Source organism: Pseudomonas akapageensis, from assembly GCF_011355085.1.
Lineage (GTDB): Bacteria > Pseudomonadota > Gammaproteobacteria > Pseudomonadales > Pseudomonadaceae > Aquipseudomonas > Aquipseudomonas akapageensis.
On sequence record NZ_VXCP01000009.1, the window covers coordinates 81,519 to 137,875 of the forward strand.

Annotated in this window: 50 protein-coding genes and 4 pseudogenes (2 of these 54 cut by a window edge); 26 read left to right on the forward strand and 28 right to left on the reverse strand. The window is 61.1% G+C overall.

The features are described 5' to 3' along the window. Together F2S13_RS06720 and F2S13_RS06725 are read left to right on the forward strand one after the other, a co-directional pair. On the forward strand, positions 1–550 hold the 3' portion of the coding sequence (locus F2S13_RS06720; RefSeq protein WP_166359690.1) for a diiron oxygenase. Its footprint begins 404 nt before the window's first position; 550 of the gene's 954 nt are visible here — the last part of the coding sequence; its start codon lies off the left edge, out of view; its stop codon occupies positions 548–550. Between the two features lie 68 nt (positions 551–618). Beyond that, positions 619–1,041 carry an MAPEG family protein gene (locus F2S13_RS06725; RefSeq protein WP_166359691.1) on the forward strand — a complete coding sequence of 141 codons (423 nt, stop codon included), beginning with the start codon at positions 619–621 and terminating at the stop codon, positions 1,039–1,041. 18 nt (positions 1,042–1,059) lie between these two features. Here F2S13_RS06725 and F2S13_RS06730 read toward each other — a convergent pair whose 3' ends face one another. The 9 genes from F2S13_RS06730 to F2S13_RS06770 form a co-directional block, all read right to left on the reverse strand. Next, entirely contained in the window at positions 1,060–2,100 is a 1,041-nt protein-coding gene (locus F2S13_RS06730) for a sterol desaturase family protein (RefSeq protein WP_166359692.1), read from the reverse strand. Positions 2,101–2,317: 217 nt separating this feature from the next. Continuing rightward, entirely contained in the window at positions 2,318–3,763 is a 1,446-nt protein-coding gene (locus F2S13_RS06735; RefSeq protein WP_166359693.1) for an aldehyde dehydrogenase family protein, read from the reverse strand. A 62-nt stretch (positions 3,764–3,825) separates the two neighbouring features. Further along, positions 3,826–4,737 carry a 5-dehydro-4-deoxyglucarate dehydratase gene (gene kdgD / locus F2S13_RS06740; protein WP_166359694.1) on the reverse strand — a complete coding sequence of 304 codons (912 nt, stop codon included), beginning with the start codon at positions 4,735–4,737 and terminating at the stop codon, positions 3,826–3,828. A gap of 215 nt (positions 4,738–4,952) precedes the next feature. Continuing rightward, a complete protein-coding gene (locus tag F2S13_RS06745; RefSeq protein ID WP_166359695.1) occupies positions 4,953–5,702 on the reverse strand; it encodes a FadR/GntR family transcriptional regulator in 750 nt (249 codons plus the stop codon). A gap of 136 nt (positions 5,703–5,838) precedes the next feature. Continuing rightward, positions 5,839–7,392 (reverse strand): galactarate dehydratase, encoded by a 1,554-nt coding sequence (gene garD, locus F2S13_RS06750; RefSeq protein WP_166359696.1) that lies wholly within the window; start codon positions 7,390–7,392, stop codon positions 5,839–5,841. Between the two features lie 74 nt (positions 7,393–7,466). Then, positions 7,467–8,843, reverse strand: a complete 1,377-nt coding sequence (locus F2S13_RS06755) for an MFS transporter (protein ID WP_166359697.1) — start codon at positions 8,841–8,843, stop codon at positions 7,467–7,469. Positions 8,844–9,132: 289 nt separating this feature from the next. Continuing rightward, positions 9,133–10,026, reverse strand: a complete 894-nt coding sequence (gene puuE, locus F2S13_RS06760) for an allantoinase PuuE (protein WP_166359698.1) — start codon at positions 10,024–10,026, stop codon at positions 9,133–9,135. After that, complete coding sequence (locus F2S13_RS06765) at positions 10,026–10,871, reverse strand: GNAT family N-acetyltransferase (protein ID WP_166359746.1); 846 nt, start codon at positions 10,869–10,871, stop codon at positions 10,026–10,028. The genes puuE and F2S13_RS06765 overlap by 1 nt, the downstream gene beginning before the upstream one ends. A gap of 94 nt (positions 10,872–10,965) precedes the next feature. Further along, positions 10,966–12,405: an MFS transporter gene (locus F2S13_RS06770; RefSeq protein ID WP_166359699.1), complete on the reverse strand. Its 1,440-nt coding sequence runs from the start codon at positions 12,403–12,405 to the stop codon at positions 10,966–10,968. A 142-nt stretch (positions 12,406–12,547) separates the two neighbouring features. Here F2S13_RS06770 and F2S13_RS06775 point away from each other — a divergent pair, with 142 nt between their 5' ends. Further along, positions 12,548–13,468: a LysR family transcriptional regulator gene (locus F2S13_RS06775; RefSeq protein WP_166359700.1), complete on the forward strand. Its 921-nt coding sequence runs from the start codon at positions 12,548–12,550 to the stop codon at positions 13,466–13,468. Here F2S13_RS06775 and F2S13_RS06780 read toward each other — a convergent pair. The 3 genes from F2S13_RS06780 to F2S13_RS06790 all read right to left on the reverse strand — a co-directional run bounded on the left by F2S13_RS06780 (position 13,431) and on the right by F2S13_RS06790 (position 16,284). Then, complete coding sequence (locus F2S13_RS06780; RefSeq protein WP_166359701.1) at positions 13,431–14,075, reverse strand: Vgb family protein; 645 nt, start codon at positions 14,073–14,075, stop codon at positions 13,431–13,433. The two genes, F2S13_RS06775 and F2S13_RS06780, sit on opposite strands and share 38 nt — an antisense overlap. Positions 14,076–14,110: 35 nt before the next feature. After that, positions 14,111–15,331, reverse strand: coding sequence for a helix-turn-helix domain-containing protein (locus tag F2S13_RS06785; protein WP_166359702.1), 1,221 nt, complete (start codon positions 15,329–15,331; stop codon positions 14,111–14,113). Positions 15,332–15,423: 92 nt separating this feature from the next. Then, positions 15,424–16,284 (reverse strand): CAP domain-containing protein, encoded by an 861-nt coding sequence (locus F2S13_RS06790; protein WP_166359703.1) that lies wholly within the window; start codon positions 16,282–16,284, stop codon positions 15,424–15,426. A 198-nt stretch (positions 16,285–16,482) separates the two neighbouring features. On the opposite strand from F2S13_RS06790, the gene F2S13_RS06795 reads away from it, so the two are divergent. Beyond that, positions 16,483–17,205, forward strand: coding sequence for a GNAT family N-acetyltransferase (locus tag F2S13_RS06795; protein ID WP_166359704.1), 723 nt, complete (start codon positions 16,483–16,485; stop codon positions 17,203–17,205). 6 nt (positions 17,206–17,211) lie between these two features. Here F2S13_RS06795 and F2S13_RS06800 read toward each other — a convergent pair whose 3' ends face one another. After that, a complete protein-coding gene (locus F2S13_RS06800; RefSeq protein WP_166359705.1) occupies positions 17,212–18,063 on the reverse strand; it encodes a CAP domain-containing protein in 852 nt (283 codons plus the stop codon). Between F2S13_RS06800 and F2S13_RS06805 the strand changes: the two genes are divergently transcribed. The 3 genes from F2S13_RS06805 (at position 18,062) to F2S13_RS06820 (ending at position 19,673) form a co-directional block, all read left to right on the forward strand. Further along, positions 18,062–18,220 carry a hypothetical protein gene (locus F2S13_RS06805; RefSeq protein ID WP_166359706.1) on the forward strand — a complete coding sequence of 53 codons (159 nt, stop codon included), beginning with the start codon at positions 18,062–18,064 and terminating at the stop codon, positions 18,218–18,220. The two genes, F2S13_RS06800 and F2S13_RS06805, sit on opposite strands and share 2 nt — an antisense overlap. Positions 18,221–18,232: 12 nt before the next feature. Further along, positions 18,233–18,844 carry a cell wall hydrolase gene (locus tag F2S13_RS06810; protein ID WP_166359707.1) on the forward strand — a complete coding sequence of 204 codons (612 nt, stop codon included), beginning with the start codon at positions 18,233–18,235 and terminating at the stop codon, positions 18,842–18,844. Between the two features lie 295 nt (positions 18,845–19,139). Beyond that, on the forward strand, positions 19,140–19,673 hold the full coding sequence (locus F2S13_RS06820; protein ID WP_166359708.1) for a DUF3087 domain-containing protein: 534 nt from the start codon (positions 19,140–19,142) through the stop codon (positions 19,671–19,673). 67 nt (positions 19,674–19,740) lie between these two features. On the opposite strand, the gene F2S13_RS06825 is transcribed toward F2S13_RS06820, so the two are convergent. From F2S13_RS06825 to F2S13_RS29365, 3 genes and pseudogenes are all read right to left on the reverse strand, one after another. Beyond that, on the reverse strand, positions 19,741–20,193 hold the full coding sequence (locus F2S13_RS06825) for an Ohr family peroxiredoxin (protein WP_166359709.1): 453 nt from the start codon (positions 20,191–20,193) through the stop codon (positions 19,741–19,743). Between the two features lie 103 nt (positions 20,194–20,296). After that, positions 20,297–20,749: an Ohr family peroxiredoxin gene (locus tag F2S13_RS06830; protein WP_166359710.1), complete on the reverse strand. Its 453-nt coding sequence runs from the start codon at positions 20,747–20,749 to the stop codon at positions 20,297–20,299. A 242-nt stretch (positions 20,750–20,991) separates the two neighbouring features. Next, a pseudogene (locus tag F2S13_RS29365) lies at positions 20,992–21,096 on the reverse strand (isochorismatase family protein); the annotation flags it as partial. Here F2S13_RS29365 and F2S13_RS06840 point away from each other — a divergent pair. Both F2S13_RS06840 and F2S13_RS06845 read left to right on the forward strand, forming a co-directional pair. Next, positions 21,094–21,642: pseudogene (locus F2S13_RS06840) on the forward strand (substrate binding domain-containing protein); the annotation flags it as partial. The pseudogenes F2S13_RS29365 and F2S13_RS06840 overlap by 3 nt on opposite strands. Before the next feature lie 41 nt (positions 21,643–21,683). Continuing rightward, positions 21,684–21,980 (forward strand): putative quinol monooxygenase, encoded by a 297-nt coding sequence (locus F2S13_RS06845; RefSeq protein ID WP_166359711.1) that lies wholly within the window; start codon positions 21,684–21,686, stop codon positions 21,978–21,980. 28 nt (positions 21,981–22,008) lie between these two features. On the opposite strand, the gene F2S13_RS06850 is transcribed toward F2S13_RS06845, so the two are convergent. Then, complete coding sequence (locus tag F2S13_RS06850; protein ID WP_166359748.1) at positions 22,009–23,001, reverse strand: NAD(P)H-quinone oxidoreductase; 993 nt, start codon at positions 22,999–23,001, stop codon at positions 22,009–22,011. Positions 23,002–23,169: 168 nt separating this feature from the next. Here F2S13_RS06850 and F2S13_RS06855 point away from each other — a divergent pair, with 168 nt between their 5' ends. From F2S13_RS06855 to F2S13_RS06865, 3 genes are all read left to right on the forward strand, one after another. Continuing rightward, positions 23,170–24,048 carry a LysR family transcriptional regulator gene (locus F2S13_RS06855; RefSeq protein ID WP_166359712.1) on the forward strand — a complete coding sequence of 293 codons (879 nt, stop codon included), beginning with the start codon at positions 23,170–23,172 and terminating at the stop codon, positions 24,046–24,048. Between the two features lie 73 nt (positions 24,049–24,121). After that, positions 24,122–24,682, forward strand: coding sequence for a UPF0149 family protein (locus tag F2S13_RS06860; protein ID WP_166359713.1), 561 nt, complete (start codon positions 24,122–24,124; stop codon positions 24,680–24,682). A 276-nt stretch (positions 24,683–24,958) separates the two neighbouring features. After that, on the forward strand, positions 24,959–25,339 hold the full coding sequence (locus F2S13_RS06865) for a DUF1801 domain-containing protein (RefSeq protein ID WP_246237801.1): 381 nt from the start codon (positions 24,959–24,961) through the stop codon (positions 25,337–25,339). 38 nt (positions 25,340–25,377) lie between these two features. On the opposite strand, the gene F2S13_RS06870 is transcribed toward F2S13_RS06865, so the two are convergent. Then, positions 25,378–27,132, reverse strand: a complete 1,755-nt coding sequence (locus F2S13_RS06870) for an L-lactate permease (protein ID WP_166359715.1) — start codon at positions 27,130–27,132, stop codon at positions 25,378–25,380. A gap of 58 nt (positions 27,133–27,190) precedes the next feature. Further along, a pseudogene (locus F2S13_RS06875) lies at positions 27,191–27,292 on the reverse strand (YghX family hydrolase); the annotation flags it as partial. A 153-nt stretch (positions 27,293–27,445) separates the two neighbouring features. On the opposite strand from F2S13_RS06875, the gene F2S13_RS06880 reads away from it, so the two are divergent. Together F2S13_RS06880 and F2S13_RS06885 are read left to right on the forward strand one after the other, a co-directional pair. Next, positions 27,446–28,255, forward strand: coding sequence for an alpha/beta fold hydrolase (locus F2S13_RS06880; RefSeq protein ID WP_166359716.1), 810 nt, complete (start codon positions 27,446–27,448; stop codon positions 28,253–28,255). 68 nt (positions 28,256–28,323) lie between these two features. Continuing rightward, positions 28,324–30,540 carry an OsmC domain/YcaO domain-containing protein gene (locus F2S13_RS06885; RefSeq protein WP_166359717.1) on the forward strand — a complete coding sequence of 739 codons (2,217 nt, stop codon included), beginning with the start codon at positions 28,324–28,326 and terminating at the stop codon, positions 30,538–30,540. A gap of 89 nt (positions 30,541–30,629) precedes the next feature. Here the strand turns inward: F2S13_RS06885 and F2S13_RS06890 are convergent, their stop codons facing one another. The 3 genes from F2S13_RS06890 to capB form a co-directional block, all read right to left on the reverse strand. Further along, positions 30,630–31,601: an AraC-like ligand-binding domain-containing protein gene (locus F2S13_RS06890; protein WP_166359718.1), complete on the reverse strand. Its 972-nt coding sequence runs from the start codon at positions 31,599–31,601 to the stop codon at positions 30,630–30,632. A gap of 101 nt (positions 31,602–31,702) precedes the next feature. Beyond that, complete coding sequence (gene capA, locus F2S13_RS06895) at positions 31,703–33,793, reverse strand: caprolactamase subunit alpha (protein ID WP_166359719.1); 2,091 nt, start codon at positions 33,791–33,793, stop codon at positions 31,703–31,705. A 39-nt stretch (positions 33,794–33,832) separates the two neighbouring features. Then, positions 33,833–35,578 carry a caprolactamase subunit beta gene (gene capB / locus F2S13_RS06900; protein ID WP_166359720.1) on the reverse strand — a complete coding sequence of 582 codons (1,746 nt, stop codon included), beginning with the start codon at positions 35,576–35,578 and terminating at the stop codon, positions 33,833–33,835. 375 nt (positions 35,579–35,953) lie between these two features. Here capB and F2S13_RS06905 point away from each other — a divergent pair, with 375 nt between their 5' ends. Further along, on the forward strand, positions 35,954–36,988 hold the full coding sequence (locus F2S13_RS06905) for a GlxA family transcriptional regulator (protein WP_166359721.1): 1,035 nt from the start codon (positions 35,954–35,956) through the stop codon (positions 36,986–36,988). Between the two features lie 20 nt (positions 36,989–37,008). Here the strand turns inward: F2S13_RS06905 and F2S13_RS06910 are convergent, their stop codons facing one another. Then, positions 37,009–37,575 (reverse strand): GNAT family N-acetyltransferase, encoded by a 567-nt coding sequence (locus tag F2S13_RS06910; protein WP_166359722.1) that lies wholly within the window; start codon positions 37,573–37,575, stop codon positions 37,009–37,011. 184 nt (positions 37,576–37,759) lie between these two features. Then, positions 37,760–38,749, reverse strand: coding sequence for a LysR family transcriptional regulator (locus F2S13_RS06915; protein ID WP_166359723.1), 990 nt, complete (start codon positions 38,747–38,749; stop codon positions 37,760–37,762). 184 nt (positions 38,750–38,933) lie between these two features. On the opposite strand from F2S13_RS06915, the gene F2S13_RS06920 reads away from it, so the two are divergent. The 4 genes from F2S13_RS06920 (at position 38,934) to F2S13_RS06935 (ending at position 41,628) form a co-directional block, all read left to right on the forward strand. Next, complete coding sequence (locus F2S13_RS06920) at positions 38,934–39,464, forward strand: 4-hydroxylaminobenzoate lyase (protein ID WP_166359724.1); 531 nt, start codon at positions 38,934–38,936, stop codon at positions 39,462–39,464. Next, on the forward strand, positions 39,465–40,013 hold the full coding sequence (locus F2S13_RS06925; protein WP_166359725.1) for a chorismate--pyruvate lyase family protein: 549 nt from the start codon (positions 39,465–39,467) through the stop codon (positions 40,011–40,013). Between the two features lie 142 nt (positions 40,014–40,155). Then, entirely contained in the window at positions 40,156–41,085 is a 930-nt protein-coding gene (locus tag F2S13_RS06930) for a hypothetical protein (RefSeq protein ID WP_166359726.1), read from the forward strand. 102 nt (positions 41,086–41,187) lie between these two features. Beyond that, the gene (locus tag F2S13_RS06935) at positions 41,188–41,628 is read left to right on the forward strand and encodes a DoxX family protein (RefSeq protein WP_166359727.1); all 441 of its coding nucleotides are present in this window, start codon (positions 41,188–41,190) and stop codon (positions 41,626–41,628) included. 109 nt (positions 41,629–41,737) lie between these two features. On the opposite strand, the gene F2S13_RS06940 is transcribed toward F2S13_RS06935, so the two are convergent. Next, complete coding sequence (locus F2S13_RS06940) at positions 41,738–42,043, reverse strand: DUF3077 domain-containing protein (RefSeq protein ID WP_166359728.1); 306 nt, start codon at positions 42,041–42,043, stop codon at positions 41,738–41,740. A 726-nt stretch (positions 42,044–42,769) separates the two neighbouring features. Between F2S13_RS06940 and F2S13_RS06945 the strand changes: the two genes are divergently transcribed. The 3 genes and pseudogenes from F2S13_RS06945 (at position 42,770) to F2S13_RS29370 (ending at position 48,212) form a co-directional block, all read left to right on the forward strand. Then, entirely contained in the window at positions 42,770–43,891 is a 1,122-nt protein-coding gene (locus F2S13_RS06945; RefSeq protein ID WP_425500218.1) for an efflux RND transporter periplasmic adaptor subunit, read from the forward strand. Between the two features lies 1 nt (position 43,892). After that, a pseudogene (locus F2S13_RS06950) lies at positions 43,893–46,970 on the forward strand (efflux RND transporter permease subunit); the annotation flags it as partial. A 30-nt stretch (positions 46,971–47,000) separates the two neighbouring features. Next, entirely contained in the window at positions 47,001–48,212 is a 1,212-nt protein-coding gene (locus tag F2S13_RS29370; RefSeq protein ID WP_166359749.1) for a multidrug effflux MFS transporter, read from the forward strand. 14 nt (positions 48,213–48,226) lie between these two features. Here F2S13_RS29370 and F2S13_RS06960 read toward each other — a convergent pair whose 3' ends face one another. After that, on the reverse strand, positions 48,227–48,517 hold the full coding sequence (locus F2S13_RS06960) for a hypothetical protein (RefSeq protein WP_166359730.1): 291 nt from the start codon (positions 48,515–48,517) through the stop codon (positions 48,227–48,229). Between the two features lie 598 nt (positions 48,518–49,115). On the opposite strand from F2S13_RS06960, the gene F2S13_RS06965 reads away from it, so the two are divergent. Next, positions 49,116–50,690, forward strand: coding sequence for an arylsulfatase (locus F2S13_RS06965; RefSeq protein ID WP_166359731.1), 1,575 nt, complete (start codon positions 49,116–49,118; stop codon positions 50,688–50,690). 470 nt (positions 50,691–51,160) lie between these two features. Beyond that, positions 51,161–51,670 carry a GNAT family N-acetyltransferase gene (locus F2S13_RS06970; protein ID WP_166359732.1) on the forward strand — a complete coding sequence of 170 codons (510 nt, stop codon included), beginning with the start codon at positions 51,161–51,163 and terminating at the stop codon, positions 51,668–51,670. Positions 51,671–51,694: 24 nt separating this feature from the next. On the opposite strand, the gene F2S13_RS06975 is transcribed toward F2S13_RS06970, so the two are convergent. Beyond that, positions 51,695–52,654 carry a DMT family transporter gene (locus tag F2S13_RS06975; RefSeq protein ID WP_166359733.1) on the reverse strand — a complete coding sequence of 320 codons (960 nt, stop codon included), beginning with the start codon at positions 52,652–52,654 and terminating at the stop codon, positions 51,695–51,697. A gap of 103 nt (positions 52,655–52,757) precedes the next feature. Here F2S13_RS06975 and F2S13_RS06980 point away from each other — a divergent pair, with 103 nt between their 5' ends. Further along, the gene (locus F2S13_RS06980) at positions 52,758–53,648 is read left to right on the forward strand and encodes a LysR substrate-binding domain-containing protein (RefSeq protein WP_166359734.1); all 891 of its coding nucleotides are present in this window, start codon (positions 52,758–52,760) and stop codon (positions 53,646–53,648) included. A gap of 219 nt (positions 53,649–53,867) precedes the next feature. On the opposite strand, the gene F2S13_RS06985 is transcribed toward F2S13_RS06980, so the two are convergent. After that, positions 53,868–54,884, reverse strand: coding sequence for an alpha/beta fold hydrolase (locus tag F2S13_RS06985; protein WP_166359735.1), 1,017 nt, complete (start codon positions 54,882–54,884; stop codon positions 53,868–53,870). 216 nt (positions 54,885–55,100) lie between these two features. On the opposite strand from F2S13_RS06985, the gene F2S13_RS06990 reads away from it, so the two are divergent. Continuing rightward, positions 55,101–56,357 carry the 5' portion of a DUF1254 domain-containing protein gene (locus F2S13_RS06990; protein WP_166359736.1) on the forward strand. The gene runs 222 nt beyond the window's last position, so 1,257 of the gene's 1,479 nt are visible here — the first part of the coding sequence; it begins with the start codon at positions 55,101–55,103; its stop codon lies off the right edge, out of view.

The window sequence follows — 56,357 nt, forward strand, 5'->3', positions numbered from 1 at the left end:
ATTGCCAGCGGGATATCGTCAGGTTGCCGACCCAAACGATGTGGCGCGTGCGGTACTTGCGGCCAGCACCTGGTCGGTGCTGGCGCTGACCTGTCATATCGAGTTGTTCGTTCAGGCGCACTACGCGCAAAGCATCGCCCCGCGCGAGGAGTTGTGCCCACTGTTCAAGGATGTCTTCAAATTTCACTGGAAGGATGAAAGCCGCCACGTCGTCCTCGATGAACTGGAGTGGAAGGCGGAACACGCGAAACTCTTGCCTGCCGAGCGCGACCAGGCCGTGAGCGATCTGATTGCGCTGGTGGCGGCCGTCGACGGGATCCTGCAGGCGCAAGCGGCAGCCGATGCCGACTACTTCATGCGAAATGTACCTCGATCATTCAGTGTCGATGAGACTGCGCAGATCAAAGCCTCCGTGCTGGGTGCCTACCGCTGGCAATACATTGTCTCGGGTGTGCAGCATCCACACTTTGGCCGGCTGCTTGCGCGCATGACGACACCCGAACAGATGGCCATGATTCAGACCGCATTGGCGCCAATCATGAGCCATTGATCGACAGCAGACGGCCGACCACGCGTCGGCCGCCTGCTGATGAAAATGATTTATCGAGGATGGCCGCCATGACGATACCGATGTGGATGTTGCTTGGCTTTGCGACCTGGACGTTGTTGCTGTTGATGGCAACCGTCGGGGTGTATCGCTGGGTCAGAATCCTGTTCTCGAATGTCCCGATTGCGTCTTTTCGCAGCGATCAGCTCGAAGGCGAGGATTGGTATCGGCGCGGGACAAGAGCCCACGCGAACTGTGTGGAAAATCTGCCTGTCTTTGGCGTTATCGTGTGGGTGATTTCAGCCCTTGGTATCGACGGCCCCGCAGTGAACTTCTTGTCCATAAGCGTCCTGATCGCTCGCGTGTGCCAGTCGCTGGTTCACGTATCCCATGTGCAAACCGATACGTTCGTGGCGGTTCGGTTTACCTTCTTTTGCATTCAGTTGGTCTGTTTTCTCGCGCTCATTGTCATCGCTGCCTGGCATGGCGCTTGAATATCGCGACCGCTCCACTTATGCATCAGGCGTTTCGGACCTTCTGGAGAGCACGGGCTGTGGACGTTTCGCCGGCAGGATCTTGCCGGCCGTTTCCGCGAAGGGGGTGACGATCAGGCTGTAGATCGTCAGGTAGCGGTCGCGTTCCTGCTCCCCGATACCGAATCCGATGGTTTCAGGCTTCGAGGTGGTGACATAGAGCGTGCCGAACATCCAGTCCCAGAGTGACAGGTTGACCCCGAAGTTCTTGTTGAAGTGTCGGGGTGCGTCGCTGTGGTGGATCTGGTGCTGAGCCGGGCTGCTCAGTACATGCTCGGCCTTGGGGCCGAACGAAAGCCAGACATGACTGTGCCGCAAGTTTGCTCCCAATCCATTGAAGATGAGCACCAGATAACTGACGCCGAACAGGGTGTAACGGCTGATCTCCCCGCCACAGGCGTACCAGAAAATACCGGCATAGAAACCGACGCCGACAGCGGTCGTCAGTTTTTCGACGACCTCTTCCATGAAGTGAATCCGGCTCGCCGTCGCCGGTACCAGCACGGTGGCCGAATGGTGGACCTTGTGGAATGCCCAGAGCCAGCGGGAATGAAAGGCGCGGTGGGCCCAGTAATGCACAAAGTCTTTCACGAGAAAAACCCCCAGCCCGTAGAGCAGGGAGAGTGAAAGGTTTTCACCCAGGTGCGGGCGTGCACCCCACAGCTTGCTGAAAAAGGCGATGTAATCGCCGGAGCGCAGGATGTGCGGGTCAACCAGGCCGACAATGGGCAGCACCAGCGCGACCTTCAGGATGGCGCGCGCCAGGTAGTAGCGGTAATCCAGCAGCGCCGAGCGATGGAAATGGACCCGGTTGCCACCGATGAACTGCCACAGCGAGCGCGCGTCGGTCAGGCCGCGATGCTTCCTGAAACGGAACAGGCTGTAGGCAATGAGGTAGGACGTGAACAGAAACAGCAGACCGAGGCGGCCGTTCAGGTCGAAGATGCCGAAAAACTGGTCGAAGATGGGCTCGATTACCCACTGGGTCAGGTGCTCATAGATGAGCGAGAGAGCATCCATGACAGGCTGGCCTCGGTCAAAAAGGAGGCCATTGTAAATCAGATTGCGATTGGTAATGGTTTTTATGTGGGAATTCAGCTGAAGGACGTTATCTCGTTCCCACGCTCTGCGTGGGAATGCCGTGCCAGACGCTCTGCGTCGACCTTCAAGAGCGCTTTGCGGCGCGTCTCTGGATGCATTCCCACGCCGAGCGTGGGAACGAGGAGAACGCTCCGGCTTACGACCCGATGTAACTGGTTTTAACGACCGTGTAGAACTCCTGGGCATAGCGCCCCTGTTCACGCGAGCCGTAGGACGAGCCTTTGCGCCCGCCGAACGGTACGTGGTAATCGACGCCGGCCGTCGGCAGGTTGACCATTACCATCCCGGCCTGGGAGTGCCGCTTGAAGTGGTTGGCATACTTGAGGGAGGTGGTCGCAATGCCGGCCGACAAACCGAACTCGGTGTCATTGGCCATGGCCAGTGCCGCTTCGTAGTCTGCGACCTTGACGATATTGGCCACCGGGCCGAAGACTTCTTCACGGCTGATGCGCATGTCGGCGGTGCTGTCGGCAAACAGGGTGGGGGCCAGGAAATAGCCTTCGGTGTCGCAGGTCACCAGGTTACCGCCGGTGATCAGGCGCGCGCCTTCGTTCTGGGCAATGTCGATGTAGCCCAGGTCCTGGTCGAGTTGGGCCTGCGACACCACCGGGCCGATATCGATACCTGTCTGTAAGGCATGGCCGACCTTGATCGAACGCATGCGCTCGGCCATGGCCTCGACGAATTTGTCGTGGATACCCGCGGTGACGATCAGCCGGCTCGACGCGGTGCAACGCTGACCGGTGGAGTAGAACGCGCTCTGTACCGCCAGTTCGACCGCTTGCTTGAGGTCGGCATCGTCAAGAATGATCTGCGGGTTCTTGCCACCCATTTCCAACTGCACCTTGGCCTGGCGCGACACGCAACTGATCGCGATCTGGCGGCCAACACCGACGGAGCCGGTGAAGCTGACACCATCGACTTTGGGGCTGTTGACGATCGCTTCGCCGACGACGCGGCCGCTGCCCATCACCAGGTTGAACACACCGGCCGGAAAGCCGGCGCGCGAGATGATTTCGGCGAGCGCCCAGGCACAGCCCGGTACCAGATCGGCCGGTTTGAGCACCACGCAGTTGCCATAGGCCAGGGCCGGGGCGATTTTCCAGGCCGGAATGGCGATTGGGAAGTTCCAGGGCGTGATCAGGCCGACCACCCCCAAGGCTTCGCGGGTGACTTCAACGTGCACGCCCGGGCGCACCGACGGCAAGTAGTCACCCGACAGGCGCAGGCATTCGCCGGCGAAGAACTTGAAGATGTTGCCGGCACGGGTCACTTCGCCAATCGCTTCAGGCAGGGTCTTGCCTTCCTCGCGGGCCAGCAGGGTACCCAGCTCTTCACGACGCGCGAGGATTTCGCTGCCGACCTTGTCCAGTGCATCGCTGCGGGCCTGGATGCCGGAGGTCGACCATGCCGGGAAGGCCGCACGCGCCGCGTCGATGGCGGCATTGACCTGGGCGACATCGGCCTGGGCATATTCACCGATCACATCCGACAGGTCGGACGGATTGATGTTGGTGCTGTAGCGCGCGCCAGCGACCCACTCGCCGCCGATGTAATTGTCGAAACGCTTTGAATCAGTCATGGACGTTTTCTCCGTCAGCAAAAAAACCGCCGGTTGCCCGGCGGTCTTGAGTCATGGGTCGGTTATTGCGCGCCTTGCTTGTCCATCAGGGCAGCGAGCATTTCGTACTCTTCGCGGGTCAGGTCGGTGAGCGGGGTGCGCACCGGGCCGGCGTCGTAGCCGGCGATCTTTGCCCCGGCCTTGACGATGCTCACGGCATAGCCGGACTTGCGGTTGCGGATGTCCAGGTACGGCAGGAAGAAGTCATCGATGAGCTTGCCGACGGTGGCGTGATCGTCGCGGGCGATGGCGTGGTAGAAGTCCATGGCTGTTTTCGGGAGGAAGTTGAACACCGCCGAGGAGTAGACCGGCACGCCGAGGGCCTTGTAGGCCGCGGCATAGACTTCGGCGGTGGGCAGGCCGCCCAGGTAGGTGAAGCGATCGCCCAGGCGGCGGCGAATCGACACCATCAGCTCGATGTCGCCCAGGCCATCCTTGTAGCCGATCAGGTTCGGGCAACGCTCGGCCAGTTGCTCCAGCAGCGAGGCGCTCAGGCGGCAGACATTGCGGTTGTAGACCACCACACCGATGTTCACCGACTTGCACACGGCTTCGACGTGGGCGGCGACGCCGTCCTGGCTGGCTTCAGTCAGGTAGTGGGGCAGCAGCAACAGGCCCTTGGCACCCAGGCGCTCGGCTTCCTGGGCATATTCGATGGCCTGGCGGGTCGAACCACCGACACCGGCGAGGATCGGCACGCTGCTGGCGCAGGTATCGACCGCGGTCTTGATGATCTCACTGTATTCGCTGGCCGCCAGGGAGAAGAACTCACCGGTGCCGCCGGCAGCGAACAATGCGCTGGCGCCGTAAGGGGCCAGCCATTCCAGGCGCTTGATGTAGCCGGCGCGGTGGAAATCGCCCTGGGCGTTGAAATCGGTGACCGGGAAAGACAGCAGGCCGGCGGAGAGGATGGACTTCAGTTCTTGTGGATTCATTGTTTGCAACACCCTGAGTAGCGCACTGTGGAAAAAGTGTCAGCCTTGGCTGATGTCGTACGTCATCGTACAACTGAAAATACGAACGCTCAAGGGGGTGTGGACGATTAAATTTTCGGGGGAGGGTTCGAGGGGGATTTATGCAGGTCGAACCTTCTCCACGGGAGGGAGAAGGTCGTGATCAAGGCAGGGAAGAAACGAGTCGGGGAGGCGGGTCAAGCGTTCTGCTTCTCGGCCTCTTCATGAGCCTGGCGCAGACGCTCGCGGCTGTTGGTCAGATGCAGGCGCATCGCCGCGCGCGCAGCCTCCGCATCCTGGCGGGCGATAGCCTCATAGATGGCTTCGTGCTCATGGCTCAGGCGGTTCAGGTAGTGCTGCTGGTCGTCATGGGCCAGGCGCGCCGAGTTGAGCCGGGTGCGCGGGATAATGCTGGTGCCCAGATGCGTCATGATGTCGGTGAAATAGCGGTTGCCGGTCGACATGGCGATCTGCAGATGGAACTGAAAGTCCGAGACGACGGCGTCATTGGCATTGGCAGCGCTTTGCGCAATGGCATCGAGGGCTGCACGCATGGCCGCCAATTGTTCGGGGCTGCGACGCTGGGCGGCCAGGCCCGCGGATTCGACTTCCAGGCTGATGCGCAATTCGAGAATGGCAATCACATCACGTAGCGTGACGATCGTCGCCGGGTCGATGCGAAAGCCGCTGGGGCTGGGGCTATCCAGAACGAACGTGCCGATGCCGTGGCGCGTTTCCACCTGGCCCGCTGCCTGCAGACGCGAAATGGCTTCGCGCACCACGGTGCGGCTGACGCCTTGTTCTTCCATGATGGCCGATTCGGTCGGCAGCTTGTCGCCTCGCTTGAGATGACCGTCGCGAATGCGCTCGGTCAGCACGGTAACCAATTCCTGGGCAAGGCTGCGAGGTTTTCTGCGTGCGCGAGGCTGGGCGCTCTGGTTTTCCATGTCGAACATCGATCTCGGGAGGGGCGGTGGAGTGGGTATCATAGCTTAATGCGGTTGTACGATCACCTGTCTCGGATCCACCCCTGCTCGTTCCCACGCGGAGCGTGGGAACGAGGAAATTGCGATGTCTTCTCAGTCAGGTAATCGGCGCCGGGTTGAACAAGGTAATGTCATTGTGCAGCCTGTACCGCTCGGCCCACGTCTGCTTGCGGCCACTGGCAACATCCAGATAGTAGTGGAACAGCTCCCAGCCCAATTCTTCGATCGTGGCACGACCTGTCGCAATACGACCGGCATCGACATCGATCAGGTCCGGCCACCGTTCGGCCAGTTCGGTGCGGGTCGAGACCTTGATCACCGGGGTCATGGCCAGGCCGTAGGGCGTGCCGCGTCCGGTGGTGAAGACATGCAGGTTCATGCCGGCGGCCAGTTGCAGGGTGCCGCAGACAAAGTCGCTGGCCGGTGTCGCGCAGAAAATCAGGCCCTTGCCTTGCACCCGTTCGCCCGGGCCGAGCACGCCGCTGATTGCGCTGCTACCGGATTTGACGATCGAACCCAGGGATTTTTCGACGATGTTCGACAGCCCGCCCTTTTTGTTGCCAGGCGTGGTGTTGGCACTGCGATCGGCTTCACCGCGCTGCAGGTACTGATCGTACCAATCCATTTCCCGGACCAGTTCGGCGGCGATTTCCGGGGTTTGCGCACGTGAGGTGAGCATGTAGATGGCGTCACGCACTTCAGTGACTTCGGAGAACATCACAGTCGCGCCGGCGCGAATCAGCAGATCGCAGGCGTACCCCAGGGCCGGGTTGGCGGTAATGCCGGAAAAGGCATCGCTGCCACCACATTGCATGCCCAGGATCAGCTCGGACGCGGGCACGGTTTCACGGCGACGTTGATCGAGTTTTTTCAGGCGCACTTCAGCCAGTTCCATGATCTGTTCGATCATTTCGCCAAAGCCGTGGCTGGAATCCTGCAGGCGATACAGCCAGGGTTCGCTGAGGTCCACCGAGCTGTCATCTTCATGCATGACCTGGCCGGCCTGCAGCTTCTCGCAACCAAGGCTGATCACCAGGGCTTCACCGCCCAGGTTGGGGTTGCGCGCCAGATTGCGCACGGTGCGGATCGGGATATAGGCATCGCGCGCGGTGATCGCCACGCCGCAGCCGTAACTGTGGGTCAAGGCCACCACGTCATCGACGTGCGGGTAACTGGGCAGCAGTTCTTCGCGTATGCGCTTGACCGCATGCTCCAGTACGCCTGCGACGCACTGCACCGTGGTGGTGATACCCAGGATGTTGCGGGTGCCCACGGTACCGTCGGCGTTGCGATAGCCCTCGAAGGTAAAGCCTTCCAGCGCCGGCAAGGCGGCGGGCGTCGCGTCGGCCATGGGCAGGCTGTCGAGCGGGGGTGCCGAAGGCATTTGCAGCTGGGTTTCCTTGACCCAACTGCCCTGGGGCAGATCTTGCAGGGCGTAGCCGATGACCTGGCCATAACGTATGACCTTGCCACCCTTGGCAATATCGACCAGTGCCACCTTATGGCTCTGCGGAATGCTTTCAATGACCGTGAGGCCATCGGGAAAGCGACTGCCTTCTGCCACCCCCTGGTCATTGACCACCACCACGACGTTGTCGTTCTCGTGCAGGCGAACGTAGCGCGGGGAGTCGGAATGTTCGATCAGTTGCATGGGTTGGCCCTTTTTCTAGCGGTTCAGGCTGAATCGGATGGCCTCCTGCCGGGGCGGGCAGGAGGCTTTTTTTCTTACCGACGATCTTGTGCGAGCTTGGCATCGCCAGGGTGGTCCGCCGCGGCGTTGTGCTGGCTGGCGTCTTCACGCAGTTCCACACGCTTGATCTGGCCGACGATCACCAGGTAGCTGAACACGGCCACCAGGGCATTGGCGCCAACATACACCAGGGCCCATTTGAAGGAGCCCGTCGCGCTGATGATGTAGCCAATGATGATGGGTGTGGTGATCGAGGCAATGTTGCCGAAGGTGTTGAACATGCCACCGGACAGCCCGGCGATCTGCTTGGGCGAAGTGTCGGAGACCACGGCCCAGCCCAGCGCACCCAGACCCTTGCCGAAGAATGCCAGGGCCATGATGCCGACCACCATCCATTCGGCATCCACATAATTGCAGATGATCATGGAGGTCGAAAGCAGCAGGCCGACCACGATCGGTGCCTTGCGTGCGAAGGTCAGCGAACTGCCGCGGCGCAACAGATAATCGGAAATGATCCCGCCGAGCACGCCACCGATAAACCCGCAGATGGCCGGTAACGAGGCGATGAAACCCGCCTTGAGGATCGACATCCCGCGTTCCTGGACCAGGTACACCGGGAACCAGGTCAGGAAGAAGTAGGTGATGGCGTTGATGCAGTATTGCCCCAGGTACACGCCCAGCATCATGCGGCTGGTCAGCAGTTGCTTGATATAGCCCCATTTCGGACCGGTACTGCCGGGCTGGCGCGGCTTGTCCATATCCACCAGGCCACCGTTGCGCTCGATGTGTTCGAGCTCTGCGGCGCTGATCATCGGGTGTTCCTTGGGGTTGTAGATGAGCTTGAGCCAGGCGATCGAGAACAGAACGCCCAGGGTGCCCATGACCACGAAAACGTGCTCCCAGCCCCAGGCATGGACGATGTAGCCCATGAGCGGCGCAAACAGCACGGTGGCAAAGTACTGGGCCGAGTTGAAGATGGCCGATGCCGTGCCGCGTTCGGCGGTGGGGAACCAGGCCGCGACGATCCGGGCATTACCGGGGAATGAAGGCGCTTCGGCAAAGCCCACCATGAAACGCAGCATGAACAGGGCGACGATCGCGTTGGCCACCGGCATGTAGCCGACGAAGCCTTGCATCACGGTGAACGCCGACCAGGTGAAAATGCTCATGGCGTAGACTTTCTTCGAGCCGAAACGGTCGAGCAGCCAGCCCCCCGGGATCTGGCCGAGGACATAGGCCCAACCGAACGCGGAGAAGATAAAGCCCAGGGTCACGGCGTCGATGCCCAGGTCCTTTTGCAGGCTGGAGCCGGCGATGGAGATGGTGGCGCGATCGGCATAATTGATCGTGGTCACGACAAACAGCATGAACAGAATCAAATAGCGTACATGCGTCTTTTTCGTCGCTTGCATGCGGGTGTACTCCCACTAGTTATTTTTGTGCGGGTTGGATGTGATCAGCTGTGTGATACGTTATCGTACAACTGCGGTTAATTCTAGATGTCGTTCGTCTCTTTTTGACGTTTTCTGTGGGGGCAGTATTGGGGTTGATGCAGGGGGGTGATTTGTTATCGTACAACGAACGCCTGCTGCGCAGGCGAGCGCAGCCTGCGGCAGCGGCTACAGAGGTTCGGCTTGCTACGGTTGGCGTAGCCGCTGCCGCCAGGCTGCGCTGGAGTCCCGCAGGGGCTCCCCGGCGTCCTCAGGCAGGGAACTGGACCATCCAATGCCTGGCAATCTCCTCACGCCGACAAATCCACACCGCGTCGTGGCCCTGCACGTAATCGAGAAAGCGTGCCAGCGCCATGGCCCGCCCGGGATGGCCGCTGATCCGCCCATGCAGGCCAATGCTCATCATCTTCGGGTGATGCGCGCCTTCCTGCCACAGCAGGTCGAACGCATCCTTGAGCAGCTGGAAAAAATCTTCCCCGCAACTGAATCCGTTCGGCAGCAGATAGCGGCAGTCGTTGTTGACCAGGGTGTAGGGGATTATCAGATGGGCAGGTGAACCCGGGAGCCAGTAGGGCAGGTCATCGTTGTAGGCGTCCGAGCTGTAAAGGAACCCACCTTCTTCGCGCAACAGACGACGGGTGTTCTGGCTGACCCTGCCGGTGTACCAGCCGGTGGGGCGTTTGCCGCAGATCCGTTCGATCACTTCGAGGGTGAGGCGGATATGGCGTCGCTCTTCGTCTTCTGGAATGTCGCGATAGTCCAGCCAGCGATAGCCATGCCCGGCAATCTCATGACCGGCAGCACAGAGCGCATGGCCGATCGCCGGGGTGAGTTCCAGCGCCCGGCCGACGGCGAAGGCGGTCAGCGGCAGACCACGGCTGTCGAACAGTTCCAGGATGCGCCAGACACCTGCACGCGAGCCGTATTCGTACATGCCCTCGACACTCAAGTCCTGCTCCCCGATGCGCGGCGGCCGGCCCGGCAGTTCGTGCAGATAAGCCTCCGACTGGACATCGCCATTGAGGATGCAGGACTCCGCGCCTTCTTCGATGTTGAGGACGAACTGGACGGCGACGCGCGCTTCACCGGGCCATCGCGGGTGGGGAGGGCAGCCGCCGTAACCTATCAGGTCGCGAGTGGCCATCAGCCCAGCTCGAAGGTTGTGACGCCGAAGATACGTTCGTGCGCGATCGCCGGTGCAGGACCGAGGTACATGCGTGCGCAGCCGAACACCTCGACCATCGCGTGCTGCTGCACGAGCGCCATGGCAGCGGGGTTATTCTCCGGGGCATCGAGAAACACCGGGCCACCCTGGGCAAAATTCGCCAGCTGCACGAAGAGGGCATTGGCGGCCAGGGCGTCATCGGCGAACAAGGGGCCGATCTTGTAGCCATGCCGGCAGAGCCTGGCGACGCCATAACCGCTCAGCTGTCCATTGTGCCGGCAGCCCAGGGCGAGTGCGTCGGGTTGGCTGACCCAGCCGCTGAGGAAGGTTGCGCGCGCGGCGGGGAAGCAACTGCGGTCGTAATCGACGACCTGATCGAAGGGGACGCTGGCCAGGGGGACGATGTCCTGGCCGTCAACCTCTACTGTCACCAGCGGTTCACTGATTTCGGCGCGAAAACGCATGTTGCGGTGGGAGAAGACGAAGCCACCCTTGGCGTAGTAGTCCTGCATGGCGAAGACGCCGTCCATGCCGATGCTCGCACCGGGGTGCAGGCGCGCGAGAAGTCTATCGCGGCGGGCGTGCCAGAGCATATTGCCGAGGCCCTGGCCGCGAAATTCGGGCCGGACGATGAAGAACCCCATGAAGCCGAAGTCGCCATGGTAGGAAGTGATGGCGCCGCCACCGATCAACTCGCCGCGCAGGTCCGCCGCGATGAAGGCATCCGGGTCCGTCGCCCAGAACAGCTCGGCATCGTGAAGGCCGGGGTTCCAACCCTCCCGGGCAGCCCAACCGACGAGTTGGTCCAGTTCGGGGCGGGTCATGTGGCGTATGTTCAACACCGCGAAGTCTCCATGGCGAATCTTTTCGGTATAGCTCAGTCTGCGGCACGCAACATCAGTCAATGACCCTCGACTTTCAGGACAAGGGCTCTCGACGCTTGCCGGTCAGGGCAGCGATGGCAAGCGCAATCGCGATCAGCACCAGCGCGACGGCGAAGGTAATGCGCATGCCGCTGGCGACGGACTCGGGAGGCGCCGTGGTGATATCGGCTGTCGCCGAGGCGAACACGAACACCGCGCCCAGGGCCGATGCACCGGTGATCAGCCCGAGATTGCGTGACAGGTTGAGCATGCCGGCGATGACGCCCCGTTGCTCGGGGCGGATTTCTGTCATCACCGCGGTGTTGTTGGCCGTCTGAAACAGTGCGTAGCCGAGGGTGACGATGACTATGGGGGCGATGTAGCCACAGATGCCAAGCGTCTCCGGGATCAGCGCCAGCATGAGGCAACCCGCCGCCACGGCGATGAGTCCGCCGACCGTGACGTGCCGGGCGCCAAAGCGATCGGCAAGACGACCTGCCGGGACTCCCGCCAATGCCGCGGCAAACGGCCCGACCGACAAGGCCAGCCCGACCCGCGCGGCATCCAGCCCGAGTGCATGGGCGAGATAGAAGGGCCCGACGACCAGGGTCGCCATCATCACCGTCGAGACGAGTGCGCTCATGGCCAGGCTCGCGCCGAGCACCGGGTCGCGGAACATCGCCAGTCGAATCAAGGGGGATCGGGCTTTCGCCTCGGCGAGCACGAACAGGCCGACGCCCAGGCCAGCTGCCAACAGCAACGCCATGTTCAGCGGGCCGAAATGGCCGCGCCCGAGCGTCATGGCGAGCGCATAAGCGGCAAGCGTCAGTGCCAGCAACAGCGTGCCCAGAGGGTCGAAACCGGCACGAGCGGTCTTCGGCTCCAGGCGATCGACGGGCAGGTAGCGGCGGGCGAGCAGCAACGTCAGGATGCCCAGGGGTACGGTAATGAAGAAGACGGCCTGCCACCCGAACCCGGCGATCAGAACACCGCCGAGCGACGGCCCCAGGGCTGTGCCAATCGCCGACATCGTCCCCAGCAGGCCCATGGCGCTTGCGGTCCTGGCCTTTGGAACCGTCTCGCCGACACAGGCCATGGTCAGGGCCATCATCGTGGCCGCGCCAAGGCCCTGCAGGACCCGCGCGACAACCAGCAGGCCGAGCGTAGGGGCCAGGCCGCACAGGGCCGAGGCCAGGGTGTAGACGAAAATGCCGGCCAGCAGCAGTCTGCGCCGGCCGATGATGTCGCCGAGCCGTCCGACGCTGACGATCAGGGTGGTGATGGCCAGCAGGTAAGCGAGGACGATCCACTGGGCTTGCTGGAAGGAGGCATCGTATGCCTGCGCCAGGGTCGGCAGGCCAACATTGGCGATGCTGGTGCCGAGCGAGGACAGCAACATGGAGAGCGAAAGGCTGGCGAGCGCCCACCGAACCGAAGGTGTCCGTTGTGCAGTTGCGGCTACTGCTTCATTCAGTCCTGAAGTGATCGGTTTCATCGTGCCCCCTTTTTTCCGATGGCTCGCGACATGGAGCTGTCGGAAATCTACGCTTGGGCATAACATGGCGGAAGGCGCACCATTTGCACTTTATTCGTGCGTTTGACGCCATATCTCCATGATGCCGTGCCAGGGCCGAAGCATGTCCACGCCTGATTTCAACCTGCTGGTCACCCTTGATGTGCTGCTCGCCGAAGGCAGCGTTGCCCGCGCAGCGGAGCGCTTGCGCCTGAGCCCGTCGGCGATGAGCCGGGCGCTGGCGCGATTGCGTGAAACGACGGGCGATCCGCTGTTGGTCAGGGCCGGGCGCGGTCTGGTCCCGACCCCACGGGCGCTGGAACTGCGCGAGCGGGTCAACCAACTGGTGCAGGACGCTGAAGCGGTTCTGCGCCCGGTTGAGAAACTTGACCTCGGAAAGCTGGTCCGCACGTTCACGCTACGTACCAGTGAAGGCTTCGTGGAGAACTTCGCCGCCGACCTCATCGGGCGCATCGGTGAGCAGGCCCCCGGCGTGCGGTTGCGCTTCATGCACAAGACCGATAAAGACAGCACGCCCCTGCGCGACGGGAGCGTCGATCTGGAAACCGGTGTCGTGGGCAGCACCGCAGGTCCCGAGGTGCGTACCCAGGCATTGTTCCGCGACCGTTTCATCGGCGTCGTGCGCGGGGGGCATCCCCTGAGCGAAGGCGAGATCACGCCTGCCCGTTATGCGGCGGGCAGGCACATCAGCGTGTCACGGCGGGGGCTCGACACGGGACCTGTCGATGAAGTCCTGAACCCGCTCGGGCTTGAACGCGAAATCGTGACGATCGTCGCCGGGTTTTCAACGGCGCTGGCGCTGGCCCGAGCCACGGACCTGATCGCCACGGTTCCCGAACGGCACAGCGCCAACCTGCGCGTCGGCATGCACAGCTTTGCGCTGCCCCTGCCCATGCCGACGTTCACGGTTTCGATGCTCTGGCATCCACGGCTCGATGCCGACCTGGCGCATCGCTGGTTGCGAGGCTGCCTGCGCGACGTTTGTGCTACTGCGAGCCCGTCCTGGGGCGGCGAACGGCTCTGATCTTCCCGCTGTTGCCGCCGCCGCAGAAGAACCGATCGCCGCCATCGGCCTCCAGGCCCGACACGCCGACGCCAGGCGGCATCTCCAGTTGCTCCAGGACCTCTCCGGTGCGTGAATCGACGTGTCGCAATTCACTCTGCTCACCTTCCCAGGTGCCATGCCAGAGCTCGCCGTCGACCCAGGACACCCCGGTGACGAAGCGGTTGGACTCGAGGGTACGAATAATCGCCCCTGTCTGGGGATCGATCTGATGGATCTTGCGCTCCCGATACTGTCCCACCCAGAGCGTCCCTTCGGCCCAGGCGAGCCCCGAGTCAGCACCGCCGCCGGGCGCGGGGATCGTGCCGAGCACATGGCCCGTCTGCGGATCGATCTTCTGGATGCGATCCTCGGCGATCTGAAACAGGTGCTGGCCGTCGAAGGCCGTTCCGGCGTGGGCGGCGACATCGATCGAGCGTAGCGTCTTGCCGCTCGCAGGATCCAGGGCGTTGAGCTTTTCGCCGCTGGCAAACCAGACGTTCCGGCCGTCCCAGGTAAGCCCGTGCACATGGTCGACGCCCGGGAAGGGTCCATATTCGCGGATGATTTCGGCTGCTGATCGTTTCATGCTTGCATCCTCAAAGCGGGGTGGTGAGACATACCCTAATCAATCGGGAGGGGAGCGGGGAGTAACAAGGTCGTCGTGAATCCCGCCACGGAAGGCGTTATCCAGCGACGCGTTCGCCCCTGACCGAACGACTGCACCGTGCCGGCTGCCGCCAGTGTCTCGAGGGCCCGTTGCACGGTGCGCTGACTGGCTCCGAGCGCCAACGCCAGCGCCGAGCTTGACCAGGATTCGCCATCGGCGAGGAAGGCGAGCACCGCAGCGTGCTTCTCCTCCACGGGCCGAGCCAGAACGACCACCTCGCGTGCGCGGCACGGCACCAGCGCAAACCCATGTTTGGTCGCCGTCACTCCAGCCAGTGCTCCCAGCGCGGCACGAAGCCGCCCGATTTCGACGCGCAACCGTGCGCGATGGGATTCATCGACGAACTTCGCCCGGAATGCCCGCAAGATCAGTGTGTTCCTCGGCACATCTGCCGGCCAGGCTTCGCCCAGGGCGCATGCCAGCGCGAACAGCACCGGACGCCTGGCGAGCGAAACCACTGTGTTTTCGTCGCGCACGACATGACGGCACGCGTCCACCACCAGCGCCCCCGATACCAGCAAGGCTTCAACATCGTCGAGCAGGAGCAGGCGCTCTTCGCCACGCGCGATCTGCCGTGCCGCGGGCGTGTCCAGGAGCAGCAGCGCGCTTTCGACTTCCGCCGTCAGCGCCGGGATGCCTGCGTGGCGTGCGGCCTTTTCAGCCCGGGCGAGGGCAGCGTGCGCCGTGCGGGTGTGCAGGCGTCGCAGTGCAATTCCGGCTACGACTAGCTCGTGGGCGGCCCGGGATGCAGGCGGGAAGGGTGCGGGATCGAGCTCGGCGAGCAACCGCTCGGCCTCATCCAGTCGCCCGATCAGCAGCAGGCGCCGCACCTCGAGATGCCGCGCGTGGGCGGCGTTGATCCGATCGCCATGGGCGTCGAGGGTCACCCGCGCGGCGTCGAGCGCCTTTGCCGGCCAGCCCAGATCCCGTGAAACGAGCGCGATCTCGGCCTCGGCGACGACACACCGCGCGCGGGCCACGGCCTCGTTCGGGCCGAAGGCACGCGCCGCACTGCGCAGCAGCGCCTTGGCACGAACGAAATCGCCGAGCTGCGCCATGGCGATGCCGCGAAGCGCGAGTGCCGGCGCGTCGTCGCGCAAGGCGACCCGGTTCAGGGCGCCGAGGGGATCACCCGCCGCGAGCGCACGCGCGGCGGCCGTGATCAGGGAGTCCATTTGAATCGCGCCACGCTTGTCACTCCCACCGTCCGCTGCCCGTCGATTAGTCTATCTCACGACGCTCGATCAGCAGGGTTCAGCCGGAGCTTTCAGGGGGCGCCGAACACCATCGTCCAATAGACGCCCTTGTCGCTGCGCGAATTCGCGGCATAAGCCGCGCCAACCTGGGTAAACATCGGGTTCATCAAGTTGGCGCAATGCCCGGGGCTGGCCAGCCAGCCGGCCATCGCCTGGTTCGGCGAGCCTTGCCCGGCGGCGATGTTCTCGCCGATCTTGCGGCCACGGTAGCCGGCGCCCCATGCCCGGTCCGCCGGCATGTCACCGTCGGGGTCCTCGTGGGCGAAGTAGTTATCGGAGGCCATGTCCCGGCTGTGTTGCTGCGCTGCCGTACCCAGTGCTGCACTCCAGGTCAGCGGTCGCGCGGCGGCGAATCGCTGGCGACCGCACAGGCGTGGCCTGGCTCGTGCCGCGTTGACCTGGGCGAGCAACGTCTTTGCCGCCGCGCGTGGGTCGCCCATATGACCATCGATCAGAGGTCGCGCCAGTACCACTTGCCACTCATCATCGTCACGGCTGACGCCGATATCGGCAAACTGGGCATCGAGCAGGGCCCCACAGTAGCGGCGCTCGAGCATGTCGAAGGCCGCGTCGGCATCTTCTGCGCCGACCACACGGATGCTGCGTACCGACACCGCTTGATAGCCCGAATCCTTCAGCGTCTCGCGCAAACTGCCATCATCACCGATTGGCAAGGCCAGCTTCGATTTCAGCGCCAGGGGCGTCAAGGCTCTGGCCGAGCGCTTTTCGCAGCGTTGGGGGGCGGCGCGGTAGTCGTTGATGGCGTCCACCAGTTGCCGTTCCCCGCGGGCATGGGCGGGGCTGGTGAGCAGAGGAAACAAAGGAATGAGGCACAGCGGAACGTAGCGAGAGGAGCGGACGGTTTTGCGCATGTGGCAAACAGCTCGGATGTTGTTGTGGGTAGGGGTTCCAAAGCGCAGCTAAGACTGCGAATCCCAAACCAAGTTTCAGCATGGAGAGTACAAATTTCTCGTTCCCACGCTCTGCGTGGGAACGAGGACCACTGAGCAATCAGACCGGTTATGATGACCCCACCCAACGCTCATCATTCAAGCCAAGTCAGAACCTCGATGCCCACCATCACCCTGTATGAAACCCCGCCACCCGAGCCCATCAAAAGCCAGATCCTGCAGATGGTCGTCGACTACGTCACCGATATCAGCATGGTGGCCATCGCGCCGAGCAACCCGCTCTATAACCTGTACCAATACGGTGTCGGCTATGAAGTCCATCTGTACCTGGACGCCATGGACGGTTCCAAAGGCATTCCGGTCGAATTGATCGTGGCGGTGGATGACCAGGATCCTGACACGGTCGTCGGCTTCTTGCTGTATCTGCCGGTGCAGGACGATCCCGAGGCGAGCGCAGTGGCCTATATGGGCGTGCGGGCAAGCCATCGACGGCGGGGTATTGCGCGGGCGATGCTGCAGGACATGGTCGCGCGCTACCCCCATGCCGAGCTGGCCTGTTTCGTGGGCAAGGTGCCGTATTTCGAGGCCATGGGCTTTCAGGTCGTGGGCGCACGCGGTCCGCAGGTGCTGATGAATACCCGCGATCACGGCACCGACGGGCTGTTGGCGGTGCTGGATGTGGCGCCGATCTATAACTCAGTGGAGGTCCGGCAGATTCATACGTATCTGCTCAAGCAGCACGGGAAAAGAGCGATGGTGGATGCCGAGAAACAGCGTGACCGGCACCTCGATCAGATGACTCGCCAGGCGCAGGCCTTTGTGCGGGAGCGCCTTGGCGAGGCCGCGGCGCTGAACAGCGGCCGCCAGCCACGCTTGCTCTGATAGGCGTTACTGGGTCCCGAACATCGCCGTCCAGTAGATGCCCGCGTCACTTTTCGGGTCCACGGCATAGGCAGCACCCAAGTCGCGGAACTGCGGGTTCATGAGGTTGGCGCAGTGCCCCGGGCTGGCCAGCCAGCCATCGACCACCTTGCGCGCGGTGTCTTGCCCGGCGGCGATGTTCTCGCCGATCTGCTGGGCGACATAGCCTGCCAGTTCGGCCCGGTCACCCGGCGTGCGGCCATCGCGGTCCCTGTGGTCGAAGAAGTTGTTGTTGGCCATGGCCCGGGTATGGGTCTCGGCCGCCGTCGCCAGCGTGGCATTCCAGGTCAGCGGCGCCGTGGCGGCAAAGGCCTGGCCGCCGCACTGACGTGGCTGGGTGCGGGCGGTGTTGATCATCGTCAGCAGCTTCTGTCCCTCCGCCTGCCAGTCGCCCAGACGCCCGGCCAACAACGGACGGGCCAGCACGATGCGCCAATCACGACCCTCGTGGCCTACACCGATATCAATGAATTGCGGGTTGAGCACCACCTGGCAGAAGCTCTCCTGCACCGCTTTCATGGCCGCCTGCGCATTAACAGGCCCGTTGAGGCTGATCGACTGGACGCTCACCATCGGATAACCCGTACTCGCCAGCGCCTGCTGCAGGTCGCCGGTGCTGCTGGTGGACAGCACCAGGCGCGGATCGGTGACCAGTGGCGGCAGTTCCGCAGACGCCTGGCCCGCACAGCGCTGCGCCTGGCTGCGATAGGCGTTGATCGAGTCGACCAGTTGCGTTTCCTCGGTCGCCATCGCGCAGGCAGCGAAAGCCAACCCCAGCGACAGCCCGGCTAGACGGACAGCGAATGACATGACGCGCATGAAAATCTCCCTTGAACTGACTGCGCTCATGATGCGCGATTTCGCCCTACCTAGTGCAATGCCTTTTTTCACACCGAAACAGTATTCGTTTGCAGTGTGGTGGAATGATTTTGCTACTACCCTGTTGATTAAACAAAGCGAAGTCGCCTTTCAGTGAGAAGGTCCGACCATGCGCCTCATATGGCTAACATTCTGCCTCGCATCGGCCCTTATCGGAGGCCAGGCGTTCGCCGCTGGCCAGGCGCAAAACGCCGAAACGGCTGAAGACAAGGCGCAGGTACTGGAAAAAAAAGCCGCAGAGGGCAGCGCGGCGCCCAAGGCCGATGCCATCACCAAAACCGAAGTGCAGGCCGTCGACCCCAAAGGCGCAGCCGCGCTGGACGATGCGATCACCTGCCTGGCACGTTCCATCTATTGGGAAGCCAAAGGCGGGGAGCCTGCCGACATGGAAGCCGTTGCCAGCGTTGTCATGAACCGGGTCGGCCATGAGGGCTTTCCGGATACGGTTTGCAAGGTGGTCAAGCAAGGCTCCGAGAAAAAAGCCTGTCAGTTCTCCTGGTGGTGCGATGGGCGTTCGGATCAAGTGGTGGAAGACGACCGCTACACGATCGCCAAGGAAATCGCGCGAAAGGCACTCAACCAGCAACTGACCGACCGAACCCAGGGTGCCTTGTATTTCCACAACAGGCACGTGTCGCCCGACTGGGCCAAGGAATACATCAAGACCACCGAGACCGGGTATTTTCTCTTCTACAAGCCTCGCGCTGGTGAAGCCCACTAACGTCGCGATCCACGCTTCCTCGTTTCCTCGTTTCCTCGTTTCCTCGTTCCCACGCTCTGCGTGGGAATGCATCCCCAGACGCTCCGCGTCCCACTCGGAAATGTCGACGCGGAGCATCTGACACGGCATTCCCACGCGGAGCGTGGGAACGAGAAGGCGGCTTGCTGCTGGTGTCGGCCTGGTTGACCGTGCTGATATAAGTCGAAGGTGGTCAGGGCTGGGCGATTTAAACAGCCGCCTGCTGGCTCACTCGGGTGATAATGCCGGGTCATCGTTTTCAGAGCCCGTCACCTACATGTTCGAGATCAAACCGCAGAACCCGGAAACCTATCGTCAGCAAACGCGGCGCAGCACGGTGATCATCGCATTGATCTTCGTCTCGCTGGCCATGGTGCTGTCCAGTGCGGCGGTGATGATGTTCGGCGAACAGGGAGGCGATAATTTTCGCTTGAACCTGGCCGGTGTATTGGTGGCGCTGGTGTCGTGCATGGTGCTGATGCGGGTGAAGTTCTGGTCGCAGCCGTGGATGGCCGCGGCGGTCTACGGCTGGCAGCTAAAGCGCAGCCTGATGAGCGTGACCAATGTCATGCACCACGTCAAAACCCGCGTGCAGGCGGGCGATCCGGCAGCCATGAAGCTGTTGCGCTTCTATCATCTAGGCGTCACCCAGATGCACCAGTTGGACGCCAACTCGAGCGCCTTGAGCCAGATGGTGCACGAGATCGATCAGCACAAGGCGGCCATGGAAGCCCAGGGAATGGACACTGACCAACCGCGCCTGGACCCGGAATGGCTCGAGGCGGTGAAGAAGGCCGGTGCGGTGAAATAGGCGTACATAAAAGGTTCGTGCGACCGGTTCGTCGTGCCTGGCAAAGGCGAACCGGCCGCGCGGCGCATCATGCGGTCAAGACGTTGAAGGCCACGTCAATGTTGCCTCGCGTCGCTTTCGAGTACGGGCAGATTTCGTGCGCGCCGTGCACCAGCGCCGTTGCGACTTCCTGCGTCACGCCGGGTACGCGCACTTCGAACCGGGCCTGGATGAAATAGGCTGCGCCGGTCTGGCCCAGGTCGACCTCGATGTCGACGGACAGGTCGGATGGAAGCTCCAGCTTCATCTCCTTGGCCACGACCCCGATTGCCGCGCTGTAACAGGCTGACCATGCCCCCGCGAACAGTTGCTCGGCGGTCGGGTGTGGCTGGATGGCGTTGAATACGTGCGCCGGGGTCGCGCTGCCGGGCGAGGAGAGCTGGATGTCGAGGGTGCCATTATGGCCTCGCGACGTTTTACCAGCGCTGCTGGCGGTGGTGTGGGTTTTGCCTGTTACCAGGACTTTTTCGATTTTGCTCATGGGTGATTCCTCAAGGTTTGGTTTGTTATCGCATACGATAAAGTCGTATGCGATATATTCTATGGGCAAAAATGCCGTTCGGTATCAATTCTGCACGGGCACATCACGCCGTGATGACATTCAGGGCAACGTCGATGTTGCCGTGTACTGCCTTCGAGTACGGGCAGATTTCGTGGGCGGCCTGGGCCAGCGCTGTCACAACCTCGTGCGCCAGTCCCGGTGCGCGCACATGAAAGCGTGCCTGGAGGAGGTAGGCCTGACCAGTCTGGCCCAGATCGATCTCGATGTCGACGGACAGATCCGCTGGCAGTTCAATGTTCTTTTCCTTGGCGACCAGGCCGACGGCGGTGATGTAACAAGCCGACCAGGCTCCCGCAAACAGCTGCTCTGCAGTCGGGTGCGGCGCGATGGCGGTGAACACGTGCGCCGGTGTCGCGTTGCCGGGCGAGGAGAGTTGGATGTCGAGGGTGCCATTATGGCCGCGTGAAGTACTGCCAGTGCTGCTGGCGGTGGTGTGGGTTTTGCCGGTAAACAGTACTTTTTCAATTTTGCTCATGGGGTGAATCCTCAAGGTTGCGATTGATGAATCTTTAATATCGCTTACGATTAAATCGTGTGCGACTTAATATTCGGGCAGAAGGCGATCGATGTCAAGCGATTGCACTGCACCGTTCATCGGGGGTTGTATTTGCGATAACCCCGAAGCGGGAGAAACCCTGGAGCGGGCTTGCCCGCGATGGCTTCACCGCGGCGTTTCAGGCAGTCCGCGCCGCCTGAATCGCGGGCAAGCCCGCTCCACAGCGCAGTCATCAGCACTTGCACCAATTGGCCGCCTTCTGGCGTAGCCCAGCTTCCTGCAAGTTCTGCAATCAGCTGATTGGTAGTGGTCAGGGTCACACCGCCGAGTTTGCCCGGCTTTATCCTGGTATCAGCTTCGAGTTCGATCTGACCCCGCGTCAGGTCGACTTGATCAGTGAACCGGTCGATGTGGTCATTCGCATGGGCGAGCCTGCGACCTCGAACCTGATCGCTCGCAAACTCGCCAGCTTGCGACGCTGCCTGTATGCATCGCCGCGCTATCTCGAACTGTCCGGTCATCCTGCGCATCCCTCGGATCTGATCAACCACGAATGCCTGCGCTTGCGCGGACCCGGTGCCGAGCGCTGGGCGCTCACCAGCGATGAAGGGGCTGAGGATGTGGAGATTGGCGGCCGATTCGAACTCAATAGCGTGGGCATGATCAAGCGTCTGGCGACGCTGGATCTGGGTATCGCGTTACTCGCGCAAGGCATCGCGGCCCAGGACCTTGCCAATGGAACGCTGTGCAAAGTATTGCCGCAGTGGCATGCCTCGCCCATCTCGGTCTACGCCCTCACCGAGACGCGGCTGCTGCCGGCGAAGACTCAGCGGTTTATCGAGTTTCTGCGCGACAAACTCGACAATGCATAGGGCTATCCTCAGGAGTACTTCAACAGGAGTGCTCAGCAGATATGAATACTCGACTTTATGTGATGACAAGTTTCGCCGTGCAGCCAGCCGGGCTTGAAGAAATGCGCGGGTTGCTGGCGCAGTTGAGCGAGCAGTCCCGTCAGGAGCCGGGCTGCCTGGAGTATGGTTATTACCAGTCCTTGACCAACCCATTGGAGTTTTCTTCCTTCGAGGCGTGGCAGGGCCCGGAGTTTGAAGCACAGCATTGGCAGACGCCTCATCTTCAACAAGCGCTTGCCCGCGCCGCCGGGTTGTTTGACGGCGAACCCAAAGTCGTCAGGTACCAGCGTCTGACTTGATGCTGGTCCTGCTCTTCGAGTAGCGGTCTCAGCCAAGGTGCGGTGAGGTCAGCACGATCTTGCCGATATGACGGCCGCTGTCGATCAGCTCATGGGCCTGGCGGGCCTGTTCGAGCTTGAACGTCTCGAAGATCACAGGCTTGAGCTTGCCGGCCTGGATCAGCGGCCATACCTGCGCTTCCAGCTCGGCGATGATCTGCGCCTTTTCGTCGGGGCTGCGCGAGCGCAGGGTCGAGCCGATGTGGGTCAGGCGCTTGGCCAGCATGGGGAAGAGGTCCAGATCCTTTGCCGCACCCTTGATCACGCCGATCTGGACGATGCGCCCGTTCATTGCGGCGGCCTGGAAATTCCTGGCCACGTAATCGCCTGCGATGATGTCGACGATGACATCCACGCCGCGACCGTCGGTGGCCTCCATTACTGCTTCGACGAAGTCCGCTTGCTGGTAGTTGATTGCCACGTCGGCCCCCAACGCCAGGCTTGCCTGACGGTGCTCTTCATTGGCCACGGTGGTAATGATCTTCGCCGCGCCGAATGCCTTGCCCAGCATGGTCGCAGTCGTACCGATCCCGGAGGCGCCGCCATGGATCAGCAGGGTCTCGCCTTGCTTGAACTGGCCGCGCTGGAAGAGATTGACCCAGACGGTCATGAAGGTTTCCGGGAGTGCCGCCGCTTCGATGAGGCTCAAGCCCTTGGGCAGTTGCAGCGTCGTGCGTTCGTCGGCCACGGCGTACTCGGCATAGCCGCCACCCGGGATCAGGGCGCTGACCTTGTCGCCGATGGCAAAGCGGCTGGATGCGCTGCCAAGGGCGACGACTTCTCCCGAGATTTCCAGGCCGGGGATATCGGAAGCACCGGCAGGTGGGTCGTACAAGCCCTGGCGCTGCAGTACGTCAGGCCCGTTCACTCCGGCTGCCTGGACGCGAACAAGTACTTCGCCGGGGCCGGGCTCAGGCGTCGGCCGTTGCACCGGCATCAGGACTTCGGGGCCACCCGGCCGGGTGATCTCGATTGCGGTCATGTGCAGGGGGATGGGGGCGTTGAGACTCTGCATGGTTGCTTCCTCGTTAGTAGGACCTGGCCGGCTGGGGCCAAGTCGGGATGCTCGCCATGCTAGTAGCCTTGTATGATGCAGTCGCGCAGTGTTATTTCATTGATAGGATGCATAAATGCATCACGAGGTGAACCCATGAACTGGGACGATGCCCGGGTATTTCTGGCCCTTGGCCGAGAACAGACCCTTCGCGGGGCGGCGCGAGCGCTGCACGTCGACCAGGCGACAGTCGGGCGCCGCATCGCCGCGATGGAGCGTAACCTGGGCTCCATGCTGTTCCTGCGCACGTCCACGGGCTATTTGCTGACCGCGGCCGGGGAGGCCGCATTCGAAGCCGCCGAGAGCATGGAGGCTGCCGCCACCGAGCTGATGCGCAGGACCCAGGGGCTGGACAAGGCGCTGTCGGGCGAAGTGCGGGTGACCACCACCGACTTCCTCGCCGTTGACTTCGTCATCCCCGCCATTGCCCGGGTGCATGCCGAGCATCCGGATGTGCGCGTGGTGCTCAACACGTCCTCACAGCTGCTGAACCTTTCCCGGCGCGAGGCGGACATCGCTATACGGACACAGAAACCCGATAACCCCGACCTGATCGTGAGAAGGCTTGCCCGCTGGCCGATGTGCCTTTACGCGTCCCAGGCGTACCTCGACAGTCATGGCGTGCCTGAGCCGGGAAGGGCGTTCATGGGGCATGATCTGGTGGTGTATGAACCCTGGCTCAGCGGGAACAGGGAGCCTTCGCTGGTGGGTGAATCTATCGGCAGCGGGCGGATCGTCGCGGCCGTCAACTCCAGCATGATGGTGCGCAAGGCCATTGCGGCCGGCCTCGGCCTCGGCGAGATTCCCCAGTACATCGGCGAGCAGGACGGGCTGGTCCGGCTCTGGCCGGAACGCGAGAGAAAAAGGCCGTACGACGTCTGGATGGTGACCCACGCAGACCTGCGCCACACCGCCCGGATTCGAGCCGTTATCGATCAGGTGGTACAGGTTTTCGCCGAGGCTTGTGCTGACTGATCTGGATAAAATCATCTGCAAGCGTCATCCTCCACGCCTTTTTCCAGCGTCGGAGAAGCGAAGGAGCTTTCCCATGCAAAATGAATCCCTCAACGCCACCGAATTCGAGCTTCTCGAAGACACCCTGCTGAAATACGGTGACGATCATTCAGTGCTCAATGTCTCGGAGCTCGACGGCTACTTCACCGCGCTGGTTTCCGGCCCTGCGCAGGTGGACATCGCCGAGTGGTTCCCGGCCATCTGGGGTGGGCAGAACCCGGATTGGGAAAGCCCTGAGGAGGGCAAGCAGTTCATCGAGCTCAGTGTGCGTCACATGAATGCACTGGCCACCCAGCTGGCCATGCATGCACAAGCCTTCAAGCCACGCCTTGAACAGACCGAGCACCAGGGCCAGACACTCACCCTGGCTGAAGAATGGTGCTTTGGTTACCTGCGAGGTGTCGCAGTGGGCAACTGGCCCGAGCTGCCAGCGCCCCAGACCGCGCAGTTGCAGGTGATTGCTGCCTGCGCCGAGCAGGACAACTTCGAATTGCCGGCGGATCTGGATGTTGCGCAACATCTTCAGCGTGTAGCGGCGATCGAACCGGCTGTCCGTGCCTTGCATGAATACTGGGTCGCTCAGCGCCAGGGGTGATTGCTCTGCACCCTGTAGGAGCGGGCTTTCTCGTTCCCACGCTCTGCGTGGGAATGCATCCTGCAACGCTCAGCGTTGCGCTCGTGCAGGTCGACGCGGAGCGTCTGGCACGGCATTCCCACGCAGAGCGTGGGAACGAGGAGCTCGTTGATCACCTGGAAGGAATCCATCAATCAGCAATACTCAGGAATCCGGCGAGCGGCACCCACCCTGACAGGGACGACCAGCATCATGAAGAAGGCGACGACCACGGTGAGCAAGGAGAAAATCGACTCAATGCAGGCAGAGGAGGGCGTCAATGCCTCTGAGCTGATCGATGCGAGAATCAAGGAGTTGAGTGATTGGCGTGGCGAGACGCTCGCTCGGGTCCGGGCACTGGTCAAGCAGGCCGACCCTGAAGTGGTCGAGCAATGGAAGTGGAGAGGGGTTCCGGTGTGGTCCCACGGCGGAATCCTCTGCACCGGTGAGACCTACAAGAAGGTGGTGAAGATGACTTTCGCCAAGGGTGCCTCGCTGGAGGACCCTACAGGCCTTTTCAACTCCAGCCTGGAAGGCAACACCCGGCGGGCCATCGATATCCATGAGGGCGAGCGTATCGATGAAGAAGCCTTGAAAGCGCTCATTCGCGCCGCGGTGGCGCTCAACACCCGGGTGTGAGCGCCGCTCGGCGGTTCACGACCCCAGGCCCGCACCGATCAATGCCCACCCACGACCATATGGCTGAACGGCGCCACATACGCCTGCAAGGTAACCAGCCCGCCGACCAGAATGGCCAGGACGATGGAGTGGAAAAAGACGTAGCGCAGGATTTCCCCTTCGTGGCCGTACCAGCGGGTGGCGGTGGACGCCACCACGATCGACTGGGCATCGACCATCTTGCCCATGACCCCGCCGGAACTGTTGGCCGCGGCCATCAGCACCGGGCTGAGCCCCAGTTGCTCGGAGGTCACCCGTTGCAAACCGCCGAACAGCACGTTGGACGCTGTGTCCGAGCCGGTCAGGGCAACCCCCAGCCAACCCAGCAGCGTACCGAACATGGGGTAGAAGATGCCGGTTGCGGCGAAGGCCAGGCCCATGGTGGCATCCAGGCCCGAATAGCGGGTGAGGAAACCGAGGGCGAGCATGGCCGCAATGGTGATGAGCGAAAAGCGCACCACCCACAGGGTTCGCAGGTACTGGCGCACCAGTTGCGGGATGGAGTATCCCATCAGCAGACCGCCGAGAATCGCCGACAGCAGGATGCCGCTACCGGTGCTGGTGAACCAGGTGAACTTGTAGATCGCTTCCTCGGCTTTGGGTTGGGGCACCACGGGCGGTACCTTCTCGACCTGTAGATGCAGGGTGGTGAACGTCACTGCGGGTGCGAAGATCGGGTTCGCCTCGCGCATCGGCTTGCCCTGGGGGTCGAGCCTGGCCGCGTGGGTTTGCGGATCCAGCGCAGGGCGAGTATCGAACATGTTTTTGAAGCCCTGGGTGCCCCAGGCAAAAACGAAGACCGTGAGGATGATCCACGGCATCCAAGCGCGCATCACCGCGGGCTTGGCATCGCTGGCAAAGGTCGCGCTGGGCTCGGTCTTTTCGTCCTCGACCTTGGAGTTGTCGACCCGGCCCGACAAGGCGGCGGAGGTATGCACGTGAGAGGGCTTCCAGACCTTGAGGAAAGCGGTCAGGCAGGCCATGGAAATCAGCGCGGCGATGACGTCCACCAGCATCGGTCCGTGGAAGTTGGAAACGACGAACTGCGGCACCGCGAAGCTGACCCCGGTGACCAGGATCGCCGGCCAGATTTCCAGCATCTTGCGCCAGCCGGCGAAGGCCCAGATCAACCAGAACGGCACGATCACCGAGAAAAACGGCAATTGCCGGCCGACCATCATCGACAGTTCCATTTCATCCAGCCCGGTCACCTTGGCCAGGGTGATGACGGGCGTGCCCAGGGCACCGAACGCCACGGGCGCGGTATTGGCGATCAATGCCAGGCCAGAGGCCGCCAGGGGCGAGAAACCCAGCCCGATCAGAATCGCCCCGGTGACCGCCACGGGCGTGCCGAACCCGGCAGCCCCTTCAAAGAAGGCCCCGAAGCAGAAGGCGATCAGCAGGAGCTGCAGGCGGCGATCGTCGGTGATGCGCGTGAGGGAGTCCTGCAGCACCTTGAACGAACCGTTCTCGGTGGTCAGCCGATGCAGGAAGATAATGTTCAGCACGATCCAGCCAATCGGCAGCAGGCCGTTGGCGGCGCCGAAGAGCGCAGCGGAACCTGCCATGCCCGCGGGCATGCCGAAGGCGAAGATCGCGATCAGCAAGGCCGAGGCCAGGGCAAGCAATGCCGCGAGATGCGCCTTGATATGGAAAAACGCCAGGGAGGCGAGCATCACCACCACCGGCACTGCCGCCATGAGGGTCGATAGCACCGGGTTGCCGAAGGGATCGTAGATTTGCTGCCAGACCATGTTCCACCTCTGCTTGTTATTGTTGGAAGTGCTGGCGCCCAAGGGGTAGGTAACCAATGCCGGTCACTTTCGCAGGGCGCACGAGATAGCCTCGGACATGCCCGTGGCCTTTGGGTGATGGATAGGTGATGTATTCGGGGATGATGTTCGGGTCGGTGAGACGGTCCATCCTTGCGCTCCCTTCTGAGCGATTCGGGCTGGCTCCATAGCGTCGGACCGCAAGGGCTCATGGGCATGGCCCAGTGTTTGATTAAAGCAGTGTTCGGCACCTGTGCAACAATGCGCCTAGCCAAGCTGTCAGCCGAGGACTTCAATGCCATTGTTCATCAGTACCGAAACGCTCTGGATCGATACACCCTGCGGACGGCTGTTTGCTCGTCGGTGGTTCCCGGCGGGCGAACAACGCAATCCGGTCAAACCGCCGATCATTCTTTTCCATGACTCCCTTGGCTGCGTCGAGCTGTGGCGGGATTTCCCGGAACAGCTCTGTCAGGCCACCGGGCAGGAGGTGATTGCCTATGACCGGTTCGGTTTCGGGCAGTCCGACGCCTACCCTGGGGAATTACCCCTGGATTTTATCCGGGACGAGGCCGAGCGCTTCTTTGCGCACCTCAGGGTAGCGTTGCAGATCGATCGGTTTGTCGCTCTGGGTCATAGCGTCGGCGGGGCGATGGCGGCGACCTGTGCGGCCTTGTACCCCGAGAGCTGCAGCGCATTGATCACGGTCTCGGCCCAGGCTTTCGTTGAAGACAGGACGCTGCACGGCATACGGCTTGCGAAGGCGCAATTCGAAAAGCCGGGGCAGATGGCGCGGCTCGAGAAATACCATGGAGAAAAAGCCCAATGGGTGCTGTCAGCCTGGACGGAAACCTGGCTTGCAGAGGAATTCAGCGAGTGGACTATTGAAAGCGGCATGGACAGGATTCACTGCCCACTGCTCGTTCTTCATGGCGAGCAAGACGAATACGGGTCCGTTCTGCATCCCGCGCGTATCGCCGGACTGTCGACGCCCCCCGGCGATTGTCTGATCCTGGATCATTGCCATCATGTCCCCCATCGAGAAGCACCAGAGGTGGTTCTGGGCGCTGTCTGTCGGTTCCTGGGCGTTCCGGCGACTGAATGACGGCTTTCGAGCCAAATCATGGGAGAATGGCGGCCAAATCGTTTGGCTCGTTATTCAGGTAATCCCGCATGGAAATCAAGGTTAACTTTCTCGACAACCTTAGGCTTGAAGCCAAGTTCGATGACTTCACGGTGGTGGCCGATCAACCCATCCGCTATAAGGGCGATGGCTCGGCACCGGGTCCGTTCGATTACTTTCTGGCTTCATCGGCCTTGTGTGCGGCTTACTTTGTGAAGTTGTACTGCGAAACTCGCAATATTCCCACCGATAATATTCGCCTGTCGCAGAACAATATTGTTGATCCGGAAAACCGCTACAACCAGATTTTCAAGATTCAGGTCGAGTTGCCGGCGGACATCTCCGCCAAAGACCGTCAGGGCATTTTGCGCTCCATCGACCGTTGCACGGTGAAAAAGGTCGTGCAAACCGGCCCTGAGTTCGTGATCGAAGAGGTGGAAAATCTGGATGCCGATGCCCAGGCGTTGCTGATGCCTGCGTCCAATTCCGAGGCGGGTTCGGAAGGTGGCACCTATATCCTGGGCAAGGATCTGCCGCTGGAGCAGACCATCGCCAACATGTCGGGGATCTTGGCGGACCTGGGCATGAAGATTGAAATCGCTTCATGGCGCAATATCGTTCCCAATGTCTGGTCGCTGCATATCCGCGATGCGCAGTCGCCGATGTGTTTTACCAATGGCAAGGGCGCGACCAAGGAAGGCGCCCTGGCGTCGGCATTGGGCGAGTTCATCGAGCGACTGAACTGCAACTTTTTCTATAACGATCAGTTCTGGGGCGAAGACATCGCCAACGCGCCGTTCGTGCATTACCCGAACGAACGCTGGTTCAAGCCTGGCCCTAAAGATGCGTTGCCGGCCGAGATTCTCGATGAGTACTGCCTGGAAATTTACAACCCCGATGGTGAATTGCGTGGCTCGCATCTGTACGACACCAACTCCGGCAATGAGGAGCGCGGCATCTGCTCGCTGCCCTATGTACGCCAGTCGGACGGCGAGGTGGTGTATTTCCCGTCCAACCTGATTGAAAACCTGTACCTGAGCAACGGCATGAGTGCCGGTAACACACTGGCCGAAGCCCAGGTGCAATGCCTGTCGGAAATCTTCGAGCGCGCGGTCAAGCGCGAAATCCTCGAAGGTGAACTCGCCCTGCCAGATGTGCCGCAGGAGGTGCTGGCCAAATACCCTGCCATTCTGGCCGGTATCCAGGGGCTGGAAGAGCAGGGTTTCCCGGTGCTGGTGAAGGATGCGTCGCTGGGCGGCGAGTTCCCGGTGATGTGCGTGACCTTGATGAACCCGCGTACCGGCGGTGTGTTCGCCTCGTTCGGGGCGCACCCGAGCTTTGAGGTGGCGCTGGAGCGCAGCCTGACCGAATTGCTGCAGGGCCGCAGTTTCGAAGGCCTGAACGATTTGCCTCAGCCCACCTTCGAAAGCCACGCGTTGACCGAGCCGAACAACTTCGTCGAGCACTTCATCGATTCCAGCGGCGTGGTGTCGTGGCGCTTTTTCAGTGCGAAGCCTGAATTCGATTTCGTTGAATGGGACTTCTCCGGCCAGGGTGAAAATTCCAATGCCGACGAAGCCGAGACGCTGTTCGGCATTCTCGAAAACCTGGGCAAAGAAGTGTACATGGCGGTGTATGAGCACATAGGCGCAACGGCCTGCCGCATCCTGGTGCCGGATTACTCGGAAATTTATCCGGTGGATGACCTGATCTGGGACAACACCAACAAGTCGCTGTTTTTCCGCGAGGATATCCTGAACCTGCATCGCCTGGACAAGGCCAGCCTCAAGGCACTGGTCAAGCGTCTGGAAGAAAGCGAGCTGGATGATTACACCGACATCACCACGTTGATCGGCATCGAATTCGACGACAACACGCCCTGGGGTCAATTGACAATCCTGGAGTTGAAACTGCTGATTCATCTCGCCTTGAAGAATTTCGAAGAGGCGAAGGAATTGGTTGAAACCTTCCTGCAATTCAACGACAACACGGTCGAGCGAGGCTTGTTCTATCAGGCCGTGAATGTGGTGTTGGAGGTGCAGCTCGACGACGAGTTGGAACTGGACGATTACGAGGTCAACTTCCGCCGGATGTTCGGCAACGAGCGGATGGATGCGGCGATCGGCTCAGTGGACGGCAGTGTGCGCTTCTTCGGCTTGACACCTACGAGCATGAAACTGGAGGGGCTCGATCGACACCTGCGCCTGATCGACAGCTACAAAAAACTGCACGCGGCGCGGACCAAGGTGGCGGCTTTGACCAGTTGATAGATGGAGGTCAATTCCTCGTTCCCACGCAGAGCGTGGGAACGAGATAACGCTATCTTGGGGACCGATGTAGCAGCTGCTACAGGGATTCAGTTCCGTGATATTTGCGTCGTCACCTGAGCACGCACTTCCCTGGCGGTGCAGCCGAAGTGTTGACGGAAGCTGCGGGTGAATTGCGCCTGATCGCTGAAACCCCAGCGCATGGCCAATTCCCCGATCGACAGGTGGCAGTTGGGGTCGCGCAGGACTCGATCGACGGCCTCCAGACGCCGCAGGCGGATCCACTCGCCAAGGCTGTAGGGCGTGCTGGTGAAGAGTTTGTGCACATAGCGCACGGAAAGGCCGCAGGCGTCGGCGATCATTTGCGGGGCGAGGTCGGGATTGCCCAGCTGTTGCTCGACATAGTGCTCTATGCGCTGCAGATGCAAGGCGGCCAGGTTCGAGCTTTCGCTGTTGAGAACCCGCTCATCATTGCGCAGGGCCATCAACAGGGTCGAGAGGGCCTGTTCCAGCAGCATGTGGCGGGCGGTGCTGTCGCATTCGTCGAAGCGTGCGGCACACATCGCCAGCTGGTCGACGAAAATCCGGCCGACGCCGCGCTTGGCATCGAAGCAGAAGCGTGTATAGCGTTCGGCGCCGCGTAGTTGTCCATGCAGGGCGCGCTCGGGCAGCTTGAACACCCAGAGGTCGTTGTCGCAGGCGTAGTGAAAACGGTAGGGCGCATCGCCGCGCTCGAAGATAAAGCCGCCGGGTCGGCAATGCAGTTCGCGGCCGTCCTGCTCGAAATGGACTTCGCTGCGGCGGGGTACGGTGACCAGGTAGCAGGCTTCGCGGTCTTCACTGACCTGGGCTTTGCTGCGCGAGTAGCCGAGCTGGCTCGAGCGCAGGCGTGACAGGGTCAGGGAGGTGCTGTTGGTTTCCCAGATCTGCAGGCTGCCGCTGAATCGGGTGCTTGGCGCGAACTCCAGGGACAGTGGGAAATAGGCACTGCCAATCGCTTCGGCCCAGCGTGGCTGGCATTCACTGTCGGGCCAATAACGGGTGGAGAGTTTGTTTGCCATGGCGCTCCTGATGTTTTTTATTTTTGTGAGCTGTACAGACGGCGTCGGCGGATAAACCGCCGGCGCCGTTTTTGCCATCATTTGCCAATGTTTACCGGGGGTCAATCATTGGGCGTCAGGCGGTAGGTGGCCGATGGCGCCAGGGTGGCTTGCCAGCCCGGTGGCACGACGATGTTGGTGGTCGCTTCCTCGATCACGCAAGGGCCTTGGATGGTTTGCCCGGCCTGCAGCCGATCACCGTTGTACACCGGGGTGTCCTGCCAGTTGTCCTGGGTGTCGAACAGCATTGGCCGGCGACCGACCGGGCTGGCCGGGGCGTTCTCGGACGGGACGGGCAGTTCCGGCATCGGGGGACGTTGCAGGCGTGCAATCACCGAGCATTCGAGGTTGACCAGTTCCGCCGGACTTGCAGGTTCGCTGTAGGAGAACAGCGCCTTGTGCCGTTGATGGAACGCCTCGCGCAGGGCGACCAGGCCCTTTTGATCCAGTTGATCGCAGGCCAGCTCCACGCTGCATTCGTGCACCTGGCCCAGGTAGCGGATTTCCAGGTTGTAGCGGCACTCGACGTTGTTGCCGGCGCTGAAACCATCGTCGCGCAGGTTGTTCATGCCGCGCTCACGCAGTTCGCGCAAGGTCTGGTTGAGCAATGGCAGGTTGACCTGTTCATCGTCCAGGCGCATGGGCAGGGTGGTCAACTGATCGTAACGGATATCCGAGAGAATCTGGCCGAAAGCGCACAGCCCGGAAGCCACTTTGGGGATCAGCACCACCTTGCTGCCGATCTCTTCGGCCAGGCGCATGACGTGCATGCCGGCGGCACCGCCGGCGCCGATCAGGGCGAAGTCACGGGGGTCATAACCGCGCTCGACCGACACCCGACGGATGCCGCTGACCATGTTCAGGTTGACCAGGGTGATGATGCCGATGGCCGCACGTTCGACGCTGATGCCCAAGGGTTCGGCAATCTTGCTGCGAATGGCTTCAATCGCAGCCTTGCGATTGAGACGAATGCTGCCGCCCAGCAGTGCGCCGTCGGCCAGGTAGCCAAGGGCCAGGTTGGCGTCGGTGACGGTCGGCTCGACGCCGCCCTTGCCGTAGCACACAGGCCCCGGGTTGGCGCCGGCGCTGCGCGGGCCGACCTGCAGCATGCCGAAGTCGTCCAGATAGGCAATCGAGCCACCGCCGGCACCGAGGGTTTCCACCTGAATCATCGGCACGCCGATGCGATAGCGCAGAAAGTCGGTGTCCTTGCTGAAGTTGGTGCGCCCAGATTTACTCAGCGTGATGTCGAACGAGGTGCCGCCCATATCCACGGTGATCACGTTGTCGATGCCGAACGGCTGGGCGACGCACAGCCCTGCTTGCGGTGCGGACGCCGGGCCCGAGTTGATCGCATTGACCGCGCGTTCGCGCATCACCGCGCCCGGCGCCAGGCCGCCGTTGGACTGGAAGTAGCGAGTGGGCTGCTGGGCGCCGAGCTCTTCGAACAGCGCATCGATACGTTCGATATAACGGCCCATCACCGGGCTCAGGTAGGCATTGACCACGGTGGTCGAGGTGCGGGTGTATTCACGGATCTGCGGGAACACTTCATTGCCGGTGCAGACGAACACCCCGGGCAATGCTGCTCGCACCATCTCGGCGGCGCGTTGCTCGTGGCTCGGGTTGCGCACCGACCAGACGAAGGAAATCGCTACCGCCTTGACGTCCTGCTCGCGGAAGTACTCGATCGCCTCGCGAATCGCGTTTTCATCCAGCGGGCTGTGTTCGCTGCCATCACTGATGATGCGGCCGCCGATCGGGCGCCGCAGATGGCGCGGCACCAGCATGTAGGCCGGTGGGTAGCTGGCATCGTAGCGATGCCCGTCTTCCTTGTGGCCCAGGCGGATTTCCAGGCTGTCTTCATGGCCTTCGGTGCACAACAGGCCGACCTTGACCCCGGCTTTTTCGATCAGCGCGTTGAGTGCCACGGTGGTGCCGTTGATGCACAGGTCGCAGTCGGCAATGATCTGCGCCGGGGTGCGGCCGATGGCATCGGCGATCTGCGCCAGCCCGTTACGGATGGCGAGGGTGCCGTCGTGTGGCGTCGACGGCGCCTTGAACAGCTGCACGTTGCCATTGCGATCAGCGAGGATGAAATCGGTGAAGGTGCCGCCGGCGTCGATGCCCAGACGATATTGCTGCTTGGTCATGGTGTGAGTCTCTACATTGCTCAAAGGGGCTGGGCTTGATTAATACGCGGCGCGGGTAGCGTCGGTCGCTGCTTCGTCGAGCTGGCCGTTGCTGTCGATCACCACGCCGTACTCCAGGCGTGCGCCTTCGGGCGAAACCAGGCCGTTGAGGACGTCGTTCAACACGCTGGCGACAGGGCGTCGAAACGGGTGGCCATAGCCGCCGCCACCGGGGTTGACGTTGATCACGCGCTCGCCCGGCTGCGCGGTCAGCAGCGCGTTGTGGGTAAAGTGGTCCTCTTCGCCGTCGGCCTTGCGGTGGATCAGCCGGCCAAGCTTGGGTTCGAGCAGGACGTTGGTCGCGCCAGCCGCGCCGGCGGTGGGCAGTTGCCGACCTTCACCGAAACCGACCACGGTCATGGCATGGTTCAGCGGTTCGATTTCAATGCGGGTACCCGAGCCACCGCGGAATTCACCGGCACCACCGCTGTCGGTCATCAGGCTGTAGCGGTGGATGAGCACCGGATAGGAGTACTCCAGCAACTCGATGTCGCCGGACATCAGCGCACCGAAGCAGCACAGCGGGCCACAGGCCGGCCAGCCGTCCATGGCCTTGTTGGCGCCGGCACCGGAGATGATCGAAGCCAGGACCATGGTCACGTATTCGTCGTTGCCATTGCGCGGGTCGTGGCCGGCAATGTTGATCCCGCTGGCATGGCCCCAGGAAGCGGTGACGCGATCCGGTGCGGCCTGTTCCAGGGCCTGGCGCACGGCATCGGCGAGGGTTTCCATGGGCGTGGTGGTGCTGTTGACATGGGGCGCCGGTTCTTGCGCGTTGCACAAGGTGCCCGGTGGGCCGAGGTCGACGGTCACGCAACGGTACAGCCCTTCGTTGTACGGCGGCGGCACCTGGGCAAACATCATCAGCCCCAGGTACACCCCGGACACCGAGTTGCCGGCGTAGGAGTTGATGAAGTAGGGCACCTGCGGCGGACTTTCGATCAAGACGTGGGCTTCGTCGCCGCGAATCTCGACCCGCGCGGTGATCGACAGTTCACCCAGGCCATGGCCCGAGTCCTCGAGCACGGCGGTGCCGGTGTAAAAGCCGTCGGGGACATCACGCAACAACGCGCGCATGTGACGGTCGGCCATGTCCTTGAGTTCGGCGATGCACGCCCGAACCTGCTCCACGCCGTAGCGGTCCAGCAGCTCGAGCAAGTGCCGTTCACCGACATTGCATGCGCCGTATTGCGCGTTGAGGTCGCCTTCCTGGTAAGCCCGGGCACGCATGTTGGTCAGCAGCAGGTTGATCACGTCTTCGCGACGCTGGCCCCGGGACCAGAGTTTCACCGGCGGGATGCGCAAGCCTTCGGCGTAGATTTCCTTGGCGTCCGGGTTGTAGCCGGCGGGCACCGGGCCGCCGATGTCGGTCAGATGGCCTTTGCAGACCGTCCAGAATACCAGTTCGCCTTTGTAGAAGACCGGTTTGTACATGCAGCAGTCGAGAATATGGCTGCCTTTGTAGGCGGGATCGTTGTGATAGATCACGTCGCCTTCCTGGATGTCATCACCGAAGAAACCGGCGACGCATTTCATTGCAGGAATCAGCGACCCCAGGTGGATGGGAATGTCCTGACCTTGCAGGATCATTTCCGGAAGGTGGTCGAAGAGGGCGTTGGAGTAGTCGTGAGCCAGGTTGAAAACGCTCGAACGGCCGGTTTTTTCCAGCGTCAGGGTCATTTCGCGCTGCGCGGTTTCAAGCGCGCCTCGCACGACTGCCAGGGTGATCGGATCTACTGTACTCATGGGTCACCAGAAATCTTGTTGTTATCCAGGTGAGGGTCGTGACGGATGTCTGCCCCACGACACAAAGCTACGCGTGCATGCCGGCTGCTGGCTTGTCACCAAGTGCACTGTTTTTTGCTTTGCAGTGCACCTCGGTGGCTCAGAAGTAGTACCCGATATTGGCGTACAACTGGTTTTCCTATTGGTTGCTGCCAACGGTGGGGCGCCCAATAATTGCGTCTGGCGGCCTGTCTTTTGTCATTGGGTGAATTGAACGGCTTGTTGTATCTGAGCGGTATTTGACCTGCCCGATCACGGTAAGATGCACACTCATCTCCAATGCCTTACCCGGGCAGGTCGGGATAAGTGCTGTAGCCAGGTCCGCAAGAGGGTCACATGCGATACGCATTTGAAAGCGTGCTCAAGAACAAAAACATGGCTTATCGCAGTGGGGATGTCTTGCCGGCGATGGAAGGGGCGCCCGTGCGGGTGGCTTTTATCCTGATGGACAACTTCTCGATGATGTCCTTTACCGGGGCCGTGGATGCACTGGTCACCGCCAACCTGATGAGCCACAAACCGCTCTACCAGATACTGACGGTAGGTTTTTCCGGGCGTCAGGTAGTCAGCGACCTGGGTATCGTCATTTCGGCGGACTGCGGGCTGGATGAACTGGAGGACAATCAGGAGGTCGTTATCGTCGCGGGCGGTTTTCGTGTGCGGCTTCAGGGCGAACCCGTGCTTCGACGCAAGCTACGAGCCGCTGCTTCATCCGGGTCGATCCTGGGTGGGTTGTGGAACGGTGCTTTTTTCCTGGCGGAAGCGAATTTGCTCGACGGATTCGAGTGTGCGTTTCATCCGGACGGCCGCGCCATGATGGCGGAGGTCTTTCCGAAAGTCAGCGTTTCCAGCCGTACCTATGTTTTCGATCGGGGGCGTATCAGCTGCGCCGGCGCAAACAGCTCGCTGCGGATGATGCTCGAGCTGATGAGACAGACAGGCAAGCAGGAACTGGTTCGTGCCGTGGAGGAGGTGCTGCGCTGCGATGAATCGGACGATGCGCGAGATATATCGGTCATCGGGGTCGACTCGGACCCGACGCTGCCGCAAACGCTCAAGTCGGCGTTGGAGCTGATGCGCCAGAACATCGAAGAGCCATTGACGATCGACGAGCTGGCTGTCTGCGTCAGAATTTCCAAGCGCCAGCTGGAACGATGGTTCTGCCGCTTCATGGGGGCGACACCGACCCGATACTACCTGGAGTTGCGCCTGACGCGAGCCAGGCAGCTGATTGCGCAAAGTAATCGGCCGATTGGGGAAATTGCTGTCGCCACTGGTTTCGTCAGCATTTCACATTTTCATCGGCGCTTTCGGGATTTTTTTGGTGTGGCGCCTGGAAGTCTTCGAGTTACAGGCGAACGCAAGCACTGAAGGATGAGCCGAGGCCGGCGTTAAGGCCGGTGCATGAGATAGGCTTCACCGGTCACCCGGATCATCGGATGGGGCGTGATCTGACAAGACTTGACGATACTGAAACCCTGGCGTTCGTAAAAACGCCGGGCGCCGATATTTTCGGCGTAGTCGATCAGGCTCAGGCCATCAAGCCCCAGTTCATTGGCACGCGCCTGTGCGTGCTGGAGAAAACGCACCCCCAGGCCCTGGCCACGCCAGCCGTCGTGAAGCGCCAGGCTTGAAATATAGAGGGTGTCGGGGATTTCCATGTCGGCATAAGGTGCCAGCACCGGATCGGTCGTCAGAGTGGCGGTGGGATCGTGACGCATCGCGTAGCTGTGCATCATGCCGATGACGCGTCCTTGTGCTTCGGCGATCAGGCAATTCAGATACGAAAAATCCACCCCTTCCCGGGCATAACGAATGGCGCCCACGTCCAGCAGATCCTGTCCAGGTTCGGCCAGCTGGCTCCAGATGTAGTCCGATGCCCCCTCGGAAGTAATCTGGAACAAACGAGCGATCTCACGCGCATCCGAGCGCTGGGCGGGGCGAAATTCAACGTTCATTCACATGACTCCACAAGGAATTGGGGCACCCTTATAGCGTGGAAGCTTGAGGAGTTTCAATGTGTTGTCGAGGGCTTGCCTACCCTGTTGCAAGGCGATCGGCGCTGCCTTGGCCGGGTTCTCCGGCGCTCTTCGCGGAGCCTGATCCGAACCTGAGCAAGGATGTCGCCACGAACGGCCTTGCTCAGTCCTGCAATCGAGAGATTTTATCTGCCGCTGCACTGATTTGGCCGTGTAGCCAAAGTTGCGCTGGATCATTGTCATTACTGGTGTGCCAGATCATATCCAACTGTTGGCGGGCAACAGGGTAGGGCAATGGCTTGATCATGAATCCCAGGGTTCTGGCAAATGTCCTGGCCAATGGTCGCGGCATGATTGCCAGTAGCTCGCTTCCTTCCAGAAGCATCGGCAACGCCAGAAAATGCGGAAGCACAATTTGCCGCCGCGCCGATAATCCCGCCTCATTCAATGCATGCTCCAAAGCATTGCGATCATACATTTGCGCCTGCCGGGCCAGCCCCCTTTCAAGTATGTAACCGCTCAGCACGCCTTCACCTTCGCCTCCCAAGGACACCACTGCCAGCGGATACGTGGCCAGATCCTCAAGTTGCAGCGCTTTAGCGCCAATCGGGTGCCCACCACTGCAGACGAAGACCTCATCCTGAAACAGTACCGGCTTTGTGCGAAATCGTTCAGGGACACTGCGAAAAGTGCCTATCGCGACGTCAATACGCCCTAGATCGATCTGCTCCGCGAGGTCCAGACGAGTCGATGGAGTAATCAACAGATCGATACCCGGGGCTGCAATCGACAGTTGCTGATTGAGTTGAGGCAGTAGCGTTGCCGAAATGTAGTCATTTGCCGCGATAACAAAGGAGCGATTCACACCCTCCGGATTAAAGGGAGCAACTGCCTGGGTAAGCGTTTTGCTCATGCTGTGCAGAGCAGCACGAAGTGGGCCGCTGATCTCTATCGCGTAGCTGGTAGGTGTCATTCCTTTTCCGGTACGCACAAAAATTTCCTGATCCAATGCTTCTCGCAAACGGGATAACGCATGACTGACAGCAGATTGACTCAAGTGCAGGCGTTGGCTTGCACGAAGCACGCTGCGCTCTTCCATGACGGCATCGAAGACTCTGATTAGATTCAGATCCAGCTTGTCGAAAGCAATCATGGCAAAATTTTCCGGATAGGCGCGTGTAGGCTATTGATTTGAGTCCATAAATCCAGCGTTTGCAAGCTTGTATCCCAGTTAGGATCGTATGAATGTCATGCATTAAGACACTGCAGAAAATTCTCTTTTTGTCAGTGCGAAGGTATGGGAGAGTGTTGCAAACTTTGAAGCAGTGGGTGTCCGTATGAAAAAGCGTGATGATCTGATTAATCTGTGCATTGAATTTCTTTCCAAGGTCAAAGATAAAACTGCCTGTGCTGATATAGAGAAATGGCTGAACGATAATTACGGTGCGGACAGTGATACATACCAAAAAATCGCTGAGCTCGTGATCGAAGGTGTTGCGCAAGGATGGGCGGCCAATACTGAAATCAGCGGCCCACATTATCGTCGTAGCCGGCTATGCGAACCCTGTGCTGAAACTTTTTATTTCAGCATTACCGCCGTTTATATGGACAGTAAGGGCCATGAGCTGGATAACCCGCAGCGCACATTCCGTGGTGATTATCACTGTCATCCTTATGGTGAGCTGAATATGGTTATTCCACTCGACGAAGGTGCTGTACTGGCCGGGCCACGTGGCTGGCAGGGCGCCGGATGGACCGCGCCAGCACCGGGAAGCCATCACTATCCTGAAGTAAAGAACGGTGCATTGATTGCATTTTTCTTCCTGCCTGCTGGCCGAATTTCCTATGATTTACAAACCGAAGGCTGAATGCAGGTGATATACCGTTTTTCGCAGCCAGGATTACAGTGGAATACAATCGCCCATTGGCGTTCATTAATGGCGTCGACCAACAGAGACTGGTTATTTGACAAAGGATCGCTGACTCGTCGTTTGAGAGCATTGTCCGACGATGAGTTCAAGGTGATTCCTTTACGTGAAGAGGCAGGACCGATCCTGCCACAGGAATGCCAGTTACTGGGACTGCCACCAGGGGGCAGGGGCTGGATACGTGAGGTCTACCTGGTCGGATTTGATCGACCCTGGATATACGCAAGATCGGTAGTTGGAGATCGGGATACGGATGGCAGCGATTCAGCATTATTTAAATTAGGTAGTGTTCCACTCGGGACTTTGTTGTTCGGCGAAAAATCCTATCAACGCGGTGAAATTGAAGTGTGTCGCTATGAGGACGCCTGCAATGCGAGCAGACAACCTGCTTATCCGTTATGGGCCAGACGTTCCATATTCAGCCGCGAGCAAACAAATATCCTGGTTCATGAAATGTTCTTGCCAGCCCTTTGGGAGGAGTTGAGTTAGAGAAATAAGCGGAACATTGTTGCGATGAGATTTTTCTTGCGGCCCCGAGCGACTGATCCGTGTTTTTCCACTCCGCCTGCCACTACCGCTGCAATTGGCGTGGATCTACAGTCAGGGGCGCACCTTCCGGGGACTTCAGGTCATGTACAGCTCGCTTGCCACACCGAGCACCGCTCGCCAATTGCATGACCGGATCTATGCCGGCGAGATCATTCGCTTTACTGACCTGCAGCCCATGACAACGCTGGTGGACTTTACGCGTACCTTCCTCGAAGACGCGCTGCATCCCTGGCCGCCGCAACAGATCCATCGCCACTTGAGTCACAGCGAGCAGACAGTGCTCTTTGCAAAATGTCAGAACGACTTCGCAGGTTCCACCGAGATCCAGCGTCGATGGCAGGACATTGTGGAGAGCCTTGGAATCGCAGCCGATACCCTGGCTTGTGATCGCCTGCACCTGCGTTTTCAGCCACATCGCGAGCCAGACCAGTTCACGCCGCGGGCCCGCACGACGGCCACCATCGCCTTTCACCGCGATACCTGGGGGTCGAATATCTATGCGCAAACCAACTGGTGGGCGCCGATCTATCCCATCACGGCAGGGCGAACCTTCGCCTTGTATCCGGGGCTCTGGCGGCGCCCGCTGCTCAATTCCAGCGCCGACTTCGACATGCGCGCCATTTTGCAGCGATCCCATTGTCACGGCCGCAATGCGGTGGATGCCGATGAAGCCATCCCGCATCTGCTGGAAGCGATCGACCCGCGGGAAGGGATCGCCGTCGATATCGCCCCGGGGAGCCTGATCGCCTTTTCCGGGGCACACGCCCATGCCGGCGTCGGCAATAGCACCGGGCTGACACGCATCTCGTTCGAAACCCGATCCGTTCTGATCGCCGACCTGATCGCCGGATTGGGGGCGCCCAATGTTGATGGTCATGCGCCCTGGAAGACTGTCGGACTGTTTCGCCGAATGAGCGATGGCAGGCGCCTGAACGAGGTTCTGGATTGCGGTTTTATCGAGCCCTATCCAGGGGCCTCGGGTGCGAGTACATTTCTAAAAAATAGAACGTAATCGTCGAAATTAGTCGGCTATTGCGATTGTAGTGTGGGTGGCAGACTTTACTCAACGCGGCGCTCCATGGTGGATGCGCCCTGATTGATGGAAGAACATCCCATGACCCAATCTGCAGCAACTACCGCCCGTGATACCCAAGAACTGTCCAGCGCCGGCGCAACCACTGCCACGGCTGCTCTGGTCGGCCGTGTGTCCCTCAGCGCCATCTTCATCCTTTCAGGCATCTCCAAACTGAGCGCCCCGGCGGCGATGATCGGCTACATCGGTTCGGTTGGCTTGCCATTCCCGCAACTCGCGCTGGTGCTGGCCATCGTCATCGAGATCGCAGGTGGCATCGCGCTGATCGCGGGTTACCGCACCCGTACTGTCGCGCTGGGGCTTGCCGTATTCAGTGTGATCACCGCGCTGGCCTTCCATAACAACCTGGGCGACCAGAACCAGTTCATCCACTTCTTCAAGAACATCGCCATGGCCGGTGGCCTGTTGCAACTCGTCGCGTTCGGCGCCGGTCGTTTCAGCCTCGACGCCCGTCGTGGCTGAGCCGAAACCGGCAAAAAAGGTTCATTACACGTTAGCGTGAGATGGAACCACACGACGGTCCACCGCTCACTCCAGGAAAGGGGGTGAGCGGTGGACTTCATTACAGCGATTATTGGGTGGTCTGCAAATGACTGGCCTCTATCCCATCCAGTACCGCCTCGATCAGCGCCTTGGCCATCTGCGCCGAATGCAGGGTCGACCAGGCAAAGCCACGGCCTACTTCGTTGGTATGTTCGACCACTTGCGGGCCGATGTCGCAAGCGCATTTGAGGTACAACGCAGCGTGTACCAGAGCGTCTTCGGCGCTGATGCCGGGGCGTACGGCGAACAAGGGGGCGTGGCCATCGCAGGCGCCGAAGTGGGTTTCGGTTGTTTGGCCGAGGTTGAAGGGGGGATCGGGGACAAGTTTTTTCATAGCGTTCTCCAGGTCGATTCGAGAACTACCACTCAACTGTCGCCAAACATATTGGGTGGCAGCCATGTGCGGGTTGGCGAACCGGAACGACACTGGAGAAACCGGCAGGGTCGAAACCCTCCCGCACACAGCTACCATAAGCGATCAATGCCGAACTGAAACAACATCGGCAATCTCGATCGAGGCTTTCTGTCAGTATCATTTTTCCCGGGTCGCCAAACCCGATCACCGAACATTCAGTGACCGGGCGAGACTAGTGTTCAGGTGGTTCCCGGACAAGTTACTGAAGGCAGCAGAATTCGTAGGGTAATTCCTAGGACCTTGATGCCGCCAGAAATCAAATCTGCTGATACATATTGGGGGTGATTGGTAGGTCGGTGATGTTCTATCTCGTTCCCACGCTCTGCGTGGGAATGCCCTGCCAGACGCTCTGCGTCGACCTTCAAAACGCGACGCAGAGCGTCTTTGGATGCATTCCCACGCGGAGCGTGGGAACGAGGAGATGTTTGGTTGGGCACCATCGCGGGCAAGTCGGATCGCCGCACCGCCGCTCCCACAGGGGCAGTAGATCAGGGGTGAGATAAAACGGCTTTATATATTACGGTCGTCATATTTACGACTCGATAATATTATGGTTATCATGCAATCGCCGCCCGGGAGCCTTCAACGCGTCCCCAAACCGATTTCCACCTTAACCATGCGGCCGCACCCCAGGAGATGCTGACCATGATTTCTTCCCCGCAGAACCTTGGCCGACTTGCCCTGTTGGCGATGCTGCTGGCACTGGGCGGCTGCAACAGCCAGGCCGACACGACGGTCACCCAGGCGGGGCAAGCGCGCCCGGTGCTGGCGGCGCTGGTCGAAGCGGCCACGCAGCATGAAACCGCTTACACCGGCGTGGTGGCTGCCCGCACCGAGAGCGATCTGGGCTTTCGGGTAGCTGGAAAGGTGATTTCTCGGCACGTGGATCCCGGCGACCGCGTCAAGCGTGGTGACACTTTGCTGGTGCTGGATATCGAGGATTTCGAGCTGGCCCTGCGCACCGCCAACAACCGCGTGCGTGCGACCGAGGCCCAGCTGCGCCAGGCCCGCGACGACGAAGGTCGCTATCGCCGCCTGAGCGCCACCGGCGCTGTGTCGCAGCAGATTTTTGATCAGGCAGCGACCCGCCTGCGGGTTGCCGAGGCCGAACATGCAGCGGCCGTCTCCGAATCCAGCCAGGTGGAAAACCGTCGCAGCTATTCGACGCTCAAGGCCGATGGCGACGGCATCATCACCGATGTGCGGGTCGAGCGCGGCCAGGTGGTCGCCGAAGGCCAGATCGTCGCGCGCCTGGCCCATGACGGTGCCCGGGAAGCGGTGATCAATATCCCGGAAACCCAGCGCGCCCTGGCCAACAGCGATGCGCTGGCCTATCCATTCAGTTCCGCCGACAAGGCGGTCAAGGCTACCCTGCGCGAACTGTCCGCCACGGCCGATCCGTCTACCCGGACCTTCCGCGCCCGCTATGTCCTCGACGGCGATGCCGAGCGTTTCTCCATCGGCTCGACCATCACCGTACGCCTGCAAAGTGCAGGTGCGGCCAGCCTTGTTCGCGTGCCGATCGGGGCCTTGCACGACAAGGGGGAGGGTACCGGCGTCTGGGTCATCGGCGAAGACGACAAGGTCAGTTTCGCGCCGGTGAAAGTGGCCAGGCTCGACCAGGAATCCGCCCTGCTCGAAGGCGGGGTGAACAGTGGCCAGCGTATCGTCGCACTGGGCGCCCACCTGCTGAACGAGGGTGACAGCGTGCGCCTGCTGCCGGCCCAGACTGTGGCCCTGGCGCGGCAATCGGCAGGAGTGCTCTAGCATGCGCGGCCTCAACCTGTCCGAGATCGCCGTACGCAACCCGGCGGTGACTCTGTTCCTGATCATCGCCATCATCTTTTCCGGCATTTTCGCCTTCGGCAAACTCGGTCGCGCCGAAGACCCGTCCTTCACCGTCAAGGTCATGACCGTCACCGCCGCCTGGCCCGGCGCCACCGCCAGGGAAATGCAGGAGCAGGTCGCCGACCGCCTGGAGAAGCGCCTGCAGGAGCTGGACCTCTATGACCGGGTCGAGACCATCGCCCAGCCGGGCTTCGTCTCGATGAAGGTGACATTCCACGAGTCGACCCGGGCCGGCGATATCGGTGAACTCTTCTATCAGACCCGCAAGAAACTCACCGACGAAGCGACCCGGCTGCCAAAGGGTGTGCAAGGCCCGTTCTTCAACGATGAATATTCCGACGTCTACTTCGCCCTCTACGCACTGGAGGCCAAGGACATGCCGCACCGGCAACTGGTGCAGATGGCCGAAGACCTGCGCCAGGGGTTCCTGCGCCTGCCGGGGGTGAAGAAGGTCAATATCCTCGGTGAGCAGGCGCAGCGCGTGTTTGTCGAGTTCTCCTATGAGCGCCTGGCCACCCTGGGCCTCAAGCCTGAGCAGATTTTCGCTGCCCTGGCCGCCCAGAACGGTGTGGCGCCGTCCGGTTTCGTCGAGACCAGCGGGCCACGCGCCTACATTCGTGTGGACGGCGCCTTCGACACCCTGGCGCTGATCGAGAATGTGCCCGTCGTGGCTAACGGCAAGGTGCTGCGCATCGCCGATGTGGCTACCGTCAGTCGTGGTTACGAAGACCCGGCCAGCTACCGTATTCGCCATCAGGGCGACCCGGCGCTGATGCTCGGCGTGATCATGGACAAGCACTTCAATGGCCTGGACCTGGATAAATCCCTCAAGGCCGAGGAGAGCAGAATCCAGTCCGACCTGCCGCTGGGCGTAAGCCTGTCGAAGGTGTCCGACCAGGCGAAGAACATTCGCCTGGCGGTGGACGAGTTCATGCTCAAGTTCTTCGTTGCCCTGGGCGTGGTCATGCTGATCAGCCTCATCGCCCTGGGCTTTCGCGTCGGCCTGGTGGTCGCCGCGGCCGTGCCGCTGACCCTGTCGATCGTCTTCGTGATCATGCTGGTGACCGGCCGCGAGTTCGACCGCATCACCCTGGGTGCGTTGATCCTGTCACTCGGCCTGCTGGTGGACGATGCGATCATTGCCATCGAGATGATGGTGGTGAAGCTCGAAGAGGGCTTCGATCGGACCAAGGCCGCCACCTTTGCCTGGAGCTCCACCGCAGCGCCCATGCTGACCGGCACCCTGGTGACCATCATCGGTTTCCTGCCGGTGGGTTTTGCCCGCTCCGGCGCCGGCGAATACGCCGGCAACATCTTCTGGATCGTCGGCTTTGCGCTGATCGCCTCCTGGCTGGTGGCGGTAGTTTTCACGCCGTACCTGGGGGTGAAGATGCTACCCAGGATCAAACCGGTTACCGGCGGCCACGACGCTATCTACGCCGGCAAGTATTACCAGCGCCTGCGCCGGCTGGTGAATGCCTGCGTCGAGCACCGGTACCTGGTCACCGCACTGGTGGTCGGCGCCTTCGTGCTGTGCGTGGTGGGCATGGGGGCGGTGAAGAAGCAGTTCTTCCCCAATTCCGACCGCTCAGAGCTGATCCTGGAAATCTACATGCCACCGGGCACGGCCTTCAAAAGCACCGAGGCGGTGGTGGCCCAGGTCGAGCGCGCCTTGCAGCAAGAGCCGCAGACCCAAATGGTCGACAGCTACGTCGGCGGCGGGGCGCCGCGCTTCTTCCTGTCGTTGAACCCGGAGCTGCCGGACCCGGCCTTCGCCAAGCTGATCGTGCAGACCGCCAACGCCCATGAACGCGATGCCCTCAAGCTGCGCATGCGCGAACGCATTGCCGCCGGGGAATTCCCTTCGGCGCGGGTGCGAGTGACCCAGTTGCTGTTCGGCCCGCCGGTGCCGTTCCCGGTGGTGTTCCGCGTTTCCGGGCCCGATACCGAGGTGCTGCACGGCCTGGCCGAGCAGGCACGCCAGGTGGTGGCCGCGAACAAAATGACCAAGGACACCTTCCTGGACTGGGGCGAGCGCGCCAGCGCCTACCGGCTGGTGCTCGACCAGGACCGCTTGCGCCTGCTCGGCTTCACGCCCGGCGAGGTGAAATCCCAGATCAACGCGCTGCTCAGCGGCAACCCGATCACCGAGGTGCGTGAAGGCACGCGTAATGTGCTGGTGGTTGCCCGGGCCCTGAACGCGCAACGGGAAAACCTCGGCAGCCTCGATGACATGACCCTCACCAACGCCGCCGGGCAGTCGGTGTCCCTGGGCCAGGTGGGGCGCTTCCAGGCCGTGGTGGAGGACCCGATCCTCAAGCGTCGCGACCGCGACATCACCTTCGAAGTGCGCGCCGACATCATTGACGGCACCCAGCCACCGGATGTCGAACTGGCGGTCTACCGCGACCTGCAACCGCTGATCGCCAAGCTGCCGAGCGGTTATCGCATCGAGATCGGCGGCCCGGTGGAGGAGAGCGGCAAGGCCAACAGGGCGCTGGCCGCGCTGTTCCCGATCATGATTCTGCTGACCCTGGTAGTCATCATGTTCCAGGTGCGCTCCTTCGGCGTGATGTTCATGGTCTTCGCCACCGCGCCACTCGGCCTGATCGGCGCAGTGCCGACCTTGCTGCTGTTCCACCAGCCATTCGGCTTCAACGCCATCCTCGGGCTGATCGGCATCGGCGGCATCCTCATGCGCAACACCCTGATCTTCACCGATCAGATCAAACAGAACCAGGGCGAGGGGATGCCGATTCGCGAAGCCATAGTCGAGGCCACAGTGCGCCGTGCCCGGCCGGTGATTCTCACGGCATTGGCCGCCGCCCTGGCGTTCATTCCGCTGACCCACTCGGTGTTCTGGTCGTCCCTGGCCTTCGTGCTGATCGGCGGCGTGCTGGTCGGCACCGTACTTACCCTGTTGTTCCTGCCCGCGCTCTGCACCCTGGTGCTGATGCGCCGCGAACGCCAGCCCGAAACCCCGAAAGGATCGGGTGGGCATCCTGTCATTCAACCCACGGAAAAAGCCATGAAGCTACCTGAGCGCTCCGGTGTACTACTTGCACTTCTCATCGGGCTCTGCGGCCTGGGAGAAATCTCCACCCAACTGCTGATCCCCAGCCTGCGCGACATCGAAACGGGGCTCGGGGCCGCGCCCGGTGCGTCTCTGAAGGCATTGTCGGTGTTCGTCGGTGCCTTCGGCCTCGGGCAGCTGTTCTTCGGCCCGTTGTCGGACCGCATCGGCCGCCGGCCGCTGCTGCTGGCCGGTGTCACCACCTATGTGCTTGCGTCCCTGTGGATGGTGTTCGCCGGGAGCATGCCCGAATTCATCGGCGGCCGTGCGCTCCAGGGGCTGGGCGCTTGCGCTGCACTGGTGGTGGCACGCAGCATCGTGCGTGATGTCTGGAAGGAAAAAGCCGGCCCGATCATGGCTATCACGGTGATCGGCATGCTCAGCACGATCATGCTCTCGCCGGTGCTCGGCGGGCTGATCGCCACCCATGCCGGTGGCTGGCGCGCGGTCGTGGTCGCGACCGTCCTGTTCGGCGCTACCGCACTGGTCGCTTGCCTGTTCTTCAAGGAAACCAACCTGCAGCGCGATCCCAAGGCCGGGCGCTTGAAAACGCTGCTGGGCAATTACGCCGTGCTGCTCAAGGGCTCATCCCTGCGCAGTTTCGCCATTGCCATCGCCTGCACCTACGGCGCGATGTTCAGCTTTATCGCCGGATCCTCGCGGGTCTTCGTCGGGCAGCTTGGCTTGAGCCCGACCCAGTACGGGCTGGTCTTTGGCGGTATCGTTTCGGGGCTGATCGCCGGCGCGATCTTCACCAACCGCACAATCATGAAGTTCGGTCCGGAAAAAGTCGTGACCATCGGCACCGGCCTGGTCGCGGTGGGCGCCAGCCTGAGCCTGGTGATCCATGAACTCTTCGGCCCGTCGGTGCCCGGCCTGATGCTGCCACAGATGCTGCTGACGCTGGGCGCGGGCATGGTCCTGCCGGGTTCGGTGGCTGGTGCGGTAATTCCCAACCCGACCCGCGCAGGGTTGGCAGCGGGCTTCATCGGCTTTGCCCAGATGGCCGGCGCGACGGTTTCCGGCCTGCTGCTCAGCCGTCTGCAGAACGACACGGCCTTCCCGATGGTTGCGATGAATGGGGCTTTCGCCGTGGCCGGCTTCCTGATCTTCCGGGTCATTCGTTCGCAGCATGTGAAGGCGGCGCAGGGGGTATTGGTGGAGTAAGGTAGAACGGCGCGCTAATTGATCTGCACAATGACCGGGCCTTCCGTGACGACCGGCGGGCTCGCCTGGATATTCGAGGCATTTTTCTGAATCCAGTCGCGCGCAGCTTTCATGCTCTCACCGGCACCGGCCTTGTCTGTGCAGACCGTCACCGACATACCGCCATCACCCGTGGGTAGCAGTGTGTAGCTTACGAGGCCAGGCACATTACGGAAGGTTGACTGGATGTCGGCCTTGCGCTCTTCCAGCAGATCGAAAAGCTGTTTCGCGCCAGCGCCTGAGTAGGTTCTGATAACGGCATACATGGCAATCACCTCTGTGAGTTACGTTGCGTGAAAACCTCCAGTACCCGATTCGTGTCGAAGCAAGCCATTTGCTCCGTCATCCATTAAGGTTAGCCAAACGCCGGTGACAGGCGAAATGTAATGACCACTGGCAGTTACTGACTGGTTGCTGTGCGTTATCAAGGGCAGCTATCGACCCGAAGCGGCCAATGGCGGGGCACTGTGGGAGCGGGCTTGCCCGCGATTCAGACGCCGCGGTCTGTCTGAACCACCGCGGTGCTGCTTTCGCGGGCAAGCCCGCTCCCACAGAGTTGTATCCCTATATTGATGTCTGCTTCTGGCCGGACAGCGACGCTCCAGCCTCGACCGTCGAGGTGAGTGCCGGACATGCTTGGGCGAAACCAGGGACGATTCATTCTGGTGGTTATTTCCCGACAGCATCCGACACAACCAAGAATCATTTGCTAGCCTTCGTCGGAATCCACTACAGGACAGATGATCCATTCAACCCCCTTAACCAGGAGCTGCAGGCGCCACAGGGACCCAGCCAGGCATTCGGTATCTCGTGTGTACGTAGTCGTAGATGCAACGACAGAAACGTCAGACGGAGAAAGACCTTATGAAGCGCAGTACAAGATGGATATCAACGGTTGCACTCGCTGCGACGACAGCTTTGGGCGCGGGTATCGCCAGCGCTGCAGACAAACCGAACATTCTGGTGATCTTCGGTGATGACATAGGGCAGACCAACATCAGTGCCTATGCCGATGGTGTAGTGGGTTACCAGACCCCCAACATCGACCGCATCGCCAAAGAAGGCATGAGGTTTACCGACTACTATGCGGAGAACAGTTGCACCGCCGGTCGTTCGACCTTTATCACCGGCCAATCCGCACTGCGTACGGGGCTGTCCAAGGTAGGCATGCCCGGTGTCCCGGTCGGTCTGCAGGCCCGCGATGTCACCATTGCCCAGGCACTCAAGGCCCATGGCTATGCCACTGGCCAGTTCGGCAAGAACCACTTGGGCGATCGTGACGAGTACCTGCCAACCAACCACGGTTTCGACGAATTCTTCGGCAATCTCTATCACCTCAATGCCGAGGAGGAGCCGGAGCGTCCTTACTGGCCAAAGAATAATGCAGCATTCGTCAAGGCCGCCTCTCCCCGTGGAGTGATCCACAGTTTCGCCGATGGCAAGATCGAAGATACGGGAGCTCTGACCAGCAAACGCATGGAAACCATCGATGACGAGACCACCCAGGCCGCCATCAATTTCATCGAGAAGCAGGCCAAGGCCGACAAGCCGTTCTTTGTCTGGATGAACACCACGCGCATGCATGCGTTCACCCATGTTCGGGATTCGATGAAAGGCCAAAGCGGCATGGTCGGCAACGAATATGCCGATGGCATGGTGGAACACGATGGCGATGTGGGCAAGCTGCTCAAGAGCATTGATGACCTCAAGCTCAACGACAACACCATTGTGATCTACTCCACCGACAACGGGCCCAATCAATGGTCCTGGCCGGACGCGGCGACCACACCCTTTCGCAACGAGAAGAACTCCAACTGGGAGGGTGCCTATCGGGTACCGGCGATCATTCGTTGGCCTGGCAAGATCAAGGCTGACTCGGTGTCAACCCAGATGTTCTCGGGACTTGACTGGTTCCCCACGTTACTTGCGGCGGCGGGCGACACCGACATCAAGGATCGCCTGCTCAAAGGTGCGGACGTGGGCGGCAAGAACTTCAAGGTGCATCTCGATGGCTTCAATCAATTGGACTATCTGACGGGCAAAGCCGACAAGAGTGCACGCAACGAGTTCTTCTACTTCAGCGATGACGGTGATCTGGTGGCCATGCGCTACGACGACTGGAAGCTGGTCTTTTGCGAACAGCGCGCACCAGGTGGGTTCAAAGTGTGGAGCGAGCCCTTTACTTGCCTGAGGGTGCCCAAGCTGTTCAATCTGCGCATGGACCCTTACGAGCGCGCCGACGTGGTGTCTGATCAGTACTATGACTGGCTGGCCAAAAACGATTATCTGCTGTTCGAGGGGATACAGAGGTCTGCCGCCTTCCTGCAAACCTTTGTCGATTACCCGCCGAGCCAGCGTCCGGCAAGCTTCAGCATCGACCAGATCCGCGCCGACGTGGACAAGAAGATTGACGAGAAAATGAATCAGCAGAAACAGTAAGGATGTGCCCCAACGCCCGCCTACGGGCGGGCGTTGTCCTTTCCCTTGACTTTTCCCCCGAAGATGCCAGTGCGCCGCTATCTCTGTGGAGCGGGCTTGCCCGCGATCCAGACGACGCAGACTGCCTGAACCACCGCATCGCCGCACCGCCGCTCCTACAGCCGAACACCGGATCAGATCTATGGAGTAGGCAATCCAAGTTCATGGGCTTCATGGCTGACGCTCATCTTGTTGCCCGTGAGAACGGGAGGGTGGCCCAGCAGGCGTGCAGCGGCATCCAGGCTGTCATCCGCGGGGCGATCCCAAGGTATTCGATCTGCTACCAAATCCTTCGAAAAACAGTTACTAACATTAGCTAGTTGAAACTTATGCATAAATGTTTGACTAACAGTTAGCAACGCCCCGGATTCCATGAGTAACTCGAGAGGTCTGTAGGGATATCAAATGTTTATATTGCAGAAGGAGACGCCATGAACATAAGGCAAGAAACATCGCACGACGTGGAAGCCATCGAAACGCTGACATACCAGGCCTTTGACAACCATCCCCACCACGCTCCCGGCGCGCTTCCCACGGAACACCTGATCATCAATCGACTTCGTAAACGCGGTGCGTTGACACTTTCTCTGGTGGCGGAAGATGAGAGCGGGATTATCGGTCAGATTACGTTTTCGCCCGTCACCATTGACGGTCAGACCGGTGGCTGGTTTGGCCTGGGCCCGGTATCGGTGAAGCCTGAGCGTCAGGGCGAGGGTATCGGTGGGCGTCTGATCAACGAGGGCCTGGCCAGGTTGAGCCTGCAGGGTGCGCAAGGCGTCGTACTGCTGGGGGAGCCGGAGTATTACGGGCGCTTTGGGTTCAAGGTGCACTCTGGCCTCGTATACCCCGGGGCACCCGCTAAGTACTTTCTCGTTCTGCCCCTTCAAGCGGAGGGTGCCGTACCCGTTGGTGAGGTTGCCTACGATCCTGCCTTTGGATGAAAGGCAGGATGCAGGTTGGTTGATTCAGGCCAGCGCGTCCGTCTTGGACGGCTGCGCGTCGGTCTTCGCCGGGCCCGGCTTCAATCGCGTTACCCCGAACAGCACCAGGGCGAGGCCGGCGATCTGGTAGATCGAGATCGCCTCGCTGAGCAGTGCCCATGAGCCCAGAACCGTCAGCACCGGCCCCAGGTTACCGACGGCCGCCGTCTGTGTGGCCCCCATGCGCTGGATGGCCAGGGACACCCAGTAGATCGGCAGCACGGTGGAAAACACCGCCATCAACCCGGCATTGAACCATACCGCCGCCGGCAACTGGCTCAGTGGCGAGGTGCCGCTCACCATCAGGTAATGAGCCAGCACCACGATCGACGAGGCGGTGCCTGCCAGGCCGGCCAGGCGCATGGAACTCATGCGCTTGAGCATGACGCCGGTGCCCGAGTAGTACAGGGCATAGGTCACGGCGCTGGCCAATACCCAGAGCGATCCGATGATCACCTGGTTGCCCATGCCCGAGACATGCACGTCGTGGACGAAGGCGATACCCAGGCCGAAGTAGCAGATGCCCATGGCCGCCAGGGTGCGCAGTGTCGGCCGTTCACGCTGGGCGATGGCCTGGAAGATCAGCACCAGGGTCGGGTAGATAAACAGGATCAGTCGCTCCAGCCCGGCGCTGATGTACTGCAGGCCATAGAAGTCGAACAGGCTGGCCAGGTAGTAGCCGAACAGCCCGAGCAGCAGCACGCGCATCAGGTTGCCCGGACTCAGTGGTGCGTTGGCATGGCGACGGCTGAACCATACCAGCCAGACGAACAGCGGCAACGACAGCCCCATGCGCATGGCCAAGAGGGTGATTGCATCCACTGGACCGGCGGCATAGGAGAGTTTGACGAAGATCGCCTTGAAGCTGAACCCCAGGGCCGCCAGCACCGCGAACAGGCTGCCGTTCTGAATATAACGCTGGGTAAGTGCGCGCAAAGGTTTCATGGAGGTACGCAGAGGAGTGGGTAAGGCTTTATTCTGAACAGAATGGTCATTGGCTAGATATTGCTTTTTAGAGAAGATGGCGTTCTGAATTGGAGAAACCCCCATGCACTTCGACCTTCAGGACCTTCGCCTGCTCGCCGCTATCGCCACCACCGGCAGCCTCAGCAAGGCAGCAGCGACCTTCCCGGTGGCCGTTTCCGCCGCCAGCACCCGTTTGCGTCTATTCGAGGAGCGCAGCGGCATGACCCTGTTCGTTCGCAAGTCCGACGGCATGCAACTGACGCCCGCAGGACTCCTGGTCCTGGAAGCCGCCCGTAGTGTGCTCGGTGAAGCCCAGAAGCTGCAGGACACCCTGAAGGAGCTGGCCGGGCAACGACGCATTACCCTGCACCTGGCTGCTTCCACCGTGACCAACAGCACCTTGTTGCCAGCGGTGCTCGGGCCGTTTCTCTCCGACTACCCCGAGGTCGACCTGCAATTGGTGGAACACAGGAGCGTCGATGTCCTGCGGGTGGTTCAGGCCGGAGAGTGCGAGATTGGCGTATACGATGGCAACCTCATCAACGAGGGGGTGGTGTCCTTGCCGTTTCGCACCGAACGCCTGGTACTGCTGGTACCGGCCGACCACCCCCTGGCCGGGCGCGAGCAACTGCGCCTGCGCGATGCGCTCAGTTACGCGTTCGTCTGCCTGCCGGCAGAGCGTGCCATGCAACGTTTCGTCGAAGAACTGGCAATCAACCTGGCCATGCCCCTCAAGATCCGCGTCCGCGCCCCCAGCTTCGAGGCGATCGCCCAACTGGTGGCCCAGCATGCCGGTATTTCCATGCTTCCCGAAACCACGGCCCGGCGGGTGGAGCAGGAGCTGCCCGTGCGCTGGGTAGCGCTGGAGGAGCGCTGGGCGACGCTGGAGATGCGCGTGTGCTTTCGCGGGTGGGAGGCACTGAGCTCACATGGGCGGCAGTTGGTGAGCTTTTTGACGGGGCAGTCGTATTGACTGGATTGGGTCCGCTGCCGACCCAACACGGACGTTCGCGGATCCGCGGCTGGCACGACCCCCTGTAGCCGCTGCCGCCAGGCTGCGCTGGAGTCCCGCAGGGGCTCCTCCGGCGGACTCGAGATCTTGCGCCCGCTAACGCGCGCGAGCGCAGCCTGGCGGCAGCGGCTACGCCGACCGTGTTGCCGGCCCGTTCAATGGTTGCTTCTGGCCGATTGCTCAGAGATGATCCGCATCAATCACCGCCTTCGCAAACGCCTGCGGATCTTCCTGCGGCAGGTTGTGACCGATACCGCCACTGATCAGCCGGAACTCGTATTTACCGGTGAAGCGCTTGGCGTAATCCTCGGGGGCAGGGTGCGGCGCGCCGTTGGCGTCGCCTTCCAGGGTGATGGTCGGCACGCTGATGGCAGGCGCCGTGGCCAGCCTCTGCTCCAGCGCTTCATAGCGGCTCTCGCCCTGAACCAGGCCCAGGCGCCAGCGGTAGTTGAAAATGGTGATGTCGACATGGTCGGGGTTTTCCAGCGCCTTGGCGCTGCGGTCGAAAGTGGCGTCATCAAACGCCCATTTCGGCGAAGCCAGTTGCCAGATCAACTTGGCAAAGTCATGGGTGTTTTTCTCGTAACCGGCGCGACCGCGGTCAGTGGCGAAGTAAAACTGGTACCACCATTGCAACTCAGCCTTGGGCGGCAGCGGATTCTTGCCGGCCGCCTGATTGCCGATCAGATAGCCGCTGACCGAGACCAGTGCCTTGACCCTTTCAGGCCATAGCGCCGAAACGATGTCGGCCGAACGCGCACCCCAATCGTAGCCACCGAGCACGGCTTGCTTGATCTTCAGCGCATCCATGAAGTCGATGACGTCACTTGCCAGCGCGGCCGGCTGGCCATTGCGCAGGGTTTTCTCGGACAGAAAATGCGTGTCGCCATAGCCACGCGCATAGGGCATCAGCACCCGATAACCCTTTGTCGCCAGCAAGGACGCGACTTCGTCATAGCTGTGAATGTCATAGGGCCAGCCATGCAGAAGAATTACTACCGGCCCATCGGCCGGGCCTGCTTCGGCGTAGGCCACGTCCAGTAGGCCTGCGTTGACATGCTTGAGCGGGCCGAATGGTTGAGCTACCTCGGTGCTGTTCGTGGCCGGCTGCGCGGCTGTGGTCGTCTGCGCCTGAGCCGCGCCGAGGGCGCCGAACAGGGTCAACGCAAGGATCGAAGTGCCGAGTGCCATCTTCATGGTGAAGTCTCCATTGCAAGCCATTGGTCAGAGGTTGTTGGTCCCCTGCAAACCTTGATTGCATTTGAACGCGGCGATGTATCGGGACTGTGTCGAATCGCAGGTCTGATTAAAGCCCAATGTATCGATGTGTCGTGCAAATACACTGCGATACACAGGCATCACCTATGCTGATGGCATCAACGCGACGACAACCAACCCGGGAGCGGTGCCTCGATGAAACCTGACTATTCGCCAAGCCTGAAATGGATCGCTGTCTTCGCCGTTGCCGTAACCCTGATCACAGGCTGCAACAAGAAGGACGACCCGGTAACCCAGGCCGAAAAGAAAGACGTAGCCCAGGGCATCCCCGCGCCGAGCATTACCGAGACCAAAGCCATTGCCGAGGAGGCCTTCATCTACGGCCTGCCTATTGTGATGAACTACGCGGTGATGAATGAGTTCGCCGTGGACACCAAGTCCAGCCAGTACAAGGCGCCGTTCAACCAGATCAGCAACCAGCACCACGTCGCGACCTATGAAGACACGGCGGTGGTCACGCCCAACAGCGACACACCTTATTCGTTGCTCTGGCTGGACCTGCGCGCCGAGCCCATGGTGATCTCGGTGCCGGCCGTGGAAAAGAAGCGCTACTACTCGGTGCAGCTGATCGACGGTAATACCTACAACTATGGCTATATCGGCAGCCGCGCCACGGGCAGCGAGCCGGGCGATTACCTGGTAGCCGGCCCCGACTGGACAGGCCAGACGCCTGCGGGGATCAAGAAGGTGTTCACCTCCACGACACCCTTTTCGCTCACCCTCATCCGCACTCAGCTGTTCAACGACAAGGACATGCCTAACGTGGAGAAGGTGCAGGCGGGCTACAAGGCGCAACCCCTTTCCGCTTTCCTCAAACAAGCTGCGCCGCCGGCCACCGCGGCGCTCGAATTCCTTCCGGCCAGCACCGCCGGGATCAAGGCGAACTTCTACGAGTACTTGAACGCCGCCCTGCAATTTGTTCCGCCGACACCGGAAGACAAGGATATCCGGGCCCGGCTTGCCACTATCGGCATCGGGCCAGGCAAGACCTTCGAGTTCAAGGATCTCTCCGCCGAACACAAGGCTGCCGTCCTGCTGGGCATGAAGGAGGGCGATGACAAGGTGGAGAAGTGGCTGTCCAGCGGCACGAAAAACGTCAATGGCTGGAGCATCGGTTCGGTGTTCGGCGACCGGGCATTCTTCAATGGTGATTGGCTCAAGCGCGCTGGTGCGGCCAAGGGCGGCCTGTTTGGCAATGATGCCGCCGAAGCCGTGTACCCCTATACCCGCACCGACCCGACGGGCGAGCCCCTCGATGCCAGCAAGCACAACTACACGATCACGTTCCCCGCGGGGCAACTGCCGCCGGTCAATGCCTTCTGGTCGGTGACGATGTATGACAGCACGAGCCAACTATTGGTCAAGAACCCGATCAATCGCTATCTGATCAAC

Bases quoted from the DNA above. Each gene is read 5' to 3' on its own strand.
- F2S13_RS06725 (WP_166359691.1), top strand. From the start codon at position 619: ATGACGATACCGATGTGGATGTTGCTTGGCTTTGCGACCTGGACGTTG.
- F2S13_RS06730 (WP_166359692.1), bottom strand. From the start codon at position 2,100: ATGGATGCTCTCTCGCTCATCTATGAGCACCTGACCCAGTGGGTAATC.
- F2S13_RS06735 (WP_166359693.1), bottom strand. From the start codon at position 3,763: ATGACTGATTCAAAGCGTTTCGACAATTACATCGGCGGCGAGTGGGTC.
- kdgD (WP_166359694.1), bottom strand. From the start codon at position 4,737: ATGAATCCACAAGAACTGAAGTCCATCCTCTCCGCCGGCCTGCTGTCT.
- F2S13_RS06745 (WP_166359695.1), bottom strand. From the start codon at position 5,702: ATGGAAAACCAGAGCGCCCAGCCTCGCGCACGCAGAAAACCTCGCAGC.
- garD (WP_166359696.1), bottom strand. From the start codon at position 7,392: ATGCAACTGATCGAACATTCCGACTCCCCGCGCTACGTTCGCCTGCAC.
- F2S13_RS06755 (WP_166359697.1), bottom strand. From the start codon at position 8,843: ATGCAAGCGACGAAAAAGACGCATGTACGCTATTTGATTCTGTTCATG.
- puuE (WP_166359698.1), bottom strand. From the start codon at position 10,026: ATGGCCACTCGCGACCTGATAGGTTACGGCGGCTGCCCTCCCCACCCG.
- F2S13_RS06765 (WP_166359746.1), bottom strand. From the start codon at position 10,871: ATGACCCGCCCCGAACTGGACCAACTCGTCGGTTGGGCTGCCCGGGAG.
- F2S13_RS06770 (WP_166359699.1), bottom strand. From the start codon at position 12,405: ATGAAACCGATCACTTCAGGACTGAATGAAGCAGTAGCCGCAACTGCA.
- F2S13_RS06775 (WP_166359700.1), top strand. From the start codon at position 12,548: ATGTCCACGCCTGATTTCAACCTGCTGGTCACCCTTGATGTGCTGCTC.
- F2S13_RS06780 (WP_166359701.1), bottom strand. From the start codon at position 14,075: ATGAAACGATCAGCAGCCGAAATCATCCGCGAATATGGACCCTTCCCG.
- F2S13_RS06785 (WP_166359702.1), bottom strand. From the start codon at position 15,331: ATGGACTCCCTGATCACGGCCGCCGCGCGTGCGCTCGCGGCGGGTGAT.
- F2S13_RS06790 (WP_166359703.1), bottom strand. From the start codon at position 16,284: ATGCGCAAAACCGTCCGCTCCTCTCGCTACGTTCCGCTGTGCCTCATT.
- F2S13_RS06795 (WP_166359704.1), top strand. From the start codon at position 16,483: ATGCCCACCATCACCCTGTATGAAACCCCGCCACCCGAGCCCATCAAA.
- F2S13_RS06805 (WP_166359706.1), top strand. From the start codon at position 18,062: ATGAAAATCTCCCTTGAACTGACTGCGCTCATGATGCGCGATTTCGCC.
- F2S13_RS06800 (WP_166359705.1), bottom strand. From the start codon at position 18,063: ATGCGCGTCATGTCATTCGCTGTCCGTCTAGCCGGGCTGTCGCTGGGG.
- F2S13_RS06810 (WP_166359707.1), top strand. From the start codon at position 18,233: ATGCGCCTCATATGGCTAACATTCTGCCTCGCATCGGCCCTTATCGGA.
- F2S13_RS06820 (WP_166359708.1), top strand. From the start codon at position 19,140: ATGTTCGAGATCAAACCGCAGAACCCGGAAACCTATCGTCAGCAAACG.
- F2S13_RS06825 (WP_166359709.1), bottom strand. From the start codon at position 20,193: ATGAGCAAAATCGAAAAAGTCCTGGTAACAGGCAAAACCCACACCACC.
- F2S13_RS06830 (WP_166359710.1), bottom strand. From the start codon at position 20,749: ATGAGCAAAATTGAAAAAGTACTGTTTACCGGCAAAACCCACACCACC.
- F2S13_RS06845 (WP_166359711.1), top strand. From the start codon at position 21,684: ATGAATACTCGACTTTATGTGATGACAAGTTTCGCCGTGCAGCCAGCC.
- F2S13_RS06850 (WP_166359748.1), bottom strand. From the start codon at position 23,001: ATGACCGCAATCGAGATCACCCGGCCGGGTGGCCCCGAAGTCCTGATG.
- F2S13_RS06855 (WP_166359712.1), top strand. From the start codon at position 23,170: ATGAACTGGGACGATGCCCGGGTATTTCTGGCCCTTGGCCGAGAACAG.
- F2S13_RS06860 (WP_166359713.1), top strand. From the start codon at position 24,122: ATGCAAAATGAATCCCTCAACGCCACCGAATTCGAGCTTCTCGAAGAC.
- F2S13_RS06865 (WP_246237801.1), top strand. From the start codon at position 24,959: ATGCAGGCAGAGGAGGGCGTCAATGCCTCTGAGCTGATCGATGCGAGA.
- F2S13_RS06870 (WP_166359715.1), bottom strand. From the start codon at position 27,132: ATGGTCTGGCAGCAAATCTACGATCCCTTCGGCAACCCGGTGCTATCG.
- F2S13_RS06880 (WP_166359716.1), top strand. From the start codon at position 27,446: ATGCCATTGTTCATCAGTACCGAAACGCTCTGGATCGATACACCCTGC.
- F2S13_RS06885 (WP_166359717.1), top strand. From the start codon at position 28,324: ATGGAAATCAAGGTTAACTTTCTCGACAACCTTAGGCTTGAAGCCAAG.
- F2S13_RS06890 (WP_166359718.1), bottom strand. From the start codon at position 31,601: ATGGCAAACAAACTCTCCACCCGTTATTGGCCCGACAGTGAATGCCAG.
- capA (WP_166359719.1), bottom strand. From the start codon at position 33,793: ATGACCAAGCAGCAATATCGTCTGGGCATCGACGCCGGCGGCACCTTC.
- capB (WP_166359720.1), bottom strand. From the start codon at position 35,578: ATGAGTACAGTAGATCCGATCACCCTGGCAGTCGTGCGAGGCGCGCTT.
- F2S13_RS06905 (WP_166359721.1), top strand. From the start codon at position 35,954: ATGCGATACGCATTTGAAAGCGTGCTCAAGAACAAAAACATGGCTTAT.
- F2S13_RS06910 (WP_166359722.1), bottom strand. From the start codon at position 37,575: ATGAACGTTGAATTTCGCCCCGCCCAGCGCTCGGATGCGCGTGAGATC.
- F2S13_RS06915 (WP_166359723.1), bottom strand. From the start codon at position 38,749: ATGATTGCTTTCGACAAGCTGGATCTGAATCTAATCAGAGTCTTCGAT.
- F2S13_RS06920 (WP_166359724.1), top strand. From the start codon at position 38,934: ATGAAAAAGCGTGATGATCTGATTAATCTGTGCATTGAATTTCTTTCC.
- F2S13_RS06925 (WP_166359725.1), top strand. From the start codon at position 39,465: ATGCAGGTGATATACCGTTTTTCGCAGCCAGGATTACAGTGGAATACA.
- F2S13_RS06930 (WP_166359726.1), top strand. From the start codon at position 40,156: ATGTACAGCTCGCTTGCCACACCGAGCACCGCTCGCCAATTGCATGAC.
- F2S13_RS06935 (WP_166359727.1), top strand. From the start codon at position 41,188: ATGACCCAATCTGCAGCAACTACCGCCCGTGATACCCAAGAACTGTCC.
- F2S13_RS06940 (WP_166359728.1), bottom strand. From the start codon at position 42,043: ATGAAAAAACTTGTCCCCGATCCCCCCTTCAACCTCGGCCAAACAACC.
- F2S13_RS06945 (WP_425500218.1), top strand. From the start codon at position 42,770: ATGATTTCTTCCCCGCAGAACCTTGGCCGACTTGCCCTGTTGGCGATG.
- F2S13_RS29370 (WP_166359749.1), top strand. From the start codon at position 47,001: ATGAAGCTACCTGAGCGCTCCGGTGTACTACTTGCACTTCTCATCGGG.
- F2S13_RS06960 (WP_166359730.1), bottom strand. From the start codon at position 48,517: ATGTATGCCGTTATCAGAACCTACTCAGGCGCTGGCGCGAAACAGCTT.
- F2S13_RS06965 (WP_166359731.1), top strand. From the start codon at position 49,116: ATGAAGCGCAGTACAAGATGGATATCAACGGTTGCACTCGCTGCGACG.
- F2S13_RS06970 (WP_166359732.1), top strand. From the start codon at position 51,161: ATGAACATAAGGCAAGAAACATCGCACGACGTGGAAGCCATCGAAACG.
- F2S13_RS06975 (WP_166359733.1), bottom strand. From the start codon at position 52,654: ATGAAACCTTTGCGCGCACTTACCCAGCGTTATATTCAGAACGGCAGC.
- F2S13_RS06980 (WP_166359734.1), top strand. From the start codon at position 52,758: ATGCACTTCGACCTTCAGGACCTTCGCCTGCTCGCCGCTATCGCCACC.
- F2S13_RS06985 (WP_166359735.1), bottom strand. From the start codon at position 54,884: ATGAAGATGGCACTCGGCACTTCGATCCTTGCGTTGACCCTGTTCGGC.